Source organism: Shewanella sp. UCD-KL12 (assembly GCF_001957125.1).
In the GTDB taxonomy this organism is placed as follows: Bacteria; Pseudomonadota; Gammaproteobacteria; order Enterobacterales; family Shewanellaceae; genus Shewanella.
The window spans coordinates 57672-115342 of sequence record NZ_MPHJ01000014.1; the positions used below are offsets into that span (position 1 = coordinate 57672).

Sequence of the window (57671 nt, forward strand, 5' to 3'; positions counted from 1 at the left end):
TGGATCAGTATGACCCTGATACAAAAGGTCGTTGGGGAGCTAAATGGGGGACGAGTGCGATTAACGATGGTTACATGTACTTCGGTACCTACCATCAAGGTACAGATGCCGCTTATAAGCACTTTGCTAAGGCAGATCCTGAACTATTCACGGAGCTAACAGGGCTTGATCCACATGATTACTCTGTTATTGATGCCAATAAAGAAGTCAATCACAAGCAGTTTATGATTAACGAGTGGCGTGCCACTTCAATCTTCCGTATTAACCTTAACAATATCGACGCGGTAAGTGCTGGTGACACCTCTAAGGTAGAGCTACTTTACGGTTACGAAACAATGAAGGTTAACGATGGTAATGGTTGGAAGACTACACCAAACTTACTAGGTCAGAAGCCTATCCATGGTAAAGCAGGTATGGGTAACCCTGGTAATGTTTACTCTTGGACCTCTATTGCCAAAGACGGTAAGTTATTCTGGGGATTTTTCGATGCATTCTCAGGCCTACATGACCTACTATTCGATGCATACGCTGGTGAGTACATGCTGTTCGACGGTATCGTATTCCAAAGCCCAGAGTGGAAAAGTCAGATGGCTAATAACCCGGCCATGTGGATGTACGATTACGCTAAGACTGAAATGGATGCTAACTTCCTAAGAGAAGAGTTTATCCCAGGCGGCGACCTTCTGATGATCGAAGCTGACGGTTATGCACGTAAGCTGACCACTAACGGTTTCGGCAATGAGTGTTCTAACGGTATCCGTAACGTTGTTGATATCGATGACAAGCTATACTTCGGTACTTCAACTTGGTGTAACGTCGGCCCAACTTCTGGACTCGAGTTCTACCAATATGAGCCTAGCTTAGACAAGTAGGTATATCGCTTAAGGCGGCCTCTGGCCGCCTTTCTTTTTGTTTCGGAGTTACTATGAATAAAGATTTGGCTGAAATCACCCCAACCTTAGCTGCCAATATGTACCATGATCCTAGCGATAAGATGCTTGAGATCTATAAAGAGCATGACTTCAACGCATGTTACCCCCTACTCACTGAAAGCAAGACCCGCAGTGAAGGCGTAACACTTATTAGCAACTACATCTCTCAATACACCAGTAAACAACTGCCAACTCTACTATTGGACTTTAATCAGTTATTTATTGGCCCAGGTAAAATGAAGGTGCCATTGTGGGGGTCGTACTACCTGAGTGAAGATAACCTGCTTTGTGGGCCAAGCACACAGAAACTCCAAGAACGCATCGATGCACTAGGTATAAAACTCAGTACCTCAGATGGTGATAACCAACCCGTTGACCACATATCTTTGGTGCTACAACTGGTGGAATTTGTACTAAATGAAGGGAAAACATTAGAGCTTAAAGTTATCCTAGGGGAGCATCTAGCTGTTTGGGGATATAGAGTCGCCGAGCTCATCATTGAACATGCGAAAACTGACTTCTACCTAGGCTGGGGCTTATTACTAAAAGATTATCTCGATGTACTAATAGAATCAAACGGCATCATAATGAAAGAGTGTCATTTATGGGGATAGTCGGCTCAGTGAAGCTTCAATATAAAATCGGTAAGGTATCAGGGTGGATAGAGGATTACATCCATAATTCGCTTGATATACACCCGAGGGTATTTGGGCTAGTCACTGTCGACACTGTCAGTAACTATATCGCCTCTTCGGCTCGAGAATATATCGAAGAAGCTTACAGCGCTAATGTAGAAAAAGAACCTTTCATCCATGTCTGTATGTGCAATGCAGTTTGCTCTGTTGGGAGCAGAAGGGATGACGTACAAAATATCATGATTTTTGTAGTTAAGGTTGCAGCGGCCAAGTGCCCATTGCTTCAGCCCTTTATTGAGTCGGTCCCGAAGAGTAAGAGCACCAGCATCATATAATGACTTAGCAGGCGATCATTCCTTCAATTTTATGCTTACCTATCGCTATCAAGGTCTTCTCATAATCTATATTGGTATGCACATCCACCCAATTCAAGCTGTCTGTCGATTTCACTAAATTATCATAGACTTTTCTCAGGGTGTAATTGATGTGCTTCCCCGCTGTCATCACATTTTGCGGGATAATCACACAGCCTCTTTGATAGGGGAAAACTGATGCCATAATCTCTTCAAGCTCAGCTTGGGAAACTTTCATGTGACCCTGTTTAAAAGGCGTCAACCAAAAATCTAAAATGATACTTCTAATTTGAGTAACGATAAGCTCTAATCGAGCTTGTTGAGCCTCACTAGCAAACATAAAGATTCCAGGGTTGGCACTGAGTAAAGTAGTCCCGAAACGGTTTTGAGTTTCCATAGAGCCCGCTACTGGTGCCAACTGGCTCAATACTAATTTCTCTCTATCATTAAGATTGTCATCGGCTTGTATTTGTAAAAGCATCTTCTTGGTTTCACCAGCATCACGAACAAATAGACTGACTACTACATCCTCTTTTCCGGAAAAGTGATTATATAGCGTCGCCCTTGATACACCGGCTCGCTTAGCGATATCAACAAACTTAAAAGACATGACACCATCTTCTAAAATTAGCGCTTTAGCAATATCGAGTAACAGTGCCTCACGTGCAGCCTTGCTCATAAAAATACCTAACCCCTTAAACAGGTGACTAACGAGAGTCTATTTAAAAATAACTAACAAGTAGTCATTAGATTCAGAATAATAAGAAATAGAACAGATAGACCTTCTCGCCTATGCTTATTAAGGATATCAACCAATCAAATTATTCACCAACTAGCAAAGCATGGCTCGATCACATATAGAAAGAAAACAGTGATGCTTCTAGGAGAGCCTTACTATTATTGATATTTACACTGGGTCTTAGAGCGTGTTTCATCTAAAATAGTTATAGACAAATGTACACACACTTTGCACCAATGCTCACAGAATAGGTTATTGAGTCTATTTAAGCTATTTGAAAGCTAAGCTAGAGATAAATTCTGCGATTTCACTCGCTGTTTAATAACAAGATAATAGACACATGCCTACTTTAGCCCCCAACACAATGAATCACACAGCTCACTCCGTCAGAGCCATACTCTCAGGCATGTTATTTGGCTCAATTCTGACTGTATGTAATATCTATATGGGATTAAAGGTAGGTTGGACATTAAACCTATCCGTTCTGGCCGCATTACTTGGCTTTATTTTTTGGCATAGCGCACACGCATTATTCAATACCAGAAAATGGTCTGTAACTGAAAGTAATATTCAGCAAACAGCAACATCTGCAGCTTGCAGTACTATGGCCGCAGGCCTTGTCGCGCCGATCCCCGCTTACCTCATCATCACCGATAACCCATTTGAATATTGGCCTATGGTGATCTGGATGATTGCGATTAGTTTATTGGGGATCTGCGTAGCTTCAGCGCTTAGGCCCGCCATGGTCGACAACCCACGACTTCCCTTCCCTGCAGGTATCGCTACAGCAGAGGTCATTACCGACATATTTGATAATGGCAATGAAGCAAAGAAGAAAATCAGAGCGTTATTTATTGCAGCAGCTGTCGCGCTATCTCACCGAATTATTCTTCCGGGCTCGATGAAGCTATCACTGGGGTTCTCAATCCCTGGATACGGTGCGTTAACAGGCACGAGTATTAGCGCAAAAAACCTCGGCTTTATCCTTGAGCCTTCATACATGCTGCTGGCATTCGGCAGTATTATAGGTCTCAAGTCAGCACTGAGTATTATGCTTGGCTGTATCATAGGCTGGATTGGGCTTGGCCCCTATATTCTTGGCCAAGGCTGGGAGCAAGCGGGGCCTGCTGACACCAGTTGGTTTGTATTCCTCGTTGACTGGTTACTTTGGCCAGGCGTTAGCTTAATGCTCGCGTCATCCATCACTAGCACCGCTATTGTGCTGCTAAAATCGAATAAAAATAAACGGCTCGCATTGGAGTGGCGCTGGCAGGAATATACTTTTCTCGCTTTACTGACGCCACTCATAGTGTCACTGCAGATAACCTTTTTTGATATCAGCTTATTTGCCGCAATACTTGCGGTCCCCTTGGCCTTTGTATTTGCCGTCGTTGCTGCACAAGTTGTCGGTGAAACTGGTATTCCACCAATGGGCGCACTAGGTAAGATGTCACAGTTATCGTTTGCGGTGATCAGCCCAGGTAATATCTCGACTAATTTAATGACTGGCAATGTCTCTGGTGGCGCAGCCGGCCAAGCTACTGATCTACTCAACGACTTAAAAGCAGGTTACCTACTTGGCACACCACCAAGACAGCAATTCATCGCCCAGGCATGCGGCATAGTGACAGGTTGTATCGTCAGTGCAGCAATCTTTATGGTACTGATACCCAACCCAGCAACACAATTGATGACAGAGCAGTGGCCTGCACCTGGCGTCGCTATATGGAAGTCGGTGGCTATTGCCCTAACGGAAGGGCTAGAAGCAATTCCACAATCGGCCAGATATGCCATGTTTATCGGTATTATTGCTGCCACGATCAATGAGCTACTTCTACTTGTGGTTAAACAAAAATGGCACAGATACCTACCTAGCATGTCAGCGATGGGCCTCGCCTTTGTACTACCTGCACATGTCAGCATTATGCTATTTATTGGTGCGGTTCTGGCTTGGTTCTTACGCTTGCTTGCACCTAAGTGGTCACAGCGATTTATGCTCGCTATCGCTGCGGGCTGTATTGCAGGTGAGAGTATTGCCGGCGTTATAGGTTCTATCTTCTACCTTCTGTTCTAACACCTGTTATTTTGTTTTCTATACATGCTTTTAGATAGAGTTGTTTTTTCCTCAAACTGGCCGTTATTATTAAGTACTCATTGAGCTAGAAAACGACGATATGTGCGGCAGACTCAACTTTATTGACGATCTCTTTATGCGCTCTAGCTTACTAGAGCTATCGGTTGCTAACCCCAACGATATGGAATATTGCCGCTTTAAAAAGCCCACAGATGAGATTTTTATTATTCGTGAAACGCAAGGCGTCAGACGGTTACAAAAGGCTAATTGGTGGTTACTGCAAGATATGAGCTATGAGGGTTTCACGCCAAGCCGGTTTACCTCTTTTAACACGCGCTGTGATAAATTAAATCAACCTAACTCGGCAGGGTATCAGCCGTTCAGAGAGAGTCGATGTGTCATCTTAGCAAAAGGGTTTGGCGAAACAGAGAAGCATGAAACTGGCGTAGAATACTATGACTTTATCGCTCAAGACTCGGCAATTACTTTAGCAGGCCTTTACAAAGAGTGGCGACATCCAAAGACTGGGGAGTATCGGGTTTCTTGCTCAATCATCACAAACCCACCTCATCCAGATTTAGTGCCCTATCACAGCAAAGCGAGCCCATTGATACTGCCTCAGGCCTCACCATTATTGGATGCTTGGCTCGATATGAGTCATCATAACTTACAGATGTTTGATGAACTGTTTGTCCCCGCTTTAAGGCATAATTTTTTAGTGCAGCAGATAGATAAGCCAAGCAGCTATAAACCAAAAGGCGAAGCCATATTGCTTCGCCCTGATAGAGGAGTTAATTGAAGTAAGCCTTGAGCTTAGTTTGCTGCTCAAGAAGGCTCTTATACAAGGTAAACTGGTTAGCCGCTCGCTCTAGATTATGATTTTTATGATGAATATTAAAATACACATCACCATTAAGATGATCGGTCAAAAAGCGTACCCCAATCATTAAACAGATAACGCGTGCGCCAAGCCAAAGACTATTTTTCTCATCGTCACTCAGCACTGTACCTAGCTCACTTAAGTAACCACGACAGATAGCAGCAAAAATAGATTCACGTACACAGACACTTTCTAGCGCGGTTGAATCTTCCTCTTCGGGAGAGGTGAAGGTTCTCACCATGTCACCAAAGTCATACATAAGATGACCTTTCATGCAGGTATCAAGATCGATAATAGCTAAGCTACTCATATCACGCTTATCATAAAGCATGTTATTGATCTTAGTATCGTTATGGCATGTTCTAATCGGTAAAACAGACGATAACTTGGAAAGCTCTTGCAATAGGTCTTGCTGGGAAAGTGCAAAATCCACCCACTCCAAACAGCTATCTAGCCTAGCGTGCTCATTGGCATTTACAGCACTTTGTAATTGCTCAATTCTTCCGGGAAGGTGATGAAACTGCGGGATAACATCTTTAAGTTCAGTCGCATCAAAATCGCTTAATGCCGAAGAGAAATGACCAAATGCCTTAGCAGCAGAGAAAGCTTCATCTTCACAACTGACAACATCAATACTGTGGCTGTGGGCGAGGTAGTTAATCGCGCGCCAAAAACCCTCTTCTCCGAGATCGACGGCCAACAAGCCCTTTTCCGTACGCAGCGGCTTAACCACACTCAATGAGTAAGCATCACTACTGCACTTTTTCTCTAAATGCTCAGCAATCTTTTGTGCATTCTCAACCAGTGCATCTGGCGTTTTAAATACTTGAGTATTAATCCTCTGCAGTACCAGTTCACCTTCACTCCAGCGAACAAGAAAAGTATCGTTAATATGGCCATTTCCCAATGGAGAAACCTTTGCATCACAGCTTTTAATACCAAAATAGGGCAAAACTGTATGCTCAATAAAATCGATCACGCAATAACTCCATCATTTTTATTTTGTAAAACTCCACGGAGCTTACCTTTGACCCACGCCACATCCTGAGGGTAGGTTACACCAAACCACGGCTCTTGAGCTGTCTTTACCAAGATCTGTTTAGCTGGCACACCCAGAGCGAGAGGCGTATCACTATCAAGCCCCATATACTGCTGTACCACAGTCGGGAGATAGCATTCAGATTTTGCTTCTAACCCATGGTCGGTAATAAATTGAATTAACTCAGCCTCTATGGCAGTAAAAATATCACTCGAAAAACCCCAACAGGTCATAGAGACAGGTGTATCGCCTGCCAACTGATTATCTACACCATCACAAGCACCAAAAATGCCTTGTGCGGTTTCACGAATACCAGTCCATTCAGCTACGCCTTTTAGCACTCCATGCTCAACTCGGCAGACCCCGCGATTAACACCACCATGCTCAGATAACGTTAAACTCAACGGGTATGCGACTAACATCCAGTCATTAGGGTTTGCCCTTAGACCTTGTGCGAGAAGAGTAAATGCAGAGTCACCATAGTAATCATCAGCATTAATCACTGCCATTAGACCTTTGACCTGATGGCGAGCACTCCAGAGTGCATGGGTTGTTCCCCAAGGTTTTTCTCTATGGCTAAACTCAGCAAGTTGTGTGAGTGCAGCCTCAGGGAGATCGTCTATCTTTTGATGACTAAAACTACACTCAAACTCGGTAGTGAGATTAGGCTTGATGCGATCATAAAATAGTGTGCTCAGTTCAGCCTCTAATTCAGGCCTAATCACCAAGACCACATGATTAAAGCCAGCCTTTGACGCCGAGATGATTGACATCTCAAGCATGGTCTCATCATTTGGGCCTAGAGGCGCTAACTGCTTATCGCCACCAAAACGACTGCCAAGCCCTGCAGCCATAATAACTAAAGTCAGCGGAGCCTGAGTGGATGAAGTTTGGTGTTCTATTGTGCTATTACTCAACATTGTTGGAGCTTCTATAAATTATCTCAAGAGGCCATACCTGATATGGCACAGCCGAGCAGTCTAAAGAGAAAGCCGTATTTATTCCAGCTATAAATAGGGGATAAAAGCAGCATTTCTAGCCAGTGCAGATTGACTTCCCTTCAGGCTAAAGTCATAACCACACAACTTAACGCTGCCACGCCGAGCGATATCGGTAATAATGTTTTGGGTATCCAGTGGTGAAAAGCGCGCTTCAATAGCGGTATCTGGCATATATTCGACCAAAAGCGGGCGATATTCAGTGCCATTGTTAAACTTCAAATGAGCACAACTTTTATCCCCTAGTGCGGATGCTTGCGACCAGATCTCTCCAGGAGATCGCGTCTCCCCGAGCCAGCGCATTATCAAGACATTGTCTTCTAATACAAGACTGAACCCATCGGGGATCTTGGCTTCTTCTCTAGAAGGCATTGCAATGGGCTCCTCCACAGCTGAAGGCGACACCTCTACCGTCTCCTCCTCTGGGCCCGAAATAACTCCCCAAAGCGCACTAAAAAGCGTGATAGCTAATAAGCCACCCGCGACACTAATCAAAACTTTAGGATGTTGCTTAGCAAAATCTAAATACCGACTAAACAAGAGCGACGCAGAAAACTGCCTCGCTGTACTAGGTGAATCCCAATCTTGCTGACTGCCCGAATCGTTACTTGTCTCAAATTCAGTATCACTATCTTCTGCATAATGACTGGTACCATCAGCATCTAATGTCGGCTCTACTCTTCTTCGATGAATTTGGCCGCTCTTCTTGGCAACGGGGCCGACATACCCATAGTCATATCGAGACACCTTACCTTTAGAGGGAAACACAGCCAAAAAAGCGCTTAATGCTATGGCGAAAAGCAAAGTAACAAGAGTAAGCAATGTGCTGTCGGCAAAAGCTAAAGTCATCGAGAAAAGAGACAGAGGAATAAGCGGTAACACTGAGTACCAGTTTTGACGAGCAGCATCTCGCATTCGACGGTAGGCCGTTAACACCAGTAGAGGCGCAAATATCACGCCAACCACTAACATTGCACCGCCTTGACCCACAAGCAAAAAAACCAGTAATAACATCAGATAAACAGAGGCACTTATCACTGCAAATCTGGCCCCATTATCACGGCCATGTATACATAAAAGAGATTGAAACTGCATCAAATAATACCTAAACCAATTGGTTAAACTTGGGTCTATAAGCACAAGAATATGAATGAAATCATGAAATGTAAGACCGAATAACGCCGGGCTGACAAATCACATGATGAACTCGAATTAAACACCATAAGTCTGAGCCTAGGCTTAATGAGTATCAAAACCATATACAGACTAACGAATTTATCATTCAAAGTCAGTGCCAGCCTGAAAAAAGCCCGTTAACATAAGATTAAACTTGCTTCATTTCCACCCAATATAAAACTGTCAGCCATAGTAATACATGAACAGGTGAGTTTGCCCATGCACACCGCCTAACTAAGGCTGAAAATAGTAATAAGGCGTTGATCACAAGTTAATACCGCTAAATAGCAGTGTAGATAAAACTGGTACTAGCGCCTATACGCCTCAAGAGCGTATAATGTACGGCTTCCCGATATTCGGGAGCCTCATTTCGATTTAATTTTTGGATGCTTAGCTCATGACCGCACGCGGAAATCTATTTATCGTATCGGCGCCAAGTGGCGCGGGTAAGTCTTCTCTTATATCGGCTCTGCTAGAAAATAAGCCGGCCGACAAACAGGTCTCAGTGTCTCACACGACCCGTAAACCTCGCCCAGGTGAAGTTAATGGTGAGCACTATCACTTTGTGACTGTTGAAGAGTTTAAGGCCCTGATTGCCGAAGATGCATTTTTTGAATGGGCTGAAGTTTTCGGTAACTATTATGGCACTTCGCGTAAAGTCATAGAGCTCACACTTGCAGTGGGTATCGATGTATTTCTCGATATCGACTGGCAAGGTGCGCAACAAGTTAAAAAAGTCATGCCTGAAGCTGTTGGTGTGTTTATTTTGCCGCCCTCCAGAGCTGAGTTAGAAAAACGTCTAACTGGCCGTGGCCAAGACAGCGAAGAGATCATCAAAGGTCGCATGGCCCAAGCTGCGGCTGAGATCTCTCACTATAATGAATATGACTTCATCATCATTAATGATGATTTCGATACCGCTCTAAGCGATTTAGTCGCAATAATCCGTAGCCAACGCCTAACTGGTGCTGGCCAAATTCATGCACAAAATGATATGATTAAAGATCTGTTGGCAGACTAACTGTCATAGTGTACAATTTTGCGTCATTTTTTCATCCTAACACTGGAGTTCCATACATGGCTCGCGTAACTGTAGAAGACGCCGTAGAACAAATCGGCAACCGTTTTGATATGATCCTGGTTGCAGCGCGTCGTGCTCGCCAAATCGCTGTGCAGGGTAAAGACCCTATGGTTGAAGAAGAGAACGACAAGCCAACGGTTATCGCACTTCGCGAAATCGAACTTGGCTTAGTAACTGCTGACACTTTGGATGCCGATGAGCGCCAAACTGTTCGCGAACGTGAAGCGGCAGAAATTGCTGCTGTTGCTGCGATTGCTGAAGGTCGTAACAACGTAATATAAGGAGTACAACCACTTGTATCTGTTTGAAGGTCTCAAGGAGTCTGCATCAAGTTATTTAGAACCTGATCAGGTAGAATTACTCAAGCAGGCCTATCAGGTGGCGCGTGATGCCCATGAAGGTCAAATGCGCACAAGTGGTGAACCCTATATCACACATCCGGTTGCGGTCGCCCGCATCCTGGCCGATATGCGTCTCGATCATGAGACGCTTATGGCCGCCATCCTGCATGACACCATTGAAGATACCCCAGTAACGAAAGATGAACTCGCTGAACTTTTCAGTGAATCAATCGCCGAACTCGTTGAAGGTGTGTCTAAACTCGATAAGCTAAAATTCCGCGATAAGAAAGAAGCTCAGGCTGAAAACTTCCGTAAAATGATGATGGCAATGACTCAAGATATTCGAGTTATCCTGATTAAATTAGCCGATCGTACTCACAATATGCGTACCTTAGGTGCATTGCGCCCCGACAAACGTCGTCGTATCGCACGTGAAACCTTAGAGATTTATGCCCCAATCGCTAACCGTCTCGGTATTCATAATATCAAGACAGAGTTAGAAGATTTAGGCTTCCAGGCTTACTACCCCATGCGCTATCGCGTATTGAAAGAGGTAGTAAAAGCTGCTCGTGGCAACCGTAAAGAGTTGATCCAGAGTATTGAAGCTGCGGTGCATACTCGCCTTGAAGATACTGGCCTAAATGGCACAGTCAAAGGGCGTGAGAAAAACCTCTACTCCATCTATAACAAGATGCAAAGTAAAGAGCTGCAATTTCAGGAAGTGATGGATATCTACGCCTTCCGTGTCATTGTTGATTCTATTGATACCTGTTATCGCGTCATGGGCGCCATGCATGGCTTATACAAGCCGCGTCCGGGCCGTTTTAAAGATTATATCGCCATTCCAAAAGCCAACGGCTATCAGTCATTACATACCTCTCTATTTGGCCCTCACGGCGTACCAGTAGAGATTCAGATCCGTACCGAAGATATGGATCAAATGGCAGATAAAGGGGTGGCAGCCCACTGGATCTATAAGAAAGGTAGCTCGGCAGAGCAAGGGACGACGACACAAGTTCGTGCCCGTAAATGGATGCAAAGCTTGCTGGAACTACAGCAAAGTGCCAGTACCTCTTTTGAGTTTGTTGAAAACTTCAAGACAGAGCTCTTCCCTGAAGAGATCTATGTCTTTACCCCTGAGGGGCGTATTCTCGAACTCCCTGTTGGCGCAACACCTGTTGATTTTGCATATGAAGTGCATACTGATGTGGGTAATACCTGTGTTGGCGCACGCGTTAACCGCCAGGCTTATCCCCTCAGTCAGCCGTTGATCTCAGGACAAACCATCGAGATCATTACAGCTAAAGGCGCACGTCCTAATGCTGCTTGGCTGAACTTTGTCGTTACCGGTAAAGCTCGCGCTAAAATTCGTCAGTTACTTAAGAGTATGACTGAAGGCGATGCCGTTGTATTAGGCAGACGCTTACTCAACCATGCCTTAGGTGAAACTAAGCTCGATGCTATTGCTCCAGAGCAGATTGAAAAAGTCGTTAACGACACTAAACATGACACCTTAGAGGAGTTACTGGCAGATATCGGCCTAGGTAACGCCATGAGCATTGTCATTGCTCAACGACTCCTCGGTGATAAAGTTGAAGCGCAAGAGCACAACGAATCCCATATGATGCCAATTCGTGGCGCTGAAGGCATGCTAGTGACGTTTGCTAACTGCTGTCGCCCAATACCAGGTGATGCCGTTATCGCACACGTGAGCCCAGGTAAGGGACTGGTGGTGCATATGGAAAGCTGTGCCAACATACGTGGTTACCAAGGTGAGCCTGATAAATACATTCCAGTACAGTGGGATAATGCCGAAGGGGTTGAGTTCCAAGCTAACCTTCGTGTAGAGATAGTTAACCATCAAGGTGCACTGGCTAAGATCACCTCTATTGTCGCTGCTGAAGGCGCCAATATACATAACCTAAGTACCGAAGAGCGAGATGGAAGAGTCTTCCTGATTAATCTACGTATTTCAGTTAAAGACCGTATTCATTTAGCGAACGTAATGCGACGTATCCGGGTACTGCCTGAAGTACTTCGCACCTCGAGAAACAGATAGTTATTTACTCGTTATTTAATAGATATTTACTAATACATCACTAATTAGAGAGAGCGTTATGGCAGAAAAAATCATTATCGCAACCGATAAAGCACCTCAAGCAATCGGTACGTATTCTCAAGCTGTTAAAGTTGGCAGCACGGTATATCTTTCGGGTCAAATTCCTTTGAACCCAGAGAATATGCAGATGGTAAGTGATGAGTTTTCTGCTCAGGTCGTGCAGGTTTTTGAAAACTTAACTGCAGTCTGTGAAGCTGCAGGTGGCTCACTCAGTGATATCGTTAAGCTCAATATCTTTATGACAGATTTGAGTAACTTCGCCACAGTAAACGAAATTATGGGGCGTTATTTTTCACAGCCCTACCCAGCACGTGCAGCCATCGGTGTAAAACAGCTACCGAAAGACTCACTTGTTGAGATGGATGGAGTGATGGAGATTTAATCCACCTCCCTCTATAACAGGGCGCTTCGGCGCCCTTTTGTATTTTTACCTTTAAGAAGATTTTCCATGAGCCCAGAACGTTTTGCACGTATCAATGAGATGTTGGACAACCGCCAGCCTGATCTAACCCTATGTTTAGACAAGGTTCACAAGACCAACAACATTGCCGCCGTGATCCGTACTGCAGACGCAGTAGGTATCCATCAGATCCATGCTGTATGGCCAGATATTGAGATGCGCGTTTCGGGCAATACCGCTTCAGGTAGCCAGCAATGGGTAAAAACCATAAAGCATAATCATATGGCTGAAGCAGAGCAGGCATTTCGTGCTCAAGATATGCAGATTCTAGCGACTAACTTCTCTGAAAATGCCGTTGATTTTCGTGAAATTGATTACACCCGTCCCACCGCGATCATCTTAGGTAATGAGCGTGATGGTGTCAGTGCCGAAGGCATAGAAGCTGCCGATCAACATATCATCATCCCTATGATTGGCATGGTGCAGTCCCTTAATGTATCAGTGGCTTCAGCCCTTATCATGTATGAAGCACAAAGGCAGCGACAAGCAGCTGGCATGTACGGTACACGTAAGCTAGATGAAGACTACTGCCAGATAAAGTTATTTGAACAAGGGCATCCTATCTACGCTAAGGCGTGTAGACGCAAGAACATCCCCTACCCTAGAGTCGATGAGCTAGGCCAAATTGCAGCTGATGAGCAGTGGTGGGAAAAGATGCGAGCACCAGATTTTCACTCACCTGTCTGATAACAGGTGGCTTAAATATCTTTGGGATGTGGGTTCATTTGGCTGAATGGGTACTTGGCAGTAAGCTGTATACCAATATTGCATTGTTATCTAACGCCTGCAGCGGGTGCTGTAAATGGATTTACGAATGTCGTGAAGGCATGGATGCCTAAGAACGACCTTAAGTGTAAGTAATCTCTCGGTACGCTATGAACCCATCCCTGGGCGCTCTGCGGTTTCATCCTTGAAACCGAAGTCCTCGTGCTCACTTGCACCTCATTAATTATCTCTTCGATTGAAGTTTGCTGGTTTTCTCGAAATCGCTTTTGGGACAGGAATAAGCCAGAGGTTAGCCTCTAACTTGCGAGTTTTTGATTAGGGAATATATGACAATTGGATATGAGCTAACGCCCAAATAGCAAGCTAAGTAATAGTTAACTAAAACGTTGAACACTGCGAACGGTTACGTGTCCTTGTTTGCTTTCTTGTTATGAAGCTTTAAGAGGGTATCTAGTTTTTCATTTGTAATATTAAATACTTGAACAACTTTAGCTCCATCAGGTGAAAGCTCAGTTTGATCCTCATTCTCAAATTTAATATTAAGGCCAAGTATTTGAAGAGTTCTCTTGTCGTAAGAGTAAAGCATAGAGTCTCTTTTCATCTTTAACCCTGGCATCATTCCAAGTATCGTCACAGCTTGGTTAACACCTACTGTATCAAAAAACTCTAACTCTTCCCTTTGCCACCTAAGTAAATAAGTATCCACTTCTTTTTTATCATCAACATGACTAAAAAACCTCTGTATTTGGGATAACCAAGATATTTCGGCTTCCAAAGAAGAGTACATTGGTTGCGTCGCACCTCCATGCCATCCGAGAATTGCACCTTTAGATACAATAACATCGTGACTTGCTGTGACTATGTAATTTGCACAAGACGACATGCAATATTGTTTTACAACAACCTTTAAACCAAATTTATGTACTAAATGGCCAATGTACATTCCACCAAAAACTTCACCTCCAGCACTAGTTACAACTAATGTATCGATTTCCTTAGAGTGTTTAGTTAATAAAGTTTCAAGTTGTATTGCATTGCCTTTTGACGTATCACCATTGTATTCAACGGTATGATCATCAATTAAATTTATTTCACTAATTTTGCTCTGAGGATAGCTTGAGCACCCCAAGAAAAGTAGCAGGGGAAGAAATATGATGTGACGCATCCTTGCTCCATAACGCCTCGCTAACGGGCGCAAAATTGTTGGCTAAAATTAGCGAAGAATGAGCGCAAGCCAACTGTTTTGCGTCCACTTTGAGCGACTTGTTATAAATTTTTTGCTAACAAACTTAAAGTTTCTTTGAATCTATTGGCTTCTTTTTCAAAGGCTTTATAGTGTTTAGTTAAGTTATCACAAGCCTTTTGGGTTTGTTGCTTACCAAAAAAGCATTTAGCCAAAGCATCACGGGACTTTAAAACATCTTTAAATGCTAAACTTGCTTCTGGGAAGTGTATGTCACTAAGAGATTGAACTTTTCTATAGCTATTACCCGAGTCTTTCTTGTCATATTTGCCAAGTGATTCATGAAATTGCTTTTCAGTAAACAACCCAGAGTAGTATGTAAAATGAGCCATTTGAGTATTTGTTATTGAAGATTCCCATATGTAGAAATGGTCATAAATTTCTTCAATTTTATTTAGCTTAATTTTAATTCTTTCTTGTTCTAGGCTTTTTTCTAAAACTACCTTATTGTTTTTCTGGTTAAAGTAACTAGCTATGAAAACACCAAGTAAAGTTGCAACAGCAGTAATGGTGCTAGCAAGTATTGGAAGTAATTCTTTATATGTTGAAATATCCGTATTTGTTACAGCTTCCACCTGAACCTCGTAAATTTATAACATTTGTATAGTGCGCATGCGCGTATATTTGGCAAAATGCGCATGCACATTTAATAAACCTATTATTTAAGCCTTACTAAAGTAAAGCTATTGATTTATAAGCACTCTACCAGAGTGGTGTTGAATAAACGAGCACGAAAAACTGGAAAACGAGCATTGATATTGATGTCTTATTTAAAGTAGGTCAGATGACTTGTTACAAACCTATGCTGCTTATCGTCTGTATCTCATTTATGGACAGAAATAGCTTAGAGCAGTTGCTTTCAATACAGAGCAAAGCCTTTACCAGTATTGAAGTTGCAGACCACCTGCCCTGTGCCTTTGCAAGACGCTGCAAGTCCGTCCATGGAAGCTATACTAAAGCACTGACTGCCAAGGATTGGTGGAAATGCCAAGAAATGTAGGGAACATTTCTGGCCTTGATTTAGAAGCTTGCACGTCCCTTAGCAGGTGCTCTGCTAGCAAGTTCAATGTAGCGTCTGACTCACTTATAGACTGAAAAAATCTACATGTTTCAATAACAGGCTAACGCTACTGCTAGTCCCCGTTGGAAGTTGCCGTAGGGCATAGCGTGAGCCAGACATGGATGTCTGGCTAACTTTCGGGGGACAGGATGTTCCATCGGAAGTGTTAGCTATTTATCCATAAGCGCAAGGGTCACAACTTCAATGGGGCGAATAATCATCAACGATGATTGAGCTTATGAGCGAGAGACAGGGATTGTCGAACTGGCTTTGTATATGAATATATTCTGGCACGGACTCTTTACTTACAAGAGTGGTAAAGGGGGGGTGCTGTTGACCTCCCTTTGCCTCGGGGGTGGGTGGAAAACCCGCGACTTTCTTCGGTCGCCAGACCGATATCCCCAGGGAATAGAGTTCCGCGACTTTAGTTATTAGACGAAGTCTAATCATCTTATACAAACGCAGTTTGGCCACAGCTCACTCTGGGGCATTCCGTGTCACCTAATCAACCAGTGAAACTCAAACCGAAGAGATAAATCCCCCAGTGCAGATGCGGCTGCGGACTTCGGCTTCATGGATGAAGCCGCAGAGCGTATAGGGATATATTCACAGCGTGACGCAGAAGTAGCTGCACATTCCTCGCCGGGCAGGCGGTAGGTTACATTGAAGGTAAGACCTTCAAGCATAAATCCCAATATCAAAACCGCTCAATGAACCCAACTAAGAATGCAATCAGCCTGCATCCTAAGGCTAGCTCACTTTGAGGCATTTCCGTGTCACCGACTCAACCAGTGAAACTCAAATCGAAGAGATAACTTTCTTGTAAATCATCCAGTGTAGATGCGGCTGCGGACTTCGGCTTCAGGGTGAGGCTTCACTTAGTGAAGCTCTTCGAACGAGAGGCAAGGACGCCGAACTGGCCTTTAAACATGGAAGTTATTTGAAACCGCAGAGCGCCCATGGACGAGTTTACAGCGTTTCGCAGAACTTTCTCAAAACAAGAGTGCACATTCCTCGCCGGGCAGGCGGTAGATTACACTGAAGGGGCGACCTTCAAATACACAAACCCAATACCAACTCAGCCAGAAGCTAAAACCAAAAATGTAACCAGCCTTCATTTGAAGGCTGAACAATATTTAGGTCACATTTAACCAAAGAGTTTGTCTTAAATCACATTTTTCGCCATACTCAAATCGCGTAGTCAATTAGAGTTGTACCTATATAAAAATCAAAACTGCTCTATTTGAACTGGAATTAATAACGACAAGAATGGAAATGCCAATGGAATCACCAACCAAAACACCTGTTGAGATGTTAGCGCATTGGGTCGATACACAGGGTGATACGACCTACCTGAGACAACCTATTAATGGTCAGTACGTAGACTTTAGCTGGCGAGAAGTGCAGCAGAAAATGCAGCAACTTGCAGGCGCACTGAGACACTTAGGGCTAGAGCCTGGCGATAAGATCGCAGTATTATCTAAAAACTGTGCCGAGTGGTTTATTACCGATCTTGCTCTAATGTATGGTGGTTATATTAGTGTGCCGATCTACCCAACGGCTAATGCTGATACCATTCGCTATGTACTAGAACACAGCGAAGCTAAAGCCATTATCATAGGCAAGCTAGACTACTGGGCTGACCAAGAGCCTGGTGTCGGCGGCGACATTTTAAGACTCGCGATGCCCTACGATACTATGCCTGCGCAATATAAATGGGACAATTTACTCAAGTTAGGCACTCCTTTGCTCGATGCGCCACAAGCCACTCCAGAGCAGGTGATGACACTCATCTATACCTCTGGCTCTACAGGTAAACCTAAGGGTGCAATCCAGAACTTTGCTAGTTATGCCTGGACCTGTAAAGCGGTCGTTCGCGATCTAAAAACCGGCGTCAATGACCGATTAATCTCTTACTTGCCACTCGCTCATATTACCGAGCGTGTCGCTATCGAAGGTTCGTCATTCTATTCAGGCAGTAGTGTCGCTTTTGTTGAAAGCTTAGATAGTTTTGTCGAAGATGTTCAGCGCGCTAGACCGACAGTATTCTTCTCTGTGCCAAGACTGTGGAGCCTTTTCCAGCAAAATATTATTGCAAAGATAGGTAACAGTAAGCTTAACTTTTTACTTAAAGTGCCCATTATCAGCAGCATAGTGAAAAAGAAGATACATGCAGGTCTTGGCCTTGAAAATTGCCACCTACTTGGCTCGGGCTCCGCGCCTATTCCACCATCACTGATTAGCTGGTATCACGATATCGGACTGAACATTAGTGAAGCGTGGGGCATGACCGAAAATAGCGCTTACTCCATCATTAACTATCCATTTGATGACAGCAAAATTGGTACTGTAGGTCGCGCTATTGAAGGTTGTGAAATTAAGCAGGCTGACACTGGCGAGCTATTAGTTAAAAGCCCGGGCCTGATGACTGGATATTATAAGCAAGATGAGGTCACTGCGGCTTCATTTGATGAGGACGGTTTTTTCCGCACTGGCGATCTCTGCTCTATTGATGCTGATGGCTGCGTGTCGATCACTGGACGTGTGAAAGATAACTTTAAGACATCAAAAGGCAAATACGTAGCGCCAGTCCCTATTGAGCGAAAGCTTGCTCAAGACTCCCATGTAGAACTGCTATGTGTCATTGGTTCAGGTTTACCTCATCCAATCGCTTTGGTTCAGCTCTCTGAAGGCGCAGCTTTGCAGCCAAGAGAGGAGGTTCGCAGTTCATTAAAGGTGACACTGGACAGCGTGAACCCTAACCTTGAGTCCCATGAAACCATCGACGCTATCATAGTCGTCAAAGATACCTGGGAAGTTGAAAATGATGTACTCACACCGACTCTGAAAATCAAACGCCATGTACTAGAGAAACGCTTTAGTGAGATGGTTGATGGGATCCGTGGCGGCAAGATCCGCTGGGAAGATGAGATCACCTAACCCATGTCTCTTGAGTCGCAGAAAAAGCACGCACTATGCGTGCTTTTTCAATCTTAAGTTTACCTAGCAAACTTAAAGAATATTTAATGACACAAAATGATATCTAGATTGCCTTATTGTAAAAAAACCTTAAGCTAGCCAATCGAAAAATTAACCGAAAAGTGTAGATTCACATGCTAATTGCTCTATCAATCATAGGTGGTTTTTTAATCCTGACCTTAGGCGCTGAAGCCTTAGTCAGAGGGGCCAGCGCAATCGCGCTAAAATTAGGTATCACGCCTCTCATTATCGGTTTAACCATCGTCGCCTTCGGTACCAGTGCGCCAGAACTCGCGGTGAGTTTAAAGTCGGCACTGGCAGGTAACAGTGGCATAGCCTTGGGGAATGTTATCGGCTCAAACATTGCCAACATCGGTCTGATTTTAGCCATAACCGCACTGATCCGTCCGATCCAAGTGCAATCACAAATGGTCAAACGTGATATCCCGATCATGATTGCGGCTTCTATGCTCTTCTGGGGCTTATTACTTGATGGTGCCCTTAGCTTCTGGGATGGCGCACTGCTAACAAGCCTACTTATTGGCTACCTAAGCTTTAGCTATATCAGCTCGAGAAACAGTGGCGATGATGGAGATAGTGAAGCGATCGATGATAGCCCGCAAAAGCCATTATTATCCGTGCTGTTTATCGTAGCTGGCATCAGCATGCTCGTTGGCGGCGGGATTTTATTTGTCGATGGCGCTGTCGACCTAGCAAAAGCATTTGGTATCAGCGAAGTCATTATAGGCTTAACCATCGTTGCCATAGGGACAAGTATGCCTGAGCTAGTGACTTCGATTGTGGCAGCGAGTAAGGGAGAAAGCGATATTGCTATCGGTAATATTGTCGGCTCTAACCTATTTAATATTCTAGGAATATTAGGCGTCACGGCTCTGGTTCACCCCATTGCAGCTGCGGGGATTCAAAATTTTGATTTTATGGTGATGTTAGCGTTATCCCTACTAGTATTGCCCTTCGCGTGGACTGGTTTCAGAGTTGGCCGCCGAGAAGGTGCGATCCTTTTACTGGGTTATATTAGCTACATTGGTTACCTGATCTCACAAGCCACTGCTTAAACTTTCACGCTCTAGATCATAAGGTCATGACATTTGTCATCATGATCTTATGACCTTTGTGTCTGCAAAACTTTCCCTACCTCCTTGATACTAGCCCTGTACACAATCAGGCACCTATTTCATTTCCAAGGAGAGCAATATGAAAACACTTATCTTAGCTGGAACATTAGCGCTGTTTAGTCACGCAACTAATGCCAATGACATCGTTCAGATTGATCAAGCTGCCAACGCAATGGACATCTCTCAATTACAGAGCTTAAGTCACCAAAACCAAGATTATACTCAAGCATACGCAAATTACCGACTCGCTATTAGTGCCAACATACTGGGCCAACCCAAGCTTGCCAGCACAGCATTGAACAATGCTCAGTCAACTCTCGAAGCGTTAAATAACGCCTCTGCCAATGCCGAAAACCTTGCTCTGCTCGCTTCTATTTACGGTATGCAGATTGGCCTCATCCCCGCTAAAGCGAGTGTTTACGGTGCTAAAGTTAGTGCAACGCTTTCTCAAGCCCAAACCCTTGAACCTAACAATCCTAGAGTCCTGCTCATTGAAGCTATCTCTGCATTCAACACCCCTGCAGCCTATGGCGGCAATATGCTAAATACCATTCAATTAACGAGTAAAGCTATTGATCTGTTTGCCGAACCTTGCGATAACATCTGTTGGGGTCACGCAGAAGCCTACACTTGGCGAGGACTGGCAAAACAGAGTAGTGGTGATAGCCAAGGGGCAATAGATGATTGGCAAGCAGCGCTGAGCGTACAAGCCGATTATGGCTGGGCTCACTTTCTGCTTAATAAAAATAGCGAAGTTAGCCAGTAATACCAATCAGCATAAAGATGTGATCGCTCAGCGAGATATTAGCGCTTCAGAGGCAAGGTCATAAATTGCTCCTGCATTAATGACATTCAGAACATCCATGTTCTTTGCAACGAGTGAAGAGCATAGTCACTCTACGTGCTAGCTCGTTAACACAGCATATGAAGCGCTAAAACTCGCCTTTCAGGAGTGTTTTTGGCTGCCTACTTCTTCGTTGAATAGCTTCACAAGGGAATAACCATTCCATCACCTATTCGCCTTGAATTAGTTGCCAAAAAACACTCTGAGTAGATCACTTTCTTATGCCGATTGGTATAATAGGATTCAAGCCGCTCAGCCGTTAGGCTGATCGGCTATACCAAAAGGACATACCCATGAATAGTATTCATGCCGCCACAGATTCAAATCACAAGAGCTCTGAAGATAAGCTTGCCTGGATATATTTAGTCAACCTGGTCTTCTATCTCATTCCGCTATTTATCAACGATAAACCTGCATGGGAAATCGTAGTCGCACTGTTAACCCTTATCCCATTTATCTACTGCTATTTCTGGGCCTATCGCAGCCCTAAAGATAAAGCCATATACCCTATAGCAGCCATGATAGCTTTAGGCGTTGCAATCACCCCAATCAATACTGGGTCTCTGTCGCTTTTCACCTTCGCGGGTTTCTATATTGGCTTCTATTATCCGATCAAAAATGCTTTCATTAGCCTGTTAGGCTTTATAGCCCTACTCACAGCACTAACATTTTTACTCGATATCAATCACTATTACTTTATCACCTACGGTGGATTACTTATCGCTGGGGTTGGCTTGTTTGGAATTGCAGAAAGAAAACGTGTAGAGACCAAATGTCGTGAGCAGAAGAGTAAGGCCGAAATCAGTCAGCTAGCAACGATGCTTGAACGTGAAAGAATCGCCAGAGATCTCCATGACATCATGGGACACAATCTTTCTAGCATCTCTTTAAAAGCTGAGTTGGCAGAGAAGTTACTCGATAAGAATCACATTGAGCAGGCGAAAGAGCAGTTAATTGAACTCAATACGATTGCCCGAGAGAGCTTAAATCAGGTACGTGAAACCGTCTCAGGCTATAAACATAAGGGGCTCGCATCCAGTGTCATGTCTCTGTGCCAAACCTTGCGCGATAAAGGGTTAAGTGTCAGCCTAGAGGGCGATATTCCTCAGCTAGTGCCTGAATTAGAAACCCACGTGATCTTAAGCCTCACTGAGCTTTGCAATAACATTCTACGCCACAGCCAAGCCGATCACTGCAGCCTTATTTTTGATGAATCTAAAGATGAGATAAGTATATCCATCAAAGATAACGGGCAAGTAACCGCTATTGTTGAAGGTAATGGTTTAAAGGGAATACGAGAACGCTTGAAGGCGTTTCAGGGTCAGTTAGATTATAAGCTTGATCAGCAATCTCAATTTACCATCAAACTTCCACCGCAAACCTTATAAGTAAGGGCTATTGAGAGATGAAGATATTATTAGCAGAAGATCAAGCAATGGTCAGAGGCGCACTAGCAGCACTGCTGAGCTTAGGGGGTGAGTTTGAGGTCACCCAAGCCTGTGACGGGGATGAAGCACTGTCTCTATTAAAAACAGATAGCTACGACCTTCTGCTCACTGATATCGAGATGCCTGGCCTGACTGGATTAGAGCTGGCAAAATGGTGCCAGCAGCACTCCACTATCAAGGTGATTATACTCACCACATTTGGCAGAGCTGGCTACATTAAGCGGGCGATAGAGTCGGGTGCTGGCGGATTCCTACTCAAAGACGCCCCCTCAGACACTCTCATTAAAAGCATAAAAAAGGTCATGTCGGGAAAAAGGGTGATCGACCCTGAGCTAGCCGTTATGGCTATAAGTAATGATAACGACCCGCTTAATGACAAAGAACGCCGTGCGCTACGTCTAGCAGGAGATGGAAAGTCTACCGCTGAAATAGCTAGCAGCCTATTTATCGCCGAAGGAACCGTACGTAATTACCTGTCAGAAGCGATCAGTAAGCTTAATGCAACTAACCGCATAGACGCTGCTCGTATCGCTAAACAAAAGGGTTGGCTCTAGCCCTTTATCGGGAATTTAACGTCCTGTAGGGTAAGCCGCGCCATCCTCTTGGCTGACTGCCGCAGATGAAGCATGGCGATGTAACCATACCCATAAAGCAATCTCTCGATTAATCACGATGATATATCTATAGCACAGCTTTATTGCCATCATAGGTTTATCTGATAGTATATGTATATAAACACAGTGCTTGAGTATTTTTTGTTTACATAATACTCAACTATAAAATGGTACCGGGCGTGAAAAGACTCGATCTTGTTCCTGTCACAGAACTTAAAGGCGTTGCCAAGAAAATGGCTGAACGTTTGGCTAAGCTCGGCATCAATACCGTACAAGACCTACTCTTTCACCTGCCATTAAGGTATGAAGATCGCACTCAAATCTACCCTATCGCTTCACTCTACCCCGGTAGTTACGGCACGGTAGAAGCTGTGATCCAATCTAGTCAGATCATCCAAGGCCGTAAGCGCATGATGACCTGTACCGTAAGAGACGACACAGGCTATCTCACCTTGAGATTTTTTAACTTCTCTGTCGCCCAAAAGAATGGCTTGATTAATGGCGCAACCATCAGAGCCTATGGTGAGATTCGCCGCGGCAAGCAGCAATCAGAGATCATTCATCCAGAGTATAAACTGATACATACAGAGTCAGATCTGGTTATGGACGATACGTTAACGCCAGTCTACCCGACCACTGAAGGGCTCAAGCAGGCAAGCTGGATAAAACTGACCGAACAAGCATTGACTCTATTAGAAGATGGCGGCTTGCAGGAACTGCTTCCCCCTCAGCTGCAACCGAGTAACATGAGCTTGAAAGCGGCATTGCAGCTGCTGCACCGTCCCAACAATCAAGTTTCTCAGTTTGATCTTGAGCAAGGCAATCATCCGGCACAACAGCGGTTAATTCAAGAGGAGCTTCTGGCTCATAACCTCAGCATGCTCAAGTTGCGCCAGCGCAGTAATCGAGACCATGCAGTGTCTATGTCTGCCACTGGCAAGTTACTCAACCCTTTTTTAAAATCTTTGCCATTCAAACCTACAGGCGCTCAACAAAGGGTTGGCACTGATATCAGTAGCGACCTAGAAAAAAATGCCCCTATGATGCGCTTGGTACAGGGGGATGTTGGCTCAGGAAAAACATTAGTTGCAGCGCTCGCAGCACTGCAAGCGATAGAGAGTGGCTACCAGGTCGCAATGATGGCGCCCACTGAGCTACTCGCCGAACAGCACGCTGAAAATTTTGCCCAATGGTTCGAGCCATTAGGATTAAAAGTAGGTTGGCTCGCAGGCAAACTCAAAGGTAAAGCGAGAGCAAAGTCGCTAGAGGATATTGCATCTGGAGAGGCCAACATTGTTATTGGTACCCATGCTATTTTCCAAGAACAGGTGGTGTTTAATAATCTCGCGCTCATCATCATCGATGAACAACATAGATTCGGTGTTCATCAGCGTCTCGGACTGAGAGAGAAAGGGGTTAGCCAGGGGTTTCATCCCCACCAGCTCATTATGACGGCAACCCCAATTCCACGTACCTTAGCGATGACAGCTTATGCCGATCTTGATACCTCAGTGATCGATGAGTTGCCGCCTGGTCGAACACCGGTTACAACCGTTGCAGTCGCCGATAACAGGCGTGAACAACTCATAGAGAGAGTCCGTCATGCCGCAATAAATGATGGCAGGCAAACATACTGGGTTTGCACACTCATTGAAGAATCAGAAGTCCTTGAGTGCCAAGCCGCTGAAGATACCGCTGCAGAACTCACCTTGGCACTGCCAGATCTAAAAATTGGCTTAGTCCACGGACGCATGAAATCAGCTGAGAAACAGGCCATCATGGCTGAATTCAAGTCTGGCGCACTTAATTTATTGGTTGCAACAACAGTGATTGAAGTGGGTGTCGATGTCCCTAATGCTAGCCTGATGATCATTGAAAACCCTGAACGCTTAGGCTTAGCGCAACTTCATCAACTTAGAGGTCGAGTGGGTCGTGGCGCCATTGCTAGCCATTGTGTGCTTATGTATAAGACGCCGCTTTCGCCCACAGCTACCAAGCGATTAAGTGTGCTTAGAGATAGTAATGATGGCTTTATTATTGCGCAAAAGGATCTAGAGATCCGCGGCCCAGGTGAGGTGCTCGGCACCAAGCAAACAGGAATTGCAGACATGAAAATAGCAGACCTTGTACGCGACCAAGCCTTAATCCCACATATCCAAAAACTGGCCGTCCATATCATGGAGCAGGTGCCTGAAAATGTTGATAGTATCGTGCAAAGATGGCTAGGAGATAGAGAGCAGTTTGTACAAGCTTAAGCGCGAATAATGTCAGTGTGAGTTTCGCTTCAATTAATTATTTTTTATTTCGGCCAACTTCTGTAGACAAGGCCGTCAAATTTTGCAAAATGGAGAAGTCCTCTTTTTGGCCTAACGCCTAAAACAGTCGCTTCCTGTCACCGAGTCGTATTTATAAGGTATCACATGCAAGTCAATCAAGAAGATAGAATCGCACCACAAGAGAAAACAGCCAGCGTTAATACGCTAGCCATGGTTGCCGTTGCGGTTGCTTTGGTTCTTTCAGGAGGCGCTTACTACTATTTCACAGATAATGAGCCAGCCCCGGAGCCACAACAGCTGCCCGTTCAGATCCCAGATATCACTCCCGATGAGCCTCTGGTGACTATTGCCGATATTCCGGAGCCTGAGATTGTAGAGGTGATAGAGCCTGAAGTAGAAGTGATTGAAGAGCCAACACAACTGCCTGAAATTGAACCACTGCCTAGCCTAACCGACAGTGATGAATTTGCCCATAACAAAACCGTTGAAATGGCAGATGGAATGAAGATTGAGCCATTGCTGGTTGAGAAAGATCTGGTCAGACATTTTGTGGTCTTTGTTGATAATTTAGCTCAGGGAGAGGTTGCTAGAAAGGTGAGCCCTCTAAAGGCTCCAAACAGAGCCTTTACCGTGTCAGATATCACCAACAAGACCTATCTAAACCCTGACAGCTACCATAGGTATGACCTATACGCTAACTTCATTGCAAACCTGAATGAGGAGCAGTTGAGCGCAACGTATAAGGAACTAACCCCATTGCTAAGCGAAGCGTTTGAGGAGCTAGGTTATAGTGATATGACCTTCAATCAACGTATCCTTGAAGCGATAGATATCATGCTTGATGCACCGATTATTGAGCAACCCATTGAGCTCGATGGCGTAAGTGTTAACTACCAATTTGTAGACCCGCAATTAGAGGCACTACCTAACGCACAGAAGTTACTGGTTCGTATGGGACCAGAAAATACTAAAAAGATAAAAGCAGCACTACGCAAACTGAAAAAGCATTTAGCGGTTTAAGTCAGCCTGCCTACTCATAGACGCCCGCAACACTCAGTTGCGGGTTTACTCACTAAAACTACACACCTGTATACAGCTAGATAACAGCTGTATCGCAAAACAGTTCATAATCCTAGATAATCTAGTGTAGAATAACCATCAATTGGCGACCCTAATGTCGACCTAATAGTTCAGATGGCAAGCCAACTTAATTGTCACTCTCTAATCTAATCCTTGTTATGGAAAACTAAGACTTAGAAAGTCGTATCAGAGGCACTATTTTGCAGTTAACATTTAGCATTTGCTCTTGGGGAGCTTGGTCACCTCAATATCAGCTGAACGAAGAGTGGCAACATTGGGAGCCTAGTAAGCTAAGCCTTAAATCAGATCTGCCCCAAGCGCCTAAGTTAATGCAAGTTCCCTCGATGAAAAGAAGGCGTTATAGCGCCTTGACTAAGATGCAACTTGAGGCAGCATTCCAAGCTGATGCTCCTGCTTCATGCCGTACAATCTTTGCATCTCGCCATGGCGAACTGCATAGAACCTTAGGCTTACTCAACAACCTCGTTGAACAGGAGCCTCTTTCTCCTACGGCATTTAGCCAATCTGTGCATAATACAGCCAGCGGTATTTACAGTATTCTCAAAGATAATCGCTCTGCCTCCACCTCTATTGCAGCTGGAGAGGAGAGTTTATTGCAGGCCATGATTGAAGCCTACGGTCAGCTTCATGAAGATCCCAGCCCCTTGATGCTCGTCTTTGCTGATCAAGCAGTGCCTGAAGTTTATGACCAGTATGTAGACGAAACTGAACTACCGTTAGCAATGGCTTTGGTGCTAGCTAATAACAATATTGCCAACGCCCCAAAACTAACGATAAGCCAGCAACGAGGCTCTCAAGCCCTTAGTTATGGCGCACTGCTTAATGGCTTATCCAATAATATGCCGATAGCGGGCAATCTCAGTAAATATCACTGGGAATTGAGTTTTGCCTAATAGCCAGTCTGAAAGGTTAACGGGTGTTGCCTACATTCCAAGATGGTTAGGTGGAGTCAGCTGCTATATCACCTTCGGTTTAGGTGGACTACTTAGCTCTTTGACGGTTCTTCCTCTGCTAAGGTTCTGGCCAGGCACGGAGCAGCAGCGGATCAAGCGAGTGCAAAACGCGGTTCATATTATGTTTCGCGGTTTCGTGCACATGCTAACTTGGGCGGGTGTCATCAAGGTCACAGCCGTTGATACTCACAGGCTTGCCCATGCTAAAGGAAAGGTAGTGATTGCCAACCACCCGACTTTGGTCGATGTCGTGGTATTGATCAGTTTAATGCCTAATGTAGGCTGTATAGTAAAACAGGGAATTTGGCGAAACCCCTTTATGCGTGGCGTTGTTGCCTGTGCGGGGTATATTCCCAATCGCGGGGCAGACCTACTGCTAACTGACTGTAAAGAGGTGTTAGATAGCGGGACTAATTTAATCATTTTTCCCGAGGGAACTCGCACCGTTTTAGGCACCTGTATCAATAGTTTTGCTAGAGGTGCCGCCAATATTGCGCTTAGAACAAAAACAGATCTCGTACCTGTTGTTCTACGCACGAATGCACCAGGTTTGAGTAAGCAAGAAGCCTGGTATGAAATACCCCGTCGCACCATAGGGATGCAAGTTGAAGTGGGCGAAACCATCAAGCATATCAGGTATGATGCTATTACTGGTGGCGATGCAAAGATGGCACGTCGACTTACGCGGGATCTAGAAGATTACTTTAAGACGAATTTAAATAATGATGAAACTACACAACGAAATTAAACAACTGATCATCGACTGCCTTGATCTAGAAGATGTCACTATCGAAGATATTGATACTGAGGCTGCACTTTTCGGTGAAGGTTTAGGCCTAGACTCCATCGATGCGCTCGAGCTCGGCTTAGCGATCAAAAAGCAGTTTGATGTGAAAATTGAAGCAAACTCTGATGCAACTAAGGCACATTTTTACAGTGTGGCGAGTTTGGCTAGCTTTATTGAATCACAGCGAGCTTAGGAGAGATTATGCAGAGCCGTGAAGACATTCTTGAAGTCCTGACCCGTATTTTAGTTGATGAATTTGAGATCGACGAAGATGATATTTCGCTTGAAGCCTCACTGTATCAAGAACTCGATCTCGATAGCATAGATGCCGTTGATCTTGTTATTAAGTTGCAGCAGATGACAGGTAAGAAGATTAAACCTGAAGAGTTTAAAGCGGTGCGAACCGTTAATGATGTCGTTACAGCTATTGAAGGGCTTATCAAAGAGTAATGCGCTTATTCTTGCAGATAGTCACCAGCATACTGCTTTTAGGTTATCCACTGGCAGTATATTTTGGACTCAACTATCTGCCTGCTGGCACCATAGCTATGGTGCTCTGTATTCTCTTAGTCTTACGATTAGTCATCCAGAAGCAACAGGTAAAATCTATGATTTTTCCTGTCATTGTTGGCATCGGGCTCACTGCGGCCAGCTTTATAGCTAAACGTCACGATTGGTTGCTCTACTACCCTGTAGTCGTCAACCTCAGTATGTTACTACTATTTGCTTACTCATTAAGATTAGGTCCAAGCATGATAGAAAGGCTCGCCAGGCTGAAGGAACCAGACCTTCCGGATGAAGCGGTGCCCTACTTGAAAAAAGTCACACTTATCTGGTGTGGCTTATTTGTTTTTAATGGCTCGATAGCCCTTTACACGGCACTTTATGCTTCATTAGAAACCTGGACACTGTATAACGGGCTCATTGCCTATCTACTCATAGCTTCGCTACTTGGTGGCGAATGGTTGTATAGAACTATTTGGTTGAAAAAGTCATGACAGAGCTACTTAAATCTTGGTTATCAAAAGGGCCCGCAAGCCAGCAACTTATCAGCTTCAACCATCATGATATTGTGACTGGTGCAGCTTTTACATGTCAGGTGGCACATATCCACCAGCAGCTGAGCCAATCAAAATCTCAACGCTGGCTCCTTGCCTGCGAAAGCAGCGATCTATTTGCAGTTGGCTTATGTGCAGCCTTGCTCGCTGGTAAAGAGGTTATCTTACCCGCGAACACTCAACCAGGCAGTTTAAGTGAGCTAACCCATGAGTTTGATAGAGTCATATCTGATAAAGCTCTATGCGAAGGTAAGGTGTCGATTGCACTCAAGAAGGAGCAATCAGCATCGGAGCTAGCTTGGCCAACACCCACACAATGGGGTCAGATCACCCTCTTTACTTCGGGTAGCAGTGGTCAGCCTAAAGCTGTGCGTAAAACACTAACTCAGTTAGATGCAGAGGTTACCAACCTCGAATATACTTTTGCCAAGCATCTTCCTCAGTGCAGTGTCATTTCAACTGTCTCGCACCAGCATATCTATGGCTTACTGTTTAAGGTGTTGTGGCCACTTGCCGCAAGTCGACCTTTCTTAAGTGACATCGTTGAATATCCAGAAACATTGACCTATTACACCAGTCTCTTTCCTAACTTATGTCTCATCAGTAGTCCGGCTCAGCTATCTCGCTTACCCGAATCCTTAGATAATGAAAGGCAGCTTCGCTCGCCAAGTTTAGTCTTTAGCTCTGGTGGACCACTCAATTTTGAAGCGGCACAAGGGATAGCTCACTGTTACGGCCACCAACCTATCGAGATTTTTGGCAGTACAGAGACTGGCGGCATAGCCTTCAGACGTCAAACATCAAAAGCGCAAGCCTGGCAAACCTTTAGCAAGGTTGAAGTTGCTCAAGATCCCAAAGATGGTGCTCTGGTTTTAAAATCACCCTATTTAGAAAACAATGAATGGCTTAGATGTGAAGATAAGATAAATCTGATTGAACCTGGTCGCTTTCAGCTAGAGGGTCGACTGGATAGAATTGTGAAGGTTGAAGAGAAGCGCGTCTCTTTGGTACAGATGGAAGCGCTACTTGATAGCCACCCACTGGTTAGCCAATCTGCACTGGTTCCTTTGACTCAGCCACGCCCACAACTTGGCGTGATTATAGCCTTATCAGCAGAAGGAAAGGCATTGTTGGAGGCGGAAGGAAAGTTGAGCCTCAATAACCTATTCAAGACCCATCTGCTTAGCCAATTTGAGCGTGTCACCTTACCTAGACGCTGGCGCTATCCCGATACGCTGCCGCAAAACGAGCAAGGTAAGCGTATTCAAACTGAACTCACTGAGCTATTTGATAATGATTAAATCTAGCCTACCGCAGATATTGTCTAAGAGCAGCGACGATCAGGCTGTCGAATTTCGTCTTTTCATCGACGCTGCACTGCCTTTTTTTGAGGGGCACTTTCCGCAGCAGGCTGTACTGCCAGGCGTCACTCAACTCGATTGGGCGATTCGTTTAGGCTGTCAGCATTTTAACTATTCAACTGATATCGCCAGCTTAGAAGTGCTTAAATTTCAGCAATTAATATTGCCTAACTCAGAAGCCAGCCTAAAAATCAGTGAAAACAAAGATAAGAGTAAGCTGATTTTTAGCTACTTTGATGGTGAAAAGCGCTTTGCATCTGGTCGTATCGCACTAAAGCTCGACACGCAAAAAAACAGAGAAGCCAACTGATGCAAACGGCATTAGTCATCCCCAACTATAACCATACTATTGCTATCGAGGAAACTCTCGAGCAGCTAGCACAGCTCAACCTACCTTGTTATCTCATCAACGATGGTAGTAATGATGAGACGCGTCACCTGCTTATTGCGCTGGCCAGCAAGTATGCTTGGGTCACCCTGTTACACCACCCTTTCAACCGAGGCAAAGGTGCTGCGGTAACAACGGGGTTAAGAGCTGCATTCAAAGATGGTTTCAGCCATGCACTTCAGGTTGATGCCGACGGGCAGCATAATTTAGATGATATCCCCGCAATGCTTGCCAAGGCAGCTGACAACCCTAGCGCACTAATATCAGGCTTACCTCAATATGATGATTCTGTGCCTAAAGGTCGTTTTTACGCCCGTTACCTCACGCATATATGGGTATGGATTGAAACACTCAGCCTAGAGATTAAAGACTCTATGTGTGGCTTTCGTGTTTACCCGTTAGCCGCCACTGAGCAGCTCTTCCTCTCTCACGCTTTAGGTGAGCGGATGGATTTTGATATTGAGGTTCTGGTGAGACTTCACTGGCAAGGTGTGAAGGTTATCCATCTGCCGACTAAAGTGATCTATCCAGAAGACGGTGTCAGCCATTTTCAAGGTTTGTGGGACAACATTCGCATCTCAGGTATGCATAGCCGACTCTTCTTCGGCATGCTCAAGCGTCTGCCAGGCAAACTCATTGGCACTCACAACTCAAATGACACTAATACCCACTGGTCCAGTATCGGAGAGCGCGGCAATTACTGGGGAATAAAGTTACTGGCATCTAGCTATAAACTCGGTGGTCACTGGCTTTGTCGCATGATTATGTACCCAGTCATCTGCTACTTTTTCCTCACGGGGAAAACGGCACGTGAAGCATCGATTAGCTTCCTGAAGAGGGTGAAACACGTTGATCCAGAGCATCCACAGCTCCAAGGTGATATCAACTGGAAACACAGCCTTAAACATTTCTTTGCCTTTGGTAATGCAGCATTAGATAGAATCGACGCTTGGTGCGATCGCATACAGTTAAGTCAGGTCGACTTTCCTAATCGCGCCCTACTTGCCGATCAACTTGCCGCAGGACAGGGAGCCGTATTACTCGTCTCCCACTTAGGTAATTTAGAGTTATGCCGTGCGATCTCTGTTCACCAGAAGAAGGTGAAAGTGAACGTCATGGTACTCACTGACAATGCAGAAAACTTTAACCGAGTACTCAAACAGCTCAACCCTGACAGCGCCATTAACTTGATTCAGGTCACTGAACTTGGGCCCACAACCTCTATGCTGCTTCAGCAGAAGGTAGAGCAAGGAGAGCTCGTTGTTATCGCAGGAGATAGAACCTCATCAAATACCCAAGGACGTGTGGTCTACTCCTCCTTTTTAGGTGAGCAAGCGCCCTTCCCCCAAGGCCCATTTATTCTTGCGGGGCTATTAGATTGCCCTGTATATCTGATGTTCTGTTTAAGGGAGCAGGGCCAATACCGAGTTCACTTAGAAGCATTTTCAAATACATTAAAAGGCCCGAGAAAAGGTCGCATGCAAAGGCTCGAAGAAGCCGTTAATAACTACAGCGCACGACTCGAATATTTTGCACGGCGCGAACCCATGCAATGGTTTAACTTTTTTGATTTTTGGCGTAAAGATGATGATATCCAAAGAGCCAACTTTCAGGGCAAAGATAGGACAGATAAATAGATGACTCAGAATAATCAATCAAACCCAACAGACATGATTGTTCACTTTGGTCACAGGGCATTATCCCTGGAAGATGTTGTAGCAGTAGCAAAAGGCGCTAAAGCGAAACTCAAAGACAGCAGTGAATACCAGAGCTATATCCAAAAAGGCGCTACGTTTATCGATAGCCTGCTTAATGAAGAGGGCGTTGTCTATGGTGTAACAACAGGCTATGGCGACTCATGCACTGTAACCGTCGGACTCGATCTGGTTCATGAACTGCCTCTGCATCTCTCTCGCTTTCATGGCTGTGGACTCGGTGAGCTCCTAAGCCCTGAGCAATCTCGTGCCGTTATGGCGTGTCGCCTAAGCTCACTATCGGTAGGTAAGTCTGGTGTCAGTTATGAGCTATTACAGCGCATCGAAACGCTCCTTAACCTCAATATCATTCCAGTGATCCCTGAAGAGGGTTCTGTAGGTGCAAGCGGCGATCTTACTCCGCTATCATACCTTGCAGCAGTGCTTGTCGGTGAGCGTGATGTTATCTATCAAGGTCAGCGCCGAGCGACAGCTGATGTATATGCTGAGCTCAATATCACGCCACTTAGGTTACGCCCTAAAGAGGGGCTAGCCCTTATGAACGGCACTGCCGTCATGACCGCATTGGCATGCTTGGCTTATGACCGCGCGCAATACTTGAGCCGTCTAGCGAGCCGAATTACCGCCATGGCGTCACTGACATTGAAGGGTAATTCAAACCACTTCGACGATATCCTGTTTGCCGCTAAACCGCATCCAGGGCAGAATCAGATAGCGGCCTGGATCCGTACCGATCTCAATCACCATGAGCATCCACGTAATTCAGACAGGCTTCAGGATCGATACTCTATCCGCTGTGCGCCTCACATTATTGGCGTACTACAAGACGCCCTTCCCTTTATGCGCCAGTTTATCGAAACAGAGCTGAACAGTGCTAATGACAATCCCATTGTTGATGCTGAAGGTGAGCATATCTTGCATGGCGGTCACTTCTACGGTGGTCATATCGCCTTTGTGATGGATTCGATGAAGAACACTGTGGCTAACATTGCCGATCTTATCGATCGTCAAATGGCACTGGTGATGGATCCTAAATTCAATAATGGCCTGCCAGCTAACCTTTCTGGGGCAACAGGTACTAGACGAGCCATCAACCATGGCTTCAAAGCCGTACAGATAGGCGTTTCAGCTTGGACCGCAGAAGCACTCAAAAATACTATGCCTGCTAGTGTATTTTCTCGCTCGACTGAATGTCATAACCAAGACAAGGTCAGCATGGGAACCATATCTGCACGTGACTGCATGCGCGTTTTACAGCTCACAGAGCAGGTTGCTGCAGCGGCGCTACTCGCCATGACCCAAGGGATCAACTTACGTATCTCCCAAGATGAGCTATGCCACTCTTCACTGACTCCGTCTGTCGCCAAAACCTTAGAGCAAGTTAAAGCTGATTTTGAACTGCTCACAGAGGATAGACCTTTAGAATCAGTGCTTAGACAAACGGTTGATAAGATCCAGGCAGGAAAGTGGGAAGTTTGCTCATGAGTAAAGCCATTTTGACTACCGAAATGGAGATGGTGATCCCTTTTCATGATGTTGATTCTATGGGGATCACTTGGCATGGCAATTACTTGCGCTATTTTGAAATAGCCAGATGCCAGCTGTTAGATCTAATAGGCTATGGCTATAGAGATATGCAAGACTCTGGCTATTCATGGCCTATCGTCGATCTGCAGATAAAATATGTTCAACCTAGTACTTTTGAGCAGAAAGTCAAAGTAATCGCCTCGCTGGTTGAGTGGGAAAATCGCATGAAGATCACTTACCAAGTGAGGGATATTGAGACGAATAAGCGACTCACTAAAGGCTATACTATTCAGGCAGCGGTCGATGCTAGCAACGGTGAGATGTGCTTCGTTACCCCAGAGATCTTCCGCCAAAAGATCTCGCATCTACTTCCTGTTGAAGACGCTAGCACTAATGCCGCGAGTATAAGCTAATGACAGCCTGCTTCAGACCCAATATCAAGAGCGCTAAGATAAAATATCTCCTGCTCTCACTACTTTTGCTTACAGCCCCTTCAATGCAAGCAACGGCCAGCGAAGCAGGTGCTGAAACGACACAAACTGCTCAGTTTGAGGCTTTGTTTCAATCTGAAGTTAACAATGAGCAGTTAAAGCCTATCACTGAGCAGTTAATACTCGGTGAGCATGCTAGCGGTCAGTTTACTCAATATCGCCATCTGAAAGTGCTAAAAAAGCCGCTCGTCAGCCATGGCAGTTTTATCTTTGACTCAGAGCTTGGGCTTGCATGGAAACAAGAACGACCATTTAAATCTACCCTATTATTAAAGGGAGATGAGTTAATTCAAATAGATAGCTCAGGTCAGCAGCAAGTATCCAAAGCCAATGAGAATCAAGGAGCTGGGGCACTGGCACAGACATTACCGATTCTGCTCAAAGCACTGCTAAGTGGTGAGCTGGACACTCTGACGACCCACTTTCATTTTTATATGCAAGCTAGCTCAGTGAGTTCACCTTGGACTATCGGCCTCAAACCAAAAGATCCTTTGCTTATCAAAGCTATTCCTCAACTTGTTCTAGAGGGCGATGAACAGATATCTGCACTAACGCTCCTCAGTGGCAATGGTGACAGCAGTAGAATTGAGTTTGAACAGATCACAAATCAGCCTCTTTCAGCCATAGAGCAACAAGAGCTGCTCCCAACTGACGCTGAGCATAAAACTAAGCCAGCATTATGATCGATAAACTGGCCAGCTTACTGGGTCAATATTCAGCAAAAGCCAAGTTCGCACTTTGGGTGGGACTCATCTCGCTCATCGTCTTGATAGGCACCTCTCTGTGGCAAAGTGGCGCTAAGATTCAAAGTGATATTTTAGCCATGCTACCAAATATCCAAGAAGATCCGCTTACCGAAGTTGCTTTATCACGCGTAGAGGAGCAACTTGCAAACTCCTTGTATCTTGGCTTAATCGCTAACAGCCAAGAGCAGGCTGTTGATGCTGCAAAAGAGGTCATTACAGCGCTAAAAACAGATGGCAAAGACATATTCGTTGACGTAAAAAGCGCTGATATCGCCCAAGCAGAGTCACTCAACAACTACTATTTTCCTCATAGGTTTCAACTATTGACTGAGCAACAAGCTAATCGCTTAGAAGTTGGTGAACTCGCTCAGATGATCGATCACGCACAGCAGCAACTTTATAATGCCTTTAGTTATGCTACCTCTAGCTTAATAGCCAAAGATCCATTACTGCTCTACCCACAGAACTTACAGGCCCTTGCCCCCAAACAAGTACTTGAGGTACAGCAAGGCATTTTGATAGCTAAACTCTCAAGTCAATCTCCCAATCAAGGCTCTCACACCAAGTTTGTCGCTATCGTCATGGCTAAGGGGGTAGGAAGTGCCTTCAATCCACAAGTTCAATCGCAGCAGATGGCTGTTCTCTATCAAGCGTTTGACCAGCTTAAACAGCTAGATGAAGAGATAGAGGTACTCAAAGCGGGTGCACTCTTTCATGCCGTAGCGGCAACACAAAGTGCCAAAAGCGAGGTCACAAGCTTAGGACTGGCTTCGCTCATTGGCGTGAGTCTTCTGGTCTGGCTAGCATTTAGATCTTTTATGCCGCTAGCTATCGCTCTGGTGACAATTTCCAGCAGCATGTTAGTCGCAGTGGTCATGACATTAGCTATTTTTTCAGAGCTGCACTTACTCACCCTTGTTTTTGGCACGAGTTTAATCGGCATCGCTATCGATTATAGCTTTCACTTTTACTGTGAACGCCTCAATAGACCCAATGCAAGCGCAAGTCTAGTTATCCAAGGGATATTCCCTGCAATTTCACTCGCACTCATCACCAGTGTTTTAGCCTATTCATCTATTGGTTTAGCGCCGTTTCCAGGTATGCAACAGGTCGCCGTTTTTTGTGCTTTCGGGCTGTTATCGGCTTATTTAACCTTAATATTGGCTTACCCACTGCTTGCATCAGGTAAGCTACCGCAAGGTGAGATGCAGCTAAGCCTTGCTGATCGCTACCTGCAAAACATCAGTATGCTAATGTCCAAGGTTAGCGCTAAAGGTTGGGCGTTGCTCCTTAGCATATGCTTACTGGTATCATCCTTAGGGATCGTCAAACTGACGGCGGATGATGATATCCGCAACTTACAACAAAGCCCTCAAGAGGTGACAGAACAAGAGTCTACATTAAGGCAATTACTCAGTGGCGGCACAGACAATCAGTTCTTGCTCGTAAGAGGCCAGAGTGAACAGGCGCTACTTCAACATCTAGAAGCCCTTCAACCAAGACTAAACACTGCAGTTAATAATGCGCTAATTGGTAATGCTTTTAGTCTAAGCACTTATCTACCAAGCCAACAAAAGCAGGCTGCAAACTATCTGTTGCAGAGTCAGATCTATCAAGATAATTTAGATATTGTGATTGCCCGTTTAGGCCTCGATGAATCACTGGCACCTGCACTTAAGCAGGCTTATCTCGAAGCTGATGGCCAATATATCGATGCCAAGTCATTTCTAGACTCAAAAGCTGGCCAACTCTTTAAGCCTTTATGGATCGCCCCCTCTGATACCCAAACACAATACGGTGCCATCGTACTGCTTGGGGGTATTACTGATATCGGCGCACTTAAACAATTCTTCTCCGATCTTAACTATGTACAATTAGTAGATAAAGTCGGTGATATCTCGCTTGTCATGGGCAAGTATCGACAGCTAACGTTAATCTTGCTGGCATTAGCTATGGCGGCGGCAGCCGCAATATTCTCAACAAGATTTAATATCAAGCTGGCCGCGAGTGTCATTGCCGTCCCAGCACTGTCAGCCATCTTTACTTTGGCTCTGCTCGGCTTCACCGGCGCTTCTTTAACTCTGTTTCATGCGCTAGCGCTAATTCTCGTGTTTGGAATAGGTGTAGATTACAGTTTGTTCTTCGCTGAATCTAAGCAGCAGAGCCGAGGCGTTATGATGGCAGTATTTATGTCGGCAACATCGACCATGCTCGCATTTGGCCTATTGGCTTTTAGCAGTACACCTGCAATACATTTTTTTGGGTTAACCCTACTGATTGGGATCTGTTTCACTTTTATGCTCTCCCCTCTCATTCAAACTTTTACAAGGATTTTTAAGTGACACATGCACCAAGTTCAACGTTAGGCGCTATTGCCAAATATGATGTCGCGATCATTGGTGCAGGCCCTTCTGGCAGCATAGCAGCAGCACTTCTGCATCAGCAGGGGAAAAAAGTGATCGTACTCGAGAAACAAGATTTTCCCCGATTCTCAATCGGCGAAAGCCTTCTACCTTGCTGCATGACACTGCTTGAAGAGGCCAATATGCTGGATGCGGTCAACTCGGCAGGATTTCAGTTTAAAAATGGAGCAGCATTTTTCCATAGCGATAAACACATTAGCTTTGATTTTACCGACAAGTACACTCAGGGCCCAGGCACGACTTTTCAGGTGGAGCGAGCAAGCTTCGATAAGCTGCTCGCTGACACAGCAGTATCCCAAGGTGTTGAAATTCGCTTCGGTGAAACTGTAGAAGCTGTCGATCTGACACAAGAGCCCGAATTAACGGTCAAGAGTAGAAACGGTGAAAAGTATGTTATCCAAGCTAAATATCTATTTGATGCCAGTGGATTTGGCCGAGTATTGCCGAGGTTACTAAACCTAGAGAAGCCCTCATCACTTCCAAGTCGTACGGCAGTATTTACCCATATTCAAGACAATATCGATCTCACGTTAAACCCAGACTTTGATCGCCAGAAAATTTTAATCAGTGTTCATCCAGAGAACAAAGATATCTGGTACTGGCTTATTCCCCTTAGCGAAACTAAGTGCTCACTCGGCGTCGTCGCAGAGCCTCACCTACTGGGCGAAGCAGAGCAAAATTTACAACAAGTATTACTCAATATGGTTAGGCAAGAGCCTGGGCTAGATAAGCTGTTAGCTAACGCAGAGATCACACGAGAATGTGCCCTACTTAAAGGTTATTCGGCCAATGTTACTCATTTAGCCACAAATCAGTTTGCCCTATTGGGTAATGCTGGGGAGTTTCTCGATCCTGTATTCTCATCGGGTGTCACTATCGCTATGCAATCAGCTTCAATGGCCGTTAAATGTGTTGTCAGACAGCTCAATGGCGAACAACTTGATTGGGAAGCTGAGTATGCCACGCCACTGATGCGAGGCGTTGATACCTTTAGAACCTATGTTGAGGCTTGGTATGATGGGCGATTTCAGGAGGTGATATTCTTCGATGATCCAGACAAGAAGATTAAACAGATGATCTGCTCTATTCTTGCCGGATACGCTTGGGATGAAACCAACCCTTTTGTCAGTGATTCTGAGCGACGTCTAAATATGATTGTCGAACTATGCCGTTAACAGGTGATTAAATTGAAGCGTGTTTCAATCTTAAAATTCAGTAGCATATTTACCTTAGGCTTGTTGATGCTTGCGCTTGTTGGGTGTAGTCAAACCCTACAGAGGCAAACCTGCGTCGCACTGGCAAAAGGCGTGGACTACTGTCTCGCGCCAATTCCTTTAGGCGACCAATGGCAACGATCAGCAACACAAAAGGCAGCGATTAATGTTGCTGACGCTCATCATGAGCTTTTGACACAAGTTGAACTCGATGCCAATAGCCTGACATTAGTCGGGCTCGCTCCGCTTGGGCAGGCGCTTTTTACACTCATCTATGATGGTGAGACCTTAACAAGCGAACAGAGCAGCTTACTGGGTAGTGAGTTTAAGGCTGAGTACTTACTCGCACTCATGCAGTTGATATACTGGCCAGAAGAGAGTGTAAATGCTCATTTACAAGGGGCGATCTTAACCTCCGACAATTGTGATGCACCAAGATGTCGAAAAATATATGCTACAAACTCTGAATCGACAAACAAGTTAACGCCATCGGCGCTCAAACGGACTCTAGTAGAGATTGAGTACAGTCAAAAGCCGCTCTGGCAATCAGAGGTTCTCTTGCAAATACCTCAAGCGAATTTTGAGCTAAAAATCAGTCCTCTCTAAGGCTGGTTTTACAACCTATACCATTAATGATGAGTTAGAAAATAGAGACAATGACTAAAGTAGCCATCTCAAACTTAGGCTTGTGCACCCCATTAGGGCTGACACCAGATACAGTATTAGCCAAACTCACATCTGGCTATACTGGAGCCATGACAGCACGAGCCGATCTTATCCCTCTGACTAAAACTGTCGTTGGAGAGGTCTCTGCTGATTTACCGCTCATACCAGCAAATTTAGCCCAATTTAACTCCCGTAATAACCAACTTTTACTCTGCGCTGCAGAGCAGATCCAAGACTCGGTTCGCTTAGCGATAAAGCGCTGGGGAGCCAACCGAATTGGTATCATCATAGGTACCAGTACTTCTGGGATCAGTGAAGGTGAACAAGCCTTAGCTGCTAAAAATGAAACTGACAGCCTTCCTCAAGATTACCTCTATTCCCAACAGGAGCTAGGCAACGGTAGCGACTTTCTACGTCAGTACTTTAACACTTGTGGGCCATGTTATACCGTCTCCACCGCTTGCTCATCAAGTGCTAAGGTATTTGCAAGTGCAAGACGCTTACTCCAAGCAGACCTTTGTGACATGGTGATTGTTGGCGGTAGCGATAGTTTATGTAAGTTAACCCTCAACGGTTTCAACTCACTTGAGTCTGTTTCTAAAGGGCATTGCCAGCCCTTTAGCGCCAATAGAGATGGCATCAATATCGGTGAGGGAGCCGCACTATTTACCCTAGAGAAGCTGGCTTCAGTTAATGGCGAATGCGAAGTGGTTTTAGCGGGCATAGGCGAATCTAGCGACGCACACCATATATCGGCGCCACACCCAGAAGGTCGCGGTGCAGTCAGTGCTATCAAGTCTGCACTTGCAGATGCAGGCCTAAGTGCCAATGAAGTTGATTATATAAACCTTCATGGTACAGCCACTAAAAAGAATGATGCCATGGAGAGCAGAACCATTAAACAGGTCTTTGGCGAGGCGCCTCCTCCGTGTAGCTCAACCAAGCCTCTTACTGGCCATACGTTAGGGGCCGCGGGGGCTATCGAAGCTGCCTTTTGTTACCTTCTATTAAGCAGCGCCAACAGCCAGCAAGCGCTTCCTCCGCAGGTGTGGGATAGTGTACAAGACCCTGACGACCCAACGCTTCCCCTCGTCGCCCATGGGCAGAGCGCTACGCTAAATGTGGTGATGAGTAACTCTTTTGCCTTTGGGGGCAGCAATGCCAGCCTGATATTGGCAAAGAATGCGTTGAAGGAAAATCAAAGATGAGCCAAATACAGATATCAGCCGAAGCGCTAAAAAAGCTCGCCGTTGATGAAGTCGTGCCACACCGCTCACCTATGATTTTAATCGATCAACTGCTAAAGCATGAAACGGATACCTTAGTGACGCAAGTGAACGTTTCAGAGCAAAGCCCCTATTTCGACAATAATATCAATGGGGTGCCTAATTATGTATGTATCGAATATATGGCGCAAAGCATAGCAGCACTCGCTGGAGTAGAAGCGCTATCTCGCGGCGATGAGATCCGGGTTGGTTTTTTGCTGGGTAGCCGTAAACTTAAGATGCATATCCCTTACTACAAACTAGGTAATAGCTATCAAACTCGCGTTTCTCGTCTCTATCAAGAAGAGACTGGTCTCGCCGTATTTGATTGCCAAATTTTTCACGGAAACTCACTTGTCGCAGAAGCTAATGTCAATGTATTTCAGCCTCAAGATGCACAAGCCTATATCTCCGAGAGCATGCAGGAAGATAACCAATGACAACAGAAAATAAGCGTGTCCTAATCACTGGTTCTAGCCGTGGAATAGGCAAAGCAATTGCACTACAACTTGCTCAGGCAGGCTTCGATATCGCCTTGCACTTTCATAGCAATGTCGATGCAGCTGAGCAAACAAAGTCTGAGCTGAATGATCTAGGCGCTTCCGTCTCCTGCTTACAATTTGATATAGCCCAAAGAGAGCAGGTTAAAGCCGCTATAGAAGCTGATATTGAACAGCATGGCGCATACTATGGTGTGGTTCTCAATGCCGGTATCAACTGCGATACAGCGTTCCCAGCCATGACTGAGAGCGAATGGGATAGTGTGGTGCATACTAACTTAGATGGCTTTTACAATGTGATCCACCCTACGATCATGCCTATGATACAAACTCGTCAGGGTGGCAGAATAATCACTATGGCCTCGGTTTCAGGCATTGCAGGTAATCGCGGCCAAGTAAACTACAGTGCCTCAAAGGCTGGGATCATTGGCGCGACTAAGGCACTCTCTTTAGAGCTAGCAAAGCGTAAAATCACCGTTAACTGCATCGCACCAGGACTCATCGAAACCGATATGGTAGCCGAGATCCCGAAAGATATGGTTAAAGAGATAGTGCCTATGAGGCGTATGGGTAAGCCGTCAGAAATTGCCGGATTAGCTAAATTTTTAATGTCAGATGATGCAGCCTACATTACCCGTCAGGTCATCTCTGTCAATGGAGGCATGATATGACCTCAAGCACTCAAGCTAGGCGTGTAGTCATCACGGGCTGTGGCGGTATATCGAGTCTTGGCCATGACTGGGAATCTATTGCCACCAGCTTAAAAGCACAAAAAAACTGTGTTGTTCGCTATGATGACTGGGATCGCTATGAGGGACTGAATACCCGCTTAGCCGCACCCGTTACCGATTTTGAAAAACCTGCTCATTACTCGCGAAAGAAAGTACGTTCAATGGGGCGAGTGTCATTAATGGCAACGAGAGCCAGCGAGTTAGCGCTGATTGATGCCAACTTACTTGATGACCCCATCATCACCTCAGGCGCCATGGGCATTGCCTATGGCTCATCAACAGGCAGCACCGACCCAATTATCGCTTTTGGCGATATGCTCAAAGAGGGCGACATGTCAGGTGTCACCGCCACCAGCTATATTCGTATGATGGCTCACACCACAGCTGTAAATGTCGGTGTGTTCTTTGGTTTAAAGGGACGTGTACATACCACCAGCAGCGCTTGTACCTCAGGTAGTCAGGGTATTGGCTATGCGTTTGAAGCCATAAAGTACGGTCAGCAAGATCTGATGCTTGCTGGCGGCGGTGAAGAGCTATGTGCAACTGAAGCTGTGGTGTTTGACACCCTGTTTGCAACCAGTACCAAAAATGATACCCCAGCAGTTAGCCCAAGTCCGTTTGATCAATCTCGAGACGGCCTAGTCATAGGTGAAGGCGCCTGTACCTTAGTACTTGAAGAGCTTGAACATGCCAAAGCCCGCGGCGCTAAAATCTATGCTGAAATCGTTGGTTTTGGTACTAACTCTGATGGACTCCATGTGACTCAGCCCAATGCAGCGACCATGGAAGTCGCCATTCGTCAGGCACTTAAAGATGCCAAATTAGAGCCTGAGGATATCGGCTATGTGAATGCACATGGCACTGCAACGGATCGTGGCGATATCGCTGAAACACAAGCAACTAGCGCGGTATTTGGCCCACAAATGCCTATCTCATCTCTCAAGAGCTATACCGGCCATACGCTGGGCGCTTGTGGAGCACTTGAAGCTTGGGTGAGCATAGAGATGATGAATGCAGGCTGGTTTGCGCCAACCTTAAACTTATCTAACATAGACCCAGACTGTGGTGAATTAGATTATATCAAGGATGATATCCGCCAGTTAGACACTAACTATGTAATGAGTAATAACTTCGCCTTTGGCGGAATTAACACTTCTCTGATCTTTAAACGATGGAATACAAAATAGGAAGGAACCACAATGAAGACACTCGTACTAACACTCTGCTTAACATTAAGCTTATTCAGCCATTTTTCAGCAGCAAAGCCACTCACTGAAGCACAATATATTGAGGTATTTAAAGGCGATAACCTCGAGAAACAGAAAGATGCTGTTGCTAGTTTAGTGATGGCAGGGATGTCCGATCCCAAAGTATTTGATCAAATTGAGCTTAAACTCAACGAATCTCTCCCCTTAGCGGTAGACCGTCACAGCATAGATTACAGCGCGTGGCTGTTAAAAGGTCTAGCTTACTCGGGTAATGATAAGTATCAGGCCAATTTTAACGCGATTATTGAGGGGGATTACCACAGCAAACTCAAAAAGTACGCGAAAAAGTCACTGAAGATCCTCGATCAGTTCAAGGTATGGTCACCCATATTAAGTGACAAAGCTCACTATGATGATAAATACAGCCAAACAAGTAACGTTATCTCTAACGCATTGAGAAGCGACGAGCTTCAGCTCAAGATGGACGCCGCTAAGCGAGTCATTAATCGCAATATGCACACTAAGCAGATCCTTGAAGTCCTCAACAGTGAGCTGAAAGATCCTCGCCTACTGAAACATGACAAACTCGCTATTCAAGCCTACGCCTACATGGCAAAAGCGCTAGCGAGCTCAGAAGATGAAACTTACAAAGCAACGATTGAAGAACTTGCTGCCACCAGCAGTGAGAAAAAACTTCGCAAGTACGCCAAGAAATACCTTAAAGCTTATTATTAATAGATAATTGTCGCCAAGAATGTATAACCATCTTGGCGAACTCATTCTTACTAATTATTTATGAATAGTACCGATTCCTGCTGCTCTTTGATCATAATCCTTTGCATGGCAACTTTGACAACTGTCTGATGCACGCAGCCAAGGCTTATTGTACTGACCATCAACTGAGAAATGGCTAGGATCATCAGATGGTGTGTCTAAGTTTATCTTAAACATATGAGATTCACTTGGCATATGACAGTCAATACACTGCGCCATTGTTTCATGGGCAATCCCGCCTCCGCCTCCTAAATTAAACTCCATCGAATGACAATCCGTACACTGCGCCACCATAGCATCTTCATGACCAGGTTGATCTTGGTTGTGCTCTGAACGATGTGGATTGTGACAAGTTGAGCAGGCAAAGTCTTTCTTCTTACCTATCGCTTCACCGGTATCAGGGTCAGTACCAATCATGGTCGTTGCAGCGTGACGCCCACCACGGCCACCTAAACCACCACCGTTTTTATCAATACGACCACCTTCGGTATCACCACCAAAAACTGTATTAAGTGGCGAGATATATTCAGGATAACGTTTGATTGAGTCATCAACCGTATGACATTCGCTACAAGCAATCGGTTTACCATAACCCATATCTTCTGCTAAGAAGTCTGCAGTTTGGCGAGCGGTCGCTTGCTTAACAATATTTTGTTTAGAAGGTGCTTTAACATGGTCGACACCTGCACCGTGGCAGCTTTCACACTGCACACCAGTAAGCGCAAAAGTTCCCCCCATACCAGGCATATCATCTTGTCGATTTAGGTTACGATAATCCCCTGTTGCTTCAGTGTAATCTTTCCAACCTGTAGTATGACAACGGCCGCAATAGTCGTAACCATGACTGTCCGGCGCATCATTTTGATAATAAGGCCACATCATCTCAGGTGTTACTTGATGACCCTTGGGCACCACGGCTGAACCAACTTTATCACCAATCATGATGTAACCATTTTGGTCGAGGAACATAGCACTGCTTTTGTAGCCACCAATCACATAACTAATATCACTCCAACCGTTAGGGTTACCTAAGGTGTTTTTTACACCATCAATAAGATCTACCGCACCATCAATAGAGGTAAATGGGTAACTTGGCGCTTCACCATTTTCAATTTTAGTGAATTTAAAGTTATGCCCTGTTTCAAAAAAGGTTTTCTTATCTACATGACATGACACACATTGATTTGAGCCTACATAAATTTCTGCAGTGGCACTCACAATAACGGTAACCACAGACTGAGCTTCACCGCCGTTACCATCACTAATGACATAATCAAGTAAAGTGGTCCCCGCGCCCTCTGGTTCAAACAAAATCTGATTGTCTTTAATCGAAGCCTCTCCAGTACCTGACTGCACTTGTACCATAGTCAGTGTCAATTGGTCACCGTCCGCATCGCTGTCATTGGCTAAGGCGTCAATCAACACACTTTGACCTAGCGCGGTGTGGGCATCGACGGGATTAGCCACAGGAGGTGTATTTTGAGGCGGTTGCGGGTCATCATTATCACTACCACACGCTGCAAGTAGGCATATTACACCTGCCAGTAGCAATGATTTCCCCAATGGGCGTTCTATTGCAAAATTCATCATCACATATCCTTGGAATATTCACTCTTTATTATGTTGTTTGAAGTTCATAACTGCTGCTGGATTAGACCCAGCGTCATACAACTTCATTAACTCACTTATATGAAGGAGTTAATGACCACAACATACTCTCTAAGAGGTAGAGAACAACATGGCGTAAATAGCCCAAAAATGGTGATTTTCGTACCGACAAACAGATCTGTGAGCTAGATTGCAAAAGCCTCACTTGGCTCAACTCACTATGATTTAGCTCAATTTAAGCTGCAGAGACGTCGTCGTGCAGAGCACGGAACTGAGAAGGGGTTAGATGAGTGTGACGCTTGAAAAACTTCACAAAATAAGTCACATCATCAAAACCTAATTGGTATGCAATTTCTTGTACTTGTGCACTTTCAATCGCCAATCGTCGTTTTGCTTCTAATACAGTGTGATTGTCGATTAATTGCTTTGCCGTTAAGCCGCAGGCATGACGGCATAACTGATTCAGCGATTTATAGCTCATATGCAATAGCTCCGCATAGGTTGCTGCACAGCGTTGCGTTTGTACTCCTTGACTAACTAACTGTCTAAACTGATTAAACCGCTGCGCTTGCACATCACTTAAATGCTCCCCATGACTCTGGCGCTGATTCTCAATCGTCATCAATAACGACGAGAACAACAGTTGAGCTAACAAAGGATCATCTGCTTGGGATTGCTGAGTTTTATTAATTTCATCGAGCAATACATTACAGCTCGTCACAGCACTCGCCGATAAATTGATCAACGGTGTGTAGCTGCTAAATAAGTTAGATAGGGAGAAAAATGGCAAGCGCACTTTCGCGAGAATGAGATCAAAAAACTCAGCGGTCACATTGATCATTTTCCCTTGTGCGCGGCTAGCAATATCAAATGCGTGTACCTGATCCTGATTGATAGAAATAAAGCTACCCGACTGAAAGCTATGGTATTTAAAGTCAACAAAATGCCCACCAACACCTTGAGAGATATAGATAAAACAGTAATAACTGATACGATGTGGCTTTGCTGGGTCAAAGCGGCAATGATGTATTTTTTGGTAGAAGTCCCCCAAATCAAGTATTTCAAGACCCGACTTTTGTTTACATGGCGCTCGAAAATTGACCTGTGGTACGGCACTGCTTTGCAGGCCATGGAGTGCTTTCATTTCGACATCGTTAACTAATTTTGACTTAGTTAAATACTGTACCTCGACAAAAAAAAACTATCTGTTAACTCCATCAAACCGTTTAAATAGTGCTGCTGCATTGAATTTAAAACTTTGACACTAAGTAATACATGCTTCTAATCTAGTTGGTTTTCTGTGCTTTTTAACCGCTCACAAGAGCTAACAATTCGTAGTCTGATATGGCGAACCTAAGCCGCATACTCGCACTGCCATCTGCAATCAGTCGTTAAAAAAAGTGATCGTTAAATTTTAAGCCGGCGTATAGCACTACGTAACCTACACAATGAAGGAATATGCTATGCAACGTCTTTATCTCAGTATCGCACTGACTACAGCGCTGGCTCTCACTGGCTGTAGCGATGACGATGATAACAATACGAACACCAATAAAACTACAGCTCCAACCTCTACGCCGACCGAAATGTCTATGGTACGAGTGATTCACGCCAGTGCTGATGCCCCAATGGTCACTGTCACTGCCAACGAAGTCGATCTGCTAACTGACGTTGACTACGCCATGTCTTCTGGACTGCTAAGCGTCGAGTCGGCCACCTATGCGATTGCGGTTAATGCACAACTACCTAGCGGTGAAACCGCTACCGTATTGTCAGCCGACTTGATGGCTGAAGCAGATATGGAGTACACCGCGGTAGCCGTAGGGAGTGTCGAAGGAGAGTCACTCGACTTAGCACTGATAGCCAACGCCACGAGCAATATTGCAGCGGGATACACACGAGTACAGGTACTTCACGGCACAATTGGTGTTGGTTTAGTCGATGTTTACGTCACTGAACTGAATGCTGATATCAGCGATATGGCCCCCACACTATCAGTTGATTACATGGACAATACCGATCAACTAGAGATTATGGCTGGCGATTATCAAGTGCGCATTACCGCCGCTGACCAAAAAGATGTGGTTTATGATTCTGGCTCAGTCACGCTGGCTGCTGAAACTGACTATTTGCTAACAGCAATAACCAATGTTTGGAGCGGTGACTCACCGGTAGCTCTACTCGCCGCGCTCCCTGAAGGTCAGGCCTTAATTCAAGATAAAAACGCCGGCGCTGATTTAAGAGTGATTCATGCTGTCGCCGATGCACCTGCTGTCGATGTGTTCCTGGATGGTAACGATATGCCTGCTGTAGACATGCTTAGCTTTGCTGAAGTGACCGGTTACCTCAACGTGCCACAAGGCGAGCATACCGTCACTGTTGCAGCAGATGCTGACAATAATGTGGTGGTTATCGATGCTGCTGAAGTCATACTTGAGCAAGGTATGAGCTATTCTGCATTGGCAATTGGTTCACTAGGTGATGAGATCATGCCTTGGATATTAATGGACAGCCCTCGTCGTGTTGCGACTGAGGCAAAGCTCAGTATTGCTCACGCATCATTCTCTGCAGGCAATGTAGATATCTACCTCACAGCTACTGATGATATTAGCAATGCAGCCCCTGTATTGAGCAACGTACCTTTCATGGTCGCTTCTGGCGTCCTCGCAGTCGCTGCTGGTGATTACGTGGTTAGCGTCACACCTCACGAAAGTAAAGATGTCGCCATTGGGCCTCTTAGCGTAAGCCTCATGGCTGGTGGTATCTATTCAGTTGCCGCTGTAGATGCTGCAGGTGGTGGAACACCACTTGGGGTGATTTTGATGGATGATTTTATAGCTAATTAAGTGATGAAACGCGTAATAAACAACAAGGCGGTACATACAAATGTATCGCCTTTTGTGTCATTAATATTTAGTGTGACTCGCATTTTCCATCAGGTCGACATGTTTAAACTATCGGCAAACTGACATATTTAGCTTCAAATTGTGCGCACAGCTTCTCTGCGCAAAAGAGTTCGACAGTAAGTGGAATTTTAACCCGCTTACCGCGGCCAAGAGGAGCCAGCTCGATATCGGCACAACTGACAACAGCAATGGGTTGCTCTGTTACTGGTGCGAGATAACGAATATGAGCACCCGCTAATACGATATCTCCCTGCACCTGTGCACGTTGTTGCAGCAGCCACACCATTCCCCAACCCGTTAGCGTCATCAAGGTATAAATACTACCTGCAAACATGGTCTGATGTAGATTGATATTAGGTGCTAAAGGCGCCGTTACCTTAAACTTATTGCCGCTAACGCTTAATGGCTCAACCGCCATAAACTGACTAAGTGGGATCGTTTGATGCCAAGTTTGCTTTAATTGAGCCAATAATTGCTGCTCACTTAACGCCATAGTCACTAGACCTGTAGGTTAAAAGTCACAGGGCCATCATTGACGAGACTCACCTGCATATCAGCAGCAAACTCACCAGTTTGTGTCGTTACGCCCTTAGACTGACAAAAGTCAATAAACTCCTCATAGAGTGCTTTAGCCTGCTCAGGGGTGCCTGCGCCTGAAAAGCTAGGCCTTAACCCACGCCCGGTATCCGCAGCCAAAGTAAACTGAGAAACCACAAGCAGAGAACCACCAGCCTGTTGTAGGTTTAAGTTCATCTTGCCATTTTCATCGGAGAAGACTCGATAGCTCATCACTTTAGTGGCTAGCTTTTCCATCTTGGCACTATCATCTTCACGCTCGACACCAAGTAATACCAATAAGCCTTTGTCGATCGCGCCAATGGTTTCACCATCAACATCCACTTTAGCCTGTTTAACACGTTGGATAAGGGCTATCACCTACAAATATCTCCTATGAAAAAGTTCCTAGCATCAAGATCCTAGGAACTTGTTAATTATAAATTTTGCGCCTGTTCCATAACAGGAATTGGCTTAATCAGATGCTCTGAGCCTTTTGGTAATGATTTACCCACTTGGCGTAACCCTTCGTCGGTCCACAGCATAAAGCGGCGGATCTCTTCAAGATCGATAGTATTAACGAAGGTAGCAGCGCCTTGAACCTGAATTACAGCGCCATTTTCACGCAGGGTAAATTTTGCAAAGTTGAGCTTATGATTAAGGGTACCGATCATAATCAGTAACTCTTTACTCCCCTTTAGCTTTGGATGAACGGCATAGAAACGGTTCATCATAATACGGTCGATGCCATCAGGGTTTATGCTTGGCTGTAATACAAATTGGTTATCATCAAATTGCAGGGCAACGCGGTTTGTTCCCGCCATAGTAGCCAAGTAGTTTTTTTGGATAAGCGCTTCAAACAGTGTTTTAGCCGCTGCTTCATTGCTCATTCCGCCAAGAGTCACACTCTCAGGAGCTAGGTTTGTATCTGTAGAGGTATCACTACTTTCTGTGGCGGCACATGCGCTTAAAGAGAATGCTAAACCAGCGATAATCAATTTTTTCATTTATCTATTCTTCCTTCATATTATTTGCCATTTCCCGTACGGCATAGACGACTTCACCAGCCATCTTATCATTGGCAAGAGCATGATACCCACTTTTAATCATTGAATAAGATATCGCATCGCTACCGAATTCGGTTAGAAAATTTTCAACAAACTGGCTGGGACACACCCAATCCATCTCGCCCTGCAATATAAAGGTTTGAGCCTGAATCTCAGCTGTCAGCTGCCGCATTAAAGCGTAAGCCCCAAAATATTGATGGCTTGCAAAATGCAGCTCAATCTCCGCCAAACTACTCGCACTTGATATATCAATATCACTAAGCGCTGCAGCCGGACGAGCGAGTGATAGCTCCCATGCTAACCATTGACCGATAAACTCACTACGCGTATCTAGGTCACTATGGTTTACCCCCTGTCGATATTGCTCAAATAATCTATCGATATTGGCACTAAATGGCGCAAGAGAGGTAAACGCTAAGTACTCATCTGCAAATAAGTTCGCCGCCCCTTTATTGGAATAGAGCCAATTAGTGCCACTTTCACTAGGAATAAATAGCCCCCAATAAACTTGCGACATGACTCGCTCTGGATACAAGCCACTGTAGATAATACCTAAGGTTGCTCCAAAGGAGCCGCCCACGAGACACCAGGCAGGAATGTTCAGCCAGAGGCGCACTTTTTCTAGATCTTTGAGCAGAGAGAGCAGATTGTTATTTTTTAGCTCACCTATCGGCCTAGAACGGCCCGCTCCACGCTGATCTAGCATCAACAGATGATAAGTATCATTGTCGAACAAAACTAAATCATCGGCAGTACAACCTGCACCAGGCCCCCCATGAAGGTATAACACAGGTATACCTTGTGGATTGCCATACTGTGCAAGGTGAAGCTGATGGCCATCTCCAACATCTAGCCAGTCACGGCGAATAAATGCTGGTAATGAATTCATGACTTCGTCGCATGGGGTTTCGAAGTTTCTGAATGCTCAGGCTCGACTTCTAAGCTATGAGTAGAGTAGCTGATATCAGTGGTTACCGCATCTCCATCCAGTGCTGAGTTCGGTGCTTTTTCAAGTAAGCCTGATTGTTTCTTGTCTAGATATTCAGGCATTGCAGCCGTGATAACTGCGCCTATCAGCACGATCATCCAGGAGAGATACACCCACATAAACAAAATAGGGATTGTTGCTAAGGCACCATATATCGCTTCATAGGTGGGAAATTGAGTCAGATAAAAAGCAAACGCCTTTTTACCGAACTCAAACAACAAGGCTGCAACGATCGCGCCGAGTAGAGCATGGAAAAACTTAACCTTAGTATTTGGCACCACCATATAGATCAACAAGAAGGTGGCGACCGAGAAAAACATAGGCAGCTTCTCTACCAGTAAGGGGACGACACCAGAAAGATCCGCACCATTAAACACTTTAAGAGATACGACATAGGAAGTAGCCACTAAGCTTGCGCCCATTAAAACGGGCCCTAGTGTCAACACCATCCAATACATAGAAAAAGATACCGCCATAGAGCGCTTCTCTGTCGTGCGCCAGATGCTATTGAGTGATTTATCAATATTCGATATCAACATGATTGCCACTACCATAAGCGCGGCAATACCAACAGCGGTTCCCTTTGAGGCATTAGCAACAAACTCATTGATGTAGATCTGTACACTGTCCCCCGCTGATGGAAGAAAGTTATTATAAATAAAGCCTTCTATTTGCTCCCGAATACCACTGAACACAGGAAAAGCCGATAACATAGACATAGTCACCGCGATCATTGGCACCAGTGACAACAGGGTTACATAGGCAAGGTGACCCGCTCGAATATTAATCTGGTCTTGGGCAAGTCGTTGCTTTAGATGTATCATAAAATGCCAAATGCTCAGCATAAATGTACGAAAGTGAGTTGCATCTATCTTTTTAATCACAGCTATCTCTTGATTCTCTTGTTGTAGTTGTTGGTCATATAACAATATATTCGTACAATAAAGCTTATAACCTAAGATTTACAAGTGTAAGGAATAAATAGATGTCACAGCAAGGCTCTGCAGGCAACGTAATTGCCGCTATCGCAAGTTTTTTCTTTCCTGGCTTAGGTCAGCTCGTTCAAGGGCGAATTATGGCAGCATTACTATTTTGCCTAATCACCATTGTTGGTTATGCCATGTGGTGGTTAGTGGTACCTGCCATTATAGGTGGTATTGCTCACCTATGGAGCATCATTGACGCAGCAAGATATAGAGCCGACTAGCACTTTGACTCAACCCGATTAAGTTTCCAACTATGGACAAGGACTATCCGATAATGAAGAGATATTTATCAATCGCCATCGTGGCCACCAGCTTACTGTTAACAGGCTGTCAGAGTGCCTATTACGGTGCGATGGAAAAAGTGGGCTATCACAAACGTGACATCATGGTCGACCGTGTAACTGATGCCAAAGAGTCCCAAGAGGAAGCTCAAGAACAGTTCAGTTCAGCCCTAGAGGAGATGCAAGCACTGCTCAATCATGATGGTGGTGATCTAGAGAGTGCTTACAATAAAGCCAAAGATGAATATGAATCATCTCAAGATGCAGCAGATGATGTCTCTAAGCGCATTAGTAAGGTAGAAGATGTCGCCGAAGCGCTGTTCGACGAATGGCAAGCTGAGATAGGTGAAATCAGTAAGGCTAGCTTGCGCCGCAACAGTGAAAGTAAACTGCGCGAGACACAGCGTTCATATGAGCAACTGGTTCGCACGATGAAACGTGCGGAGAGCAAAATGGCCCCCGTGTTAACTTCGATGAAAGACAATATGCTCTACCTTAAACATAACCTCAATGCCCAAGCTATTGGTGCTATCAAAGGCGAGTTTGCCAGCCTACAGACTGATATTTCAGGGTTAATAAAGGAGATGAACAAGTCTATTGCCGAGTCAAACAAGTTTATTGCATCTATCGAAGGCAAGTAAGCTCTACTCGTCGGTATGATATTCTAGATAAACTAAAACGTTAAAGCCCTGAGCATCCTATGTTCAGGGCTTTTTAATGTCAGGAACATTTATGCCTGCACCCATGGATGGATAGTGCAGGTATTTGTATAGGACCATAAGTGTTCCATTCGGTAACGGCTCCCTGCGCAACTCTCGATAATAGCTCCTGCATTATTCTATTTTCGTCCATCCATGACCTCATAACTCCTAAATCCATTTAGTCATCATTTATTGGCATTCCCACCATCTGCCCCATAGGGATATGGGAAATGTCTTGTAAGCGTTGGAACGCTTTAGACCATGCCGATCAGATATACTGCTCCCCGATCGCATGGTGCCAGAGGTTCCCTTCATCTGTTGCACATTTCCACAATCCCTTGCGGTCAAAGCGATGGAGGAGGTTAGTACCTGAAACGTTTAAACTTATCCCCCTACCTCAGCGCTAAAAAAAAGCAAGCCATGGGCTCGAGAGTTTGTGATACACCTCCTAGCCTAGCGAGTATCAAGATCTATTATCTAGATATGCCACACAAAAAATATTTCTAGCAAGAACTAATACAGATTGAATACCTCTGATTGATACAAGCTGACACATACATCAGAATATTTATGAGTTTTATAGAATCGTTAACCTTAATACTGGCCCTCACTTACAGTGCGAGCTTACTTTTTTTCAGCGGCCAAAAATGGGGAGCATTAACCACTGTGCTGGTGGTAATGGCAGCAGTGATCACTTCTCTGTCCTGGCCACTATTTATTGCAGTAGGCATATCCGCTGCAGGGCTTTTCCTACTGGCAAAGACAAAACCTGAAATAGCTAAAGGCGAGCTGAGAGCCAATGCACTCAGAGAAATGATTCAACATATACTTGCTCTATCTATGCTGCTTGTTGCCGTACAATTTTCAATAAACACTGCCATGCTGAAAGCTGGAATCACCCCTTGGCTTATGAGGCCCGATGTCGGCGACGCTTTCTTGCCTATTGCCGGTGGTATAGAGATAAAAGCCATACTCACCTTAGGCCTCTGGGATCAAACTCATCCAGCTGCGGCAGTGATGCTATCAGTAGTACTCTTAACAGGCTTGCTCTGTAAGCGCGCTTTTTGCGGCTGGGCTTGCCCATTAGGGATCGCAGGAGAGTACCTGTATAAACTTAGAAAGCGCATCATCAAAGATGACCTACTGCCACCAGCTTGGCTAGACTGGCCCCTTAGAATGCTCAAATACCTGCTGTTAGCTGCTTTGCTTTACATCATCATAAGCATGCCAGCACAGTCAATACCTCACTATCTTAATGGTAACTACCACAAGATAGCCGATCTTAAGATGGCACTCTTTTTCATCACCCCAGGACTGATCACTTTGGCCTGCTTTGCTTTCATCCTAGGGCTCGCTGCTTGGCGTCGTCAGGGGTTTTGCCGCTATATCTGCCCTTATGGTGCCCTACTTGGTTTATTGAGCTTTATGAGCCCGTTTAAGATACGTAGAAGCACGCAACATTGTTTAATCGAATCTAAAGGAATGAATTGCGACAAATGTACCCGCGCCTGCCCAGCGAACATTTCAGTGCATACCCAGAAAAATATTCGTTCGGATGAATGCCAAGCATGCATGCGTTGTGTATCAGCCTGCCCAAAAAAGGAGGCATTACACTTCAGCACCCGAAATGGGATTAAGCTATCTGCTAGGGGGCTGACTGTTATGTTGTTGCTTATTATGTTCCTTATCCCACTCGGTGCTTACGTCAGTGGATTCTGGGTCAGTAATACGCCGACTGATATCCGTATGTATCTGATCCAGCATTTAAATTCGATAGGGCATTAATAGCAATATTTGAAAATAATTGGCCTTCGAATGAAGGCTGGTTACATTTATTTGTTGGTTTATTTAGCGTTGGATGAGTTCACAGCGCGTCACAGAAGTGTTTGCACATAAGCCCACGGCAGGTGATTGATTCCAATGAGTCATTGGTAATACTCGACATTAGCAAATACTGACCATCTACCCGTCTTAAGATACAAATCCCCTTCATCGCTATCCCTGCGATCGGGAATAAGTGTATCTGACCGCCATGGTCTAAAGCGTTCCAGACGCTTACAAGACATTTCCCATATCCCTATGGGGCAGATGATGGGAATGCCAATAAATGCATGGAGCATTTATGGCCATGTACAAATCCCCTCCATCGCTATCCCTGCGATCGGGGATAAGTACATCCATGTACAAAAAAGCCCTGAACATTTTCATGTTCAGGGCTTCAACAACTGTCAGCTAGACAAAATTAACCTTCGCAGCTTAACGGCTGCGACAAATTATTTTGCGTCTTTAGCTGTACGGTTATTACGCTTACGCTCATTCTCAGTCAAGAAACGCTTACGAACACGAATGTTCTCTGGCGTTACTTCTACTAGCTCATCATCATCGATGAACTCAAGCGCTTGCTCTAGTGTCATTTCGATATGCGGAGTTAGTACCTGTGCTTCATCAGTACCTGATGCACGCATGTTAGTTAGCTGCTTACCTTTCAAACAGTTAACGGTTAGATCGTTTGCACGAGCGTGAAGACCAACTACCTGACCTTCATAAACTTCTGCAGCGTGAGTGATAAATAGACGACCACGCTCCTGAAGGTTAAATAGTGCGAATGTTAGTGCTTTACCAGTACCGTTAGAGATCAATACACCACGAGCACGTTGACCGATATCACCGCCCTTCACTGGACCGTAATGGTCGAATGAATGGTAGATAAGACCAGTACCAGACGTTGCTGTCATAAACTCAGTTTGAAAACCGATTAAGCCACGGCTAGGAATAACGAAGTCGATACGTACACGACCCTTACCATCTAGCTGCATGTCACGCATGTCACCCTTACGGGTACCTAACTTCTCGATAACTGTACCCTGATGCTCTTCTTCAACATCAACAGTCAATGTTTCGTAAGGCTCGCTCATTACGCCATCGATCTCTTTCTCGATAACTTCTGGGCGTGATACGGCTAACTCGTAACCTTCACGACGCATGTTTTCGATAAGAATAGATAGGTGAAGTTCACCACGACCCGATACGCGGAAACGATCTGGGCTTTCAGTCTCTTCAACACGAAGTGCTACGTTATGTACTAGCTCCTGCTCTAGACGCTCAAGGATGTTACGTGAAGTTACGTACTTACCTTCTTTACCAGCGAATGGAGAAGTGTTGACCTGGAAGGTCATTGTTAGTGTTGGCTCATCTACAGACAGTGCAGGAAGTGCTTCTACTGAAGTAGGTGCACAAATGGTATCTGAAATTTGAAGTTGACCAAGACCAGTAATAGCAACGATGTCACCAGCATTTGCTTCAGTAACTTCGTGACGATCTAGACCCATGTAACCTAATACCTGGCCCATCTTACCGTTACGAGTCTTACCATCAGCACCTAGAACGGTTACCTGCTGGTTAGTCTTAACGCTACCACGCTTGATACGACCAATACCGATAACACCTACATATGAGTTGTAATCGATTTGAGAGATCTGCATCTGGAAGTCACCTTCAGCATCAGCATCTGGCGAAGAAACTTTTTCAACAATTGTTTCGAACAAAGGTGTCATATCACCTTCGCTAACTTCTGGGTCTAGACCGGCAAAGCCGTTAAGCGCTGAAGCGTAAACAATTGGGAAATCTAGCTGCTCATCTGTAGCACCTAAGTTGTCGAATAGATCGAATACTTGGTCGATAACCCAGTCAGGGCGAGCACCTGGACGGTCAATCTTGTTGATTACAACAATTGGCTTAAGGCCTTGAGCAAATGCTTTCTTAGTTACGAAGCGAGTTTGCGGCATTGGACCGTCAACGGCATCAACAAGTAGTAATACTGAATCAACCATAGAAAGAACACGCTCAACTTCACCACCGAAATCGGCGTGACCAGGGGTGTCTACGATGTTAATTCGGTAGTCATTCCACTTGATGGCTGTGTTCTTTGCAAGAATCGTGATTCCACGTTCCTTTTCAAGATCGTTTGAATCCATCACCCGCTCAGTGGCCTCTCCTCGAGTCTCAAGGGTTCCAGACTGCGCCAGCATCTTATCAACCAAGGTAGTCTTACCATGGTCAACGTGTGCAATAATGGCGATGTTACGTAAATTCTCTAACACAGATAAACCTCTACCGTTTATATATTGGGGGGGTATTTGTAACAGCCTTAATAATAGCTGTTGCAATAAAAAACGTGACATTCTACTCTAGCTGAGGGCTCTCGCACAGGATTATTTTTTAGTCAGCTATGAATAGTTTGCTTTGTATGCCTTCGCACCATCATGGTGAGCGCACCAAGATCGCCCAAAGCATGCACCATTTCAGTGCAAAATATCATAAACCTTGGCTTCACTCCTTTTCGGTTCCCTTAAAAATCATAAAGTTACGTTTTTGGCACGAGTCTAGCTTATTGAAGTTAGAATCGCATAAAAGCGCTAATGAAGTTTAAAATAAATAAGGGCTTACCCTTTACCCTACTCGGAGACTTAGAATGTCAGCTGAATCAGTTTTACAACAACTCGAAGAATTAGAAGTTAA

The 57671-nt window shown here is 45.0% G+C and carries 58 protein-coding genes (2 of these 58 cut by a window edge); 43 read left to right on the top strand and 15 right to left on the bottom strand.

Annotated features, from left to right (window positions below; translation table 11 throughout):
* The 3 genes in view from BM736_RS19305 to BM736_RS19315 are tightly spaced (at most 53 nt apart) and all read left to right on the top strand, a layout consistent with a single transcriptional unit that may run on beyond the window.
* Positions 1-872 carry the 3' portion of a hypothetical protein gene (locus tag BM736_RS19305; RefSeq protein ID WP_076415183.1) on the top strand. 1222 nt of this gene lie to the left of the window's left edge, so only the last 872 of its 2094 coding nucleotides appear in the window; its start codon lies beyond the left edge, outside the window; its stop codon occupies positions 870-872.
* A gap of 53 nt (positions 873-925) precedes the next feature.
* Positions 926-1546, top strand: coding sequence for a molecular chaperone (locus BM736_RS19310; RefSeq protein WP_076415184.1), 621 nt, complete (start codon positions 926-928; stop codon positions 1544-1546).
* The gene (locus tag BM736_RS19315; protein ID WP_076415186.1) at positions 1537-1902 is read left to right on the top strand and encodes a hypothetical protein; all 366 of its coding nucleotides are present in this window, start codon (positions 1537-1539) and stop codon (positions 1900-1902) included. Before BM736_RS19310 ends, BM736_RS19315 begins: the two co-directional genes overlap by 10 nt.
* A 4-nt stretch (positions 1903-1906) precedes the next feature.
* Here the strand turns inward: BM736_RS19315 and BM736_RS19320 are convergent, their stop codons facing one another.
* A complete protein-coding gene (locus BM736_RS19320; protein WP_076415187.1) occupies positions 1907-2599 on the bottom strand; it encodes a TetR/AcrR family transcriptional regulator in 693 nt (230 codons plus the stop codon).
* A 400-nt stretch (positions 2600-2999) separates the two neighbouring features.
* Between BM736_RS19320 and BM736_RS19325 the strand changes: the two genes are divergently transcribed.
* A complete protein-coding gene (locus tag BM736_RS19325; protein ID WP_076415189.1) occupies positions 3000-4733 on the top strand; it encodes an OPT family oligopeptide transporter in 1734 nt (577 codons plus the stop codon).
* 100 nt (positions 4734-4833) lie between these two features.
* On the top strand, positions 4834-5532 hold the full coding sequence (locus BM736_RS19330) for an SOS response-associated peptidase family protein (RefSeq protein WP_076415190.1): 699 nt from the start codon (positions 4834-4836) through the stop codon (positions 5530-5532).
* Here the strand turns inward: BM736_RS19330 and BM736_RS19335 are convergent.
* From BM736_RS19335 to BM736_RS19345, 3 genes are all read right to left on the bottom strand, one after another.
* Positions 5525-6592: a phosphotransferase enzyme family protein gene (locus BM736_RS19335; protein ID WP_076415193.1), complete on the bottom strand. Its 1068-nt coding sequence runs from the start codon at positions 6590-6592 to the stop codon at positions 5525-5527. The two genes, BM736_RS19330 and BM736_RS19335, sit on opposite strands and share 8 nt — an antisense overlap.
* Positions 6589-7572, bottom strand: a complete 984-nt coding sequence (locus BM736_RS19340; protein ID WP_076415194.1) for an NTP transferase domain-containing protein — start codon at positions 7570-7572, stop codon at positions 6589-6591. The genes BM736_RS19335 and BM736_RS19340 overlap by 4 nt, the downstream gene beginning before the upstream one ends.
* A gap of 87 nt (positions 7573-7659) precedes the next feature.
* Positions 7660-8745: a DUF805 domain-containing protein gene (locus BM736_RS19345; RefSeq protein ID WP_076415196.1), complete on the bottom strand. Its 1086-nt coding sequence runs from the start codon at positions 8743-8745 to the stop codon at positions 7660-7662.
* Positions 8746-9223: 478 nt separating this feature from the next.
* Here BM736_RS19345 and gmk point away from each other — a divergent pair, with 478 nt between their 5' ends.
* The 5 genes from gmk (at position 9224) to trmH (ending at position 13514) form a co-directional block, all read left to right on the top strand.
* On the top strand, positions 9224-9847 hold the full coding sequence (gmk, locus tag BM736_RS19350) for a guanylate kinase (RefSeq protein WP_076415198.1): 624 nt from the start codon (positions 9224-9226) through the stop codon (positions 9845-9847).
* A 56-nt stretch (positions 9848-9903) separates the two neighbouring features.
* On the top strand, positions 9904-10188 hold the full coding sequence (gene rpoZ / locus BM736_RS19355; protein ID WP_012327157.1) for a DNA-directed RNA polymerase subunit omega: 285 nt from the start codon (positions 9904-9906) through the stop codon (positions 10186-10188).
* Between the two features lie 13 nt (positions 10189-10201).
* Positions 10202-12307 (top strand): bifunctional GTP diphosphokinase/guanosine-3',5'-bis pyrophosphate 3'-pyrophosphohydrolase, encoded by a 2106-nt coding sequence (spoT, locus tag BM736_RS19360; RefSeq protein WP_076415199.1) that lies wholly within the window; start codon positions 10202-10204, stop codon positions 12305-12307.
* Positions 12308-12365: 58 nt separating this feature from the next.
* Positions 12366-12749, top strand: a complete 384-nt coding sequence (locus BM736_RS19365) for a RidA family protein (protein WP_076415201.1) — start codon at positions 12366-12368, stop codon at positions 12747-12749.
* A 66-nt stretch (positions 12750-12815) separates the two neighbouring features.
* Positions 12816-13514, top strand: coding sequence for a tRNA (guanosine(18)-2'-O)-methyltransferase TrmH (trmH, locus tag BM736_RS19370; RefSeq protein ID WP_076415202.1), 699 nt, complete (start codon positions 12816-12818; stop codon positions 13512-13514).
* 442 nt (positions 13515-13956) lie between these two features.
* Here the strand turns inward: trmH and BM736_RS19375 are convergent, their stop codons facing one another.
* Complete coding sequence (locus tag BM736_RS19375) at positions 13957-14718, bottom strand: hypothetical protein (RefSeq protein ID WP_076415204.1); 762 nt, start codon at positions 14716-14718, stop codon at positions 13957-13959.
* Positions 14719-14819: 101 nt separating this feature from the next.
* Entirely contained in the window at positions 14820-15371 is a 552-nt protein-coding gene (locus BM736_RS19380) for a hypothetical protein (protein WP_076415205.1), read from the bottom strand.
* Between the two features lie 209 nt (positions 15372-15580).
* Between BM736_RS19380 and BM736_RS25060 the strand changes: the two genes are divergently transcribed.
* The 7 genes from BM736_RS25060 to BM736_RS19415 all read left to right on the top strand — a co-directional run bounded on the left by BM736_RS25060 (position 15581) and on the right by BM736_RS19415 (position 22817).
* Positions 15581-15796 (top strand): hypothetical protein, encoded by a 216-nt coding sequence (locus tag BM736_RS25060; protein WP_143562446.1) that lies wholly within the window; start codon positions 15581-15583, stop codon positions 15794-15796.
* Positions 15797-16815: 1019 nt separating this feature from the next.
* On the top strand, positions 16816-17007 hold the full coding sequence (locus tag BM736_RS19385) for a hypothetical protein (RefSeq protein ID WP_076415207.1): 192 nt from the start codon (positions 16816-16818) through the stop codon (positions 17005-17007).
* 130 nt (positions 17008-17137) lie between these two features.
* Complete coding sequence (locus BM736_RS19390) at positions 17138-18796, top strand: AMP-binding protein (RefSeq protein ID WP_076415209.1); 1659 nt, start codon at positions 17138-17140, stop codon at positions 18794-18796.
* A gap of 173 nt (positions 18797-18969) precedes the next feature.
* On the top strand, positions 18970-19911 hold the full coding sequence (locus BM736_RS19395) for a calcium/sodium antiporter (RefSeq protein ID WP_076415211.1): 942 nt from the start codon (positions 18970-18972) through the stop codon (positions 19909-19911).
* A gap of 139 nt (positions 19912-20050) precedes the next feature.
* Positions 20051-20737: a hypothetical protein gene (locus tag BM736_RS19400; RefSeq protein WP_076415212.1), complete on the top strand. Its 687-nt coding sequence runs from the start codon at positions 20051-20053 to the stop codon at positions 20735-20737.
* 371 nt (positions 20738-21108) lie between these two features.
* The gene (locus BM736_RS19410) at positions 21109-22203 is read left to right on the top strand and encodes a sensor histidine kinase (RefSeq protein WP_076415214.1); all 1095 of its coding nucleotides are present in this window, start codon (positions 21109-21111) and stop codon (positions 22201-22203) included.
* A 17-nt stretch (positions 22204-22220) separates the two neighbouring features.
* On the top strand, positions 22221-22817 hold the full coding sequence (locus BM736_RS19415; protein WP_076415216.1) for a response regulator transcription factor: 597 nt from the start codon (positions 22221-22223) through the stop codon (positions 22815-22817).
* A gap of 15 nt (positions 22818-22832) precedes the next feature.
* Here BM736_RS19415 and BM736_RS25235 read toward each other — a convergent pair whose 3' ends face one another.
* Positions 22833-22970: a hypothetical protein gene (locus tag BM736_RS25235; RefSeq protein WP_179079085.1), complete on the bottom strand. Its 138-nt coding sequence runs from the start codon at positions 22968-22970 to the stop codon at positions 22833-22835.
* Between the two features lie 86 nt (positions 22971-23056).
* Between BM736_RS25235 and recG the strand changes: the two genes are divergently transcribed.
* From recG to BM736_RS19520, 21 genes are all read left to right on the top strand, one after another.
* Positions 23057-25132, top strand: coding sequence for an ATP-dependent DNA helicase RecG (gene recG / locus BM736_RS19420; RefSeq protein ID WP_076415217.1), 2076 nt, complete (start codon positions 23057-23059; stop codon positions 25130-25132).
* Positions 25133-25297: 165 nt separating this feature from the next.
* A complete protein-coding gene (locus BM736_RS19425; RefSeq protein WP_076415219.1) occupies positions 25298-26173 on the top strand; it encodes a DUF3014 domain-containing protein in 876 nt (291 codons plus the stop codon).
* A 260-nt stretch (positions 26174-26433) separates the two neighbouring features.
* Positions 26434-27147: a beta-ketoacyl synthase chain length factor gene (locus BM736_RS19430; RefSeq protein ID WP_076415220.1), complete on the top strand. Its 714-nt coding sequence runs from the start codon at positions 26434-26436 to the stop codon at positions 27145-27147.
* Positions 27140-27955, top strand: coding sequence for a 1-acyl-sn-glycerol-3-phosphate acyltransferase (locus BM736_RS19435; RefSeq protein ID WP_076415222.1), 816 nt, complete (start codon positions 27140-27142; stop codon positions 27953-27955). The genes BM736_RS19430 and BM736_RS19435 overlap by 8 nt, the downstream gene beginning before the upstream one ends.
* On the top strand, positions 27933-28187 hold the full coding sequence (locus BM736_RS19440) for a phosphopantetheine-binding protein (RefSeq protein WP_076415293.1): 255 nt from the start codon (positions 27933-27935) through the stop codon (positions 28185-28187). The genes BM736_RS19435 and BM736_RS19440 overlap by 23 nt, the downstream gene beginning before the upstream one ends.
* 8 nt (positions 28188-28195) lie before the next feature.
* A complete protein-coding gene (locus BM736_RS19445; protein ID WP_076415224.1) occupies positions 28196-28444 on the top strand; it encodes an acyl carrier protein in 249 nt (82 codons plus the stop codon).
* Complete coding sequence (locus BM736_RS19450; RefSeq protein ID WP_076415226.1) at positions 28444-28992, top strand: hypothetical protein; 549 nt, start codon at positions 28444-28446, stop codon at positions 28990-28992. Before BM736_RS19445 ends, BM736_RS19450 begins: the two co-directional genes overlap by 1 nt.
* On the top strand, positions 28989-30353 hold the full coding sequence (locus BM736_RS19455; RefSeq protein ID WP_076415228.1) for an AMP-binding protein: 1365 nt from the start codon (positions 28989-28991) through the stop codon (positions 30351-30353). The genes BM736_RS19450 and BM736_RS19455 overlap by 4 nt, the downstream gene beginning before the upstream one ends.
* A complete protein-coding gene (locus BM736_RS19460; RefSeq protein WP_076415229.1) occupies positions 30346-30723 on the top strand; it encodes a thioester dehydrase in 378 nt (125 codons plus the stop codon). The genes BM736_RS19455 and BM736_RS19460 overlap by 8 nt, the downstream gene beginning before the upstream one ends.
* Positions 30723-32438: a glycosyltransferase gene (locus BM736_RS19465; RefSeq protein ID WP_076415231.1), complete on the top strand. Its 1716-nt coding sequence runs from the start codon at positions 30723-30725 to the stop codon at positions 32436-32438. The genes BM736_RS19460 and BM736_RS19465 overlap by 1 nt, the downstream gene beginning before the upstream one ends.
* Entirely contained in the window at positions 32439-34001 is a 1563-nt protein-coding gene (gene hutH / locus BM736_RS19470) for a histidine ammonia-lyase (RefSeq protein WP_076415233.1), read from the top strand.
* Positions 33998-34456 (top strand): thioesterase family protein, encoded by a 459-nt coding sequence (locus BM736_RS19475; RefSeq protein WP_076415235.1) that lies wholly within the window; start codon positions 33998-34000, stop codon positions 34454-34456. Before hutH ends, BM736_RS19475 begins: the two co-directional genes overlap by 4 nt.
* Positions 34456-35217 (top strand): outer membrane lipoprotein carrier protein LolA, encoded by a 762-nt coding sequence (locus BM736_RS19480; RefSeq protein ID WP_076415237.1) that lies wholly within the window; start codon positions 34456-34458, stop codon positions 35215-35217. Before BM736_RS19475 ends, BM736_RS19480 begins: the two co-directional genes overlap by 1 nt.
* Positions 35214-37622 (top strand): MMPL family transporter, encoded by a 2409-nt coding sequence (locus BM736_RS19485; protein ID WP_076415239.1) that lies wholly within the window; start codon positions 35214-35216, stop codon positions 37620-37622. Before BM736_RS19480 ends, BM736_RS19485 begins: the two co-directional genes overlap by 4 nt.
* A complete protein-coding gene (locus BM736_RS19490) occupies positions 37619-38878 on the top strand; it encodes an NAD(P)/FAD-dependent oxidoreductase (RefSeq protein ID WP_076415241.1) in 1260 nt (419 codons plus the stop codon). Before BM736_RS19485 ends, BM736_RS19490 begins: the two co-directional genes overlap by 4 nt.
* 66 nt (positions 38879-38944) lie before the next feature.
* On the top strand, positions 38945-39523 hold the full coding sequence (locus tag BM736_RS19495; protein ID WP_083700392.1) for a DUF3261 domain-containing protein: 579 nt from the start codon (positions 38945-38947) through the stop codon (positions 39521-39523).
* 50 nt (positions 39524-39573) lie between these two features.
* Positions 39574-40791 carry a beta-ketoacyl-[acyl-carrier-protein] synthase family protein gene (locus BM736_RS19500; RefSeq protein ID WP_076415244.1) on the top strand — a complete coding sequence of 406 codons (1218 nt, stop codon included), beginning with the start codon at positions 39574-39576 and terminating at the stop codon, positions 40789-40791.
* A complete protein-coding gene (locus BM736_RS19505) occupies positions 40788-41288 on the top strand; it encodes a hotdog family protein (RefSeq protein WP_076415246.1) in 501 nt (166 codons plus the stop codon). Before BM736_RS19500 ends, BM736_RS19505 begins: the two co-directional genes overlap by 4 nt.
* Positions 41285-42019, top strand: a complete 735-nt coding sequence (locus BM736_RS19510; protein WP_076415248.1) for a 3-ketoacyl-ACP reductase FabG2 — start codon at positions 41285-41287, stop codon at positions 42017-42019. Before BM736_RS19505 ends, BM736_RS19510 begins: the two co-directional genes overlap by 4 nt.
* Positions 42016-43266, top strand: coding sequence for a beta-ketoacyl-ACP synthase (locus BM736_RS19515; RefSeq protein ID WP_076415250.1), 1251 nt, complete (start codon positions 42016-42018; stop codon positions 43264-43266). Before BM736_RS19510 ends, BM736_RS19515 begins: the two co-directional genes overlap by 4 nt.
* A gap of 12 nt (positions 43267-43278) precedes the next feature.
* A complete protein-coding gene (locus tag BM736_RS19520) occupies positions 43279-44022 on the top strand; it encodes a hypothetical protein (protein WP_076415251.1) in 744 nt (247 codons plus the stop codon).
* A gap of 54 nt (positions 44023-44076) precedes the next feature.
* Here BM736_RS19520 and BM736_RS19525 read toward each other — a convergent pair whose 3' ends face one another.
* Together BM736_RS19525 and BM736_RS19530 are read right to left on the bottom strand one after the other, a co-directional pair.
* Positions 44077-45651 carry an Ig-like domain-containing protein gene (locus BM736_RS19525; RefSeq protein WP_076415253.1) on the bottom strand — a complete coding sequence of 525 codons (1575 nt, stop codon included), beginning with the start codon at positions 45649-45651 and terminating at the stop codon, positions 44077-44079.
* 253 nt (positions 45652-45904) lie between these two features.
* Entirely contained in the window at positions 45905-46813 is a 909-nt protein-coding gene (locus BM736_RS19530; protein WP_076415254.1) for a helix-turn-helix transcriptional regulator, read from the bottom strand.
* A gap of 319 nt (positions 46814-47132) precedes the next feature.
* Here BM736_RS19530 and BM736_RS19535 point away from each other — a divergent pair, with 319 nt between their 5' ends.
* The gene (locus BM736_RS19535; RefSeq protein WP_076415256.1) at positions 47133-48515 is read left to right on the top strand and encodes a DUF4397 domain-containing protein; all 1383 of its coding nucleotides are present in this window, start codon (positions 47133-47135) and stop codon (positions 48513-48515) included.
* Between the two features lie 103 nt (positions 48516-48618).
* Here BM736_RS19535 and BM736_RS19540 read toward each other — a convergent pair whose 3' ends face one another.
* Genes BM736_RS19540 through BM736_RS19560 form a run of 5 tightly spaced genes read right to left on the bottom strand, consistent with a single transcriptional unit; the run spans position 48619 to position 52069 of the window.
* The gene (locus BM736_RS19540) at positions 48619-49068 is read right to left on the bottom strand and encodes a thioesterase domain-containing protein (protein WP_076415259.1); all 450 of its coding nucleotides are present in this window, start codon (positions 49066-49068) and stop codon (positions 48619-48621) included.
* A gap of 5 nt (positions 49069-49073) precedes the next feature.
* A complete protein-coding gene (dtd, locus tag BM736_RS19545; RefSeq protein WP_076415261.1) occupies positions 49074-49511 on the bottom strand; it encodes a D-aminoacyl-tRNA deacylase in 438 nt (145 codons plus the stop codon).
* 56 nt (positions 49512-49567) lie between these two features.
* Positions 49568-50137, bottom strand: a complete 570-nt coding sequence (locus BM736_RS19550) for a hypothetical protein (protein ID WP_076415263.1) — start codon at positions 50135-50137, stop codon at positions 49568-49570.
* 4 nt (positions 50138-50141) lie between these two features.
* Positions 50142-51086 carry an alpha/beta fold hydrolase gene (locus tag BM736_RS19555; protein WP_076415265.1) on the bottom strand — a complete coding sequence of 315 codons (945 nt, stop codon included), beginning with the start codon at positions 51084-51086 and terminating at the stop codon, positions 50142-50144.
* Positions 51083-52069 (bottom strand): virulence factor BrkB family protein, encoded by a 987-nt coding sequence (locus BM736_RS19560; protein ID WP_076415294.1) that lies wholly within the window; start codon positions 52067-52069, stop codon positions 51083-51085. The genes BM736_RS19555 and BM736_RS19560 overlap by 4 nt, the downstream gene beginning before the upstream one ends.
* Before the next feature lie 101 nt (positions 52070-52170).
* On the opposite strand from BM736_RS19560, the gene BM736_RS19565 reads away from it, so the two are divergent.
* The 3 genes from BM736_RS19565 to BM736_RS19575 all read left to right on the top strand — a co-directional run bounded on the left by BM736_RS19565 (position 52171) and on the right by BM736_RS19575 (position 54938).
* Positions 52171-52392, top strand: coding sequence for a hypothetical protein (locus BM736_RS19565; RefSeq protein WP_076415267.1), 222 nt, complete (start codon positions 52171-52173; stop codon positions 52390-52392).
* A 53-nt stretch (positions 52393-52445) separates the two neighbouring features.
* Positions 52446-53093, top strand: a complete 648-nt coding sequence (locus BM736_RS19570; protein ID WP_076415269.1) for a DUF2959 domain-containing protein — start codon at positions 52446-52448, stop codon at positions 53091-53093.
* Positions 53094-53723: 630 nt separating this feature from the next.
* Positions 53724-54938 (top strand): 4Fe-4S binding protein, encoded by a 1215-nt coding sequence (locus tag BM736_RS19575; protein ID WP_076415274.1) that lies wholly within the window; start codon positions 53724-53726, stop codon positions 54936-54938.
* Positions 54939-55426: 488 nt separating this feature from the next.
* On the opposite strand, the gene typA is transcribed toward BM736_RS19575, so the two are convergent.
* Positions 55427-57253 (bottom strand): translational GTPase TypA, encoded by a 1827-nt coding sequence (typA, locus tag BM736_RS19580; protein WP_076415296.1) that lies wholly within the window; start codon positions 57251-57253, stop codon positions 55427-55429.
* 371 nt (positions 57254-57624) lie between these two features.
* Between typA and glnA the strand changes: the two genes are divergently transcribed.
* Positions 57625-57671: the start of a glutamate--ammonia ligase gene (glnA, locus tag BM736_RS19585; RefSeq protein WP_076415276.1), read on the top strand. 1363 nt of this gene lie beyond the right edge of the window; the window shows 47 of its 1410 coding nt (coding positions 1-47); it begins with the start codon at positions 57625-57627; its stop codon lies off the right edge, out of view.

Coding starts and splice junctions, on each gene's coding strand:
- BM736_RS19310 (WP_076415184.1), top strand. CDS start 926: ATGAATAAAGATTTGGCTGAAATCACCCCAACCTTAGCTGCCAATATG.
- BM736_RS19315 (WP_076415186.1), top strand. CDS start 1,537: ATGGGGATAGTCGGCTCAGTGAAGCTTCAATATAAAATCGGTAAGGTA.
- BM736_RS19320 (WP_076415187.1), bottom strand. CDS start 2,599: ATGAGCAAGGCTGCACGTGAGGCACTGTTACTCGATATTGCTAAAGCG.
- BM736_RS19325 (WP_076415189.1), top strand. CDS start 3,000: ATGCCTACTTTAGCCCCCAACACAATGAATCACACAGCTCACTCCGTC.
- BM736_RS19330 (WP_076415190.1), top strand. CDS start 4,834: ATGTGCGGCAGACTCAACTTTATTGACGATCTCTTTATGCGCTCTAGC.
- BM736_RS19340 (WP_076415194.1), bottom strand. CDS start 7,572: ATGTTGAGTAATAGCACAATAGAACACCAAACTTCATCCACTCAGGCT.
- BM736_RS19345 (WP_076415196.1), bottom strand. CDS start 8,745: ATGCAGTTTCAATCTCTTTTATGTATACATGGCCGTGATAATGGGGCC.
- gmk (WP_076415198.1), top strand. CDS start 9,224: ATGACCGCACGCGGAAATCTATTTATCGTATCGGCGCCAAGTGGCGCG.
- rpoZ (WP_012327157.1), top strand. CDS start 9,904: ATGGCTCGCGTAACTGTAGAAGACGCCGTAGAACAAATCGGCAACCGT.
- BM736_RS19365 (WP_076415201.1), top strand. CDS start 12,366: ATGGCAGAAAAAATCATTATCGCAACCGATAAAGCACCTCAAGCAATC.
- trmH (WP_076415202.1), top strand. CDS start 12,816: ATGAGCCCAGAACGTTTTGCACGTATCAATGAGATGTTGGACAACCGC.
- BM736_RS19375 (WP_076415204.1), bottom strand. CDS start 14,718: ATGCGTCACATCATATTTCTTCCCCTGCTACTTTTCTTGGGGTGCTCA.
- BM736_RS25060 (WP_143562446.1), top strand. CDS start 15,581: ATGACTTGTTACAAACCTATGCTGCTTATCGTCTGTATCTCATTTATG.
- BM736_RS19385 (WP_076415207.1), top strand. CDS start 16,816: ATGGACGAGTTTACAGCGTTTCGCAGAACTTTCTCAAAACAAGAGTGC.
- BM736_RS19390 (WP_076415209.1), top strand. CDS start 17,138: ATGGAATCACCAACCAAAACACCTGTTGAGATGTTAGCGCATTGGGTC.
- BM736_RS19395 (WP_076415211.1), top strand. CDS start 18,970: ATGCTAATTGCTCTATCAATCATAGGTGGTTTTTTAATCCTGACCTTA.
- BM736_RS19400 (WP_076415212.1), top strand. CDS start 20,051: ATGAAAACACTTATCTTAGCTGGAACATTAGCGCTGTTTAGTCACGCA.
- BM736_RS19410 (WP_076415214.1), top strand. CDS start 21,109: ATGAATAGTATTCATGCCGCCACAGATTCAAATCACAAGAGCTCTGAA.
- BM736_RS19415 (WP_076415216.1), top strand. CDS start 22,221: ATGAAGATATTATTAGCAGAAGATCAAGCAATGGTCAGAGGCGCACTA.
- BM736_RS25235 (WP_179079085.1), bottom strand. CDS start 22,970: ATGATGGCAATAAAGCTGTGCTATAGATATATCATCGTGATTAATCGA.
- BM736_RS19425 (WP_076415219.1), top strand. CDS start 25,298: ATGCAAGTCAATCAAGAAGATAGAATCGCACCACAAGAGAAAACAGCC.
- BM736_RS19440 (WP_076415293.1), top strand. CDS start 27,933: ATGAAACTACACAACGAAATTAAACAACTGATCATCGACTGCCTTGAT.
- BM736_RS19445 (WP_076415224.1), top strand. CDS start 28,196: ATGCAGAGCCGTGAAGACATTCTTGAAGTCCTGACCCGTATTTTAGTT.
- BM736_RS19450 (WP_076415226.1), top strand. CDS start 28,444: ATGCGCTTATTCTTGCAGATAGTCACCAGCATACTGCTTTTAGGTTAT.
- BM736_RS19455 (WP_076415228.1), top strand. CDS start 28,989: ATGACAGAGCTACTTAAATCTTGGTTATCAAAAGGGCCCGCAAGCCAG.
- BM736_RS19460 (WP_076415229.1), top strand. CDS start 30,346: ATGATTAAATCTAGCCTACCGCAGATATTGTCTAAGAGCAGCGACGAT.
- BM736_RS19465 (WP_076415231.1), top strand. CDS start 30,723: ATGCAAACGGCATTAGTCATCCCCAACTATAACCATACTATTGCTATC.
- hutH (WP_076415233.1), top strand. CDS start 32,439: ATGACTCAGAATAATCAATCAAACCCAACAGACATGATTGTTCACTTT.
- BM736_RS19475 (WP_076415235.1), top strand. CDS start 33,998: ATGAGTAAAGCCATTTTGACTACCGAAATGGAGATGGTGATCCCTTTT.
- BM736_RS19480 (WP_076415237.1), top strand. CDS start 34,456: ATGACAGCCTGCTTCAGACCCAATATCAAGAGCGCTAAGATAAAATAT.
- BM736_RS19485 (WP_076415239.1), top strand. CDS start 35,214: ATGATCGATAAACTGGCCAGCTTACTGGGTCAATATTCAGCAAAAGCC.
- BM736_RS19495 (WP_083700392.1), top strand. CDS start 38,945: ATGCTTGCGCTTGTTGGGTGTAGTCAAACCCTACAGAGGCAAACCTGC.
- BM736_RS19500 (WP_076415244.1), top strand. CDS start 39,574: ATGACTAAAGTAGCCATCTCAAACTTAGGCTTGTGCACCCCATTAGGG.
- BM736_RS19505 (WP_076415246.1), top strand. CDS start 40,788: ATGAGCCAAATACAGATATCAGCCGAAGCGCTAAAAAAGCTCGCCGTT.
- BM736_RS19510 (WP_076415248.1), top strand. CDS start 41,285: ATGACAACAGAAAATAAGCGTGTCCTAATCACTGGTTCTAGCCGTGGA.
- BM736_RS19515 (WP_076415250.1), top strand. CDS start 42,016: ATGACCTCAAGCACTCAAGCTAGGCGTGTAGTCATCACGGGCTGTGGC.
- BM736_RS19520 (WP_076415251.1), top strand. CDS start 43,279: ATGAAGACACTCGTACTAACACTCTGCTTAACATTAAGCTTATTCAGC.
- BM736_RS19525 (WP_076415253.1), bottom strand. CDS start 45,651: ATGATGAATTTTGCAATAGAACGCCCATTGGGGAAATCATTGCTACTG.
- BM736_RS19530 (WP_076415254.1), bottom strand. CDS start 46,813: ATGAAAGCACTCCATGGCCTGCAAAGCAGTGCCGTACCACAGGTCAAT.
- BM736_RS19535 (WP_076415256.1), top strand. CDS start 47,133: ATGCAACGTCTTTATCTCAGTATCGCACTGACTACAGCGCTGGCTCTC.
- BM736_RS19540 (WP_076415259.1), bottom strand. CDS start 49,068: ATGGCGTTAAGTGAGCAGCAATTATTGGCTCAATTAAAGCAAACTTGG.
- BM736_RS19550 (WP_076415263.1), bottom strand. CDS start 50,137: ATGAAAAAATTGATTATCGCTGGTTTAGCATTCTCTTTAAGCGCATGT.
- BM736_RS19555 (WP_076415265.1), bottom strand. CDS start 51,086: ATGAATTCATTACCAGCATTTATTCGCCGTGACTGGCTAGATGTTGGA.
- BM736_RS19565 (WP_076415267.1), top strand. CDS start 52,171: ATGTCACAGCAAGGCTCTGCAGGCAACGTAATTGCCGCTATCGCAAGT.
- BM736_RS19570 (WP_076415269.1), top strand. CDS start 52,446: ATGAAGAGATATTTATCAATCGCCATCGTGGCCACCAGCTTACTGTTA.
- BM736_RS19575 (WP_076415274.1), top strand. CDS start 53,724: ATGAGTTTTATAGAATCGTTAACCTTAATACTGGCCCTCACTTACAGT.